Origin of the sequence: Streptomyces sp. NPDC127114, assembly GCF_042677525.1 — a bacterium.
In the GTDB taxonomy this organism is placed as follows: Bacteria; Actinomycetota; Actinomycetes; order Streptomycetales; family Streptomycetaceae; genus Streptomyces.
Map to the genome: position 1 here is coordinate 1 of NZ_JBHXTJ010000016.1, position 55,159 is coordinate 55,159.

General features: G+C 72.7%; 54 protein-coding genes and 1 riboswitch (1 of these 55 cut by a window edge). Of the genes, 31 read left to right on the forward strand and 23 right to left on the reverse strand.

All coding sequences use genetic code 11. The features are described from left to right. Positions 1–42: 42 nt before the first annotated feature. Positions 43–1,485, reverse strand: a complete 1,443-nt coding sequence (locus tag ACFVGS_RS18120; RefSeq protein ID WP_384410308.1) for an MFS transporter — start codon at positions 1,483–1,485, stop codon at positions 43–45. 156 nt (positions 1,486–1,641) lie between these two features. Here ACFVGS_RS18120 and ACFVGS_RS18125 point away from each other — a divergent pair, with 156 nt between their 5' ends. Together ACFVGS_RS18125 and ACFVGS_RS18130 are read left to right on the forward strand one after the other, a co-directional pair. Next, entirely contained in the window at positions 1,642–2,316 is a 675-nt protein-coding gene (locus ACFVGS_RS18125) for a hypothetical protein (protein WP_384410305.1), read from the forward strand. Positions 2,317–2,500: 184 nt separating this feature from the next. Further along, positions 2,501–3,709: a Cmx/CmrA family chloramphenicol efflux MFS transporter gene (locus ACFVGS_RS18130; RefSeq protein ID WP_385693077.1), complete on the forward strand. Its 1,209-nt coding sequence runs from the start codon at positions 2,501–2,503 to the stop codon at positions 3,707–3,709. A gap of 98 nt (positions 3,710–3,807) precedes the next feature. Here the strand turns inward: ACFVGS_RS18130 and ACFVGS_RS18135 are convergent, their stop codons facing one another. Beyond that, complete coding sequence (locus tag ACFVGS_RS18135; RefSeq protein WP_384410303.1) at positions 3,808–4,107, reverse strand: DUF4031 domain-containing protein; 300 nt, start codon at positions 4,105–4,107, stop codon at positions 3,808–3,810. A gap of 13 nt (positions 4,108–4,120) precedes the next feature. Further along, positions 4,121–4,477: a hypothetical protein gene (locus ACFVGS_RS18140; protein ID WP_384410300.1), complete on the reverse strand. Its 357-nt coding sequence runs from the start codon at positions 4,475–4,477 to the stop codon at positions 4,121–4,123. A 112-nt stretch (positions 4,478–4,589) separates the two neighbouring features. Between ACFVGS_RS18140 and ACFVGS_RS18145 the strand changes: the two genes are divergently transcribed. Genes ACFVGS_RS18145 through ACFVGS_RS18155 form a run of 3 tightly spaced genes read left to right on the forward strand, consistent with a single transcriptional unit; the run spans position 4,590 to position 8,106 of the window. Continuing rightward, positions 4,590–5,609, forward strand: a complete 1,020-nt coding sequence (locus ACFVGS_RS18145; protein WP_384410297.1) for a MurR/RpiR family transcriptional regulator — start codon at positions 4,590–4,592, stop codon at positions 5,607–5,609. A gap of 14 nt (positions 5,610–5,623) precedes the next feature. Continuing rightward, positions 5,624–6,556 carry an N-acetylmuramic acid 6-phosphate etherase gene (murQ, locus tag ACFVGS_RS18150; RefSeq protein ID WP_384410294.1) on the forward strand — a complete coding sequence of 311 codons (933 nt, stop codon included), beginning with the start codon at positions 5,624–5,626 and terminating at the stop codon, positions 6,554–6,556. 59 nt (positions 6,557–6,615) lie between these two features. After that, entirely contained in the window at positions 6,616–8,106 is a 1,491-nt protein-coding gene (locus ACFVGS_RS18155) for a PTS transporter subunit EIIC (RefSeq protein WP_384410291.1), read from the forward strand. 1 nt (position 8,107) lies between these two features. Here ACFVGS_RS18155 and ACFVGS_RS18160 read toward each other — a convergent pair whose 3' ends face one another. Then, complete coding sequence (locus ACFVGS_RS18160; protein WP_385693025.1) at positions 8,108–9,622, reverse strand: alpha/beta hydrolase; 1,515 nt, start codon at positions 9,620–9,622, stop codon at positions 8,108–8,110. Positions 9,623–9,708: 86 nt separating this feature from the next. Here ACFVGS_RS18160 and ACFVGS_RS18165 point away from each other — a divergent pair, with 86 nt between their 5' ends. Further along, a complete protein-coding gene (locus ACFVGS_RS18165; protein WP_385693026.1) occupies positions 9,709–10,518 on the forward strand; it encodes a transporter substrate-binding domain-containing protein in 810 nt (269 codons plus the stop codon). Here the strand turns inward: ACFVGS_RS18165 and ACFVGS_RS18170 are convergent. Further along, the gene (locus tag ACFVGS_RS18170) at positions 10,515–10,901 is read right to left on the reverse strand and encodes a MerR family transcriptional regulator (protein WP_385693027.1); all 387 of its coding nucleotides are present in this window, start codon (positions 10,899–10,901) and stop codon (positions 10,515–10,517) included. The genes ACFVGS_RS18165 and ACFVGS_RS18170 overlap by 4 nt on opposite strands. Before the next feature lie 145 nt (positions 10,902–11,046). Between ACFVGS_RS18170 and ACFVGS_RS18175 the strand changes: the two genes are divergently transcribed. Together ACFVGS_RS18175 and ACFVGS_RS18180 are read left to right on the forward strand one after the other, a co-directional pair. Then, positions 11,047–11,466 (forward strand): hypothetical protein, encoded by a 420-nt coding sequence (locus tag ACFVGS_RS18175; RefSeq protein ID WP_385693028.1) that lies wholly within the window; start codon positions 11,047–11,049, stop codon positions 11,464–11,466. A 183-nt stretch (positions 11,467–11,649) separates the two neighbouring features. Then, complete coding sequence (locus ACFVGS_RS18180) at positions 11,650–12,390, forward strand: class I SAM-dependent methyltransferase (RefSeq protein WP_385693029.1); 741 nt, start codon at positions 11,650–11,652, stop codon at positions 12,388–12,390. A gap of 36 nt (positions 12,391–12,426) precedes the next feature. Here the strand turns inward: ACFVGS_RS18180 and ACFVGS_RS18185 are convergent, their stop codons facing one another. After that, positions 12,427–12,801 carry a VOC family protein gene (locus ACFVGS_RS18185; protein WP_385693030.1) on the reverse strand — a complete coding sequence of 125 codons (375 nt, stop codon included), beginning with the start codon at positions 12,799–12,801 and terminating at the stop codon, positions 12,427–12,429. Positions 12,802–12,885: 84 nt separating this feature from the next. Here ACFVGS_RS18185 and ACFVGS_RS18190 point away from each other — a divergent pair, with 84 nt between their 5' ends. The 3 genes from ACFVGS_RS18190 (at position 12,886) to ACFVGS_RS18200 (ending at position 13,993) form a co-directional block, all read left to right on the forward strand. Then, positions 12,886–13,215, forward strand: coding sequence for a deoxyxylulose-5-phosphate synthase (locus tag ACFVGS_RS18190; protein ID WP_385693031.1), 330 nt, complete (start codon positions 12,886–12,888; stop codon positions 13,213–13,215). 266 nt (positions 13,216–13,481) lie between these two features. Continuing rightward, a complete protein-coding gene (locus ACFVGS_RS18195) occupies positions 13,482–13,862 on the forward strand; it encodes a hypothetical protein (protein ID WP_385693032.1) in 381 nt (126 codons plus the stop codon). Continuing rightward, complete coding sequence (locus ACFVGS_RS18200; RefSeq protein WP_385693033.1) at positions 13,859–13,993, forward strand: hypothetical protein; 135 nt, start codon at positions 13,859–13,861, stop codon at positions 13,991–13,993. The genes ACFVGS_RS18195 and ACFVGS_RS18200 overlap by 4 nt, the downstream gene beginning before the upstream one ends. On the opposite strand, the gene ACFVGS_RS18205 is transcribed toward ACFVGS_RS18200, so the two are convergent. Continuing rightward, complete coding sequence (locus tag ACFVGS_RS18205; protein ID WP_384410262.1) at positions 13,981–14,487, reverse strand: SRPBCC family protein; 507 nt, start codon at positions 14,485–14,487, stop codon at positions 13,981–13,983. The genes ACFVGS_RS18200 and ACFVGS_RS18205 overlap by 13 nt on opposite strands. A 270-nt stretch (positions 14,488–14,757) precedes the next feature. On the opposite strand from ACFVGS_RS18205, the gene ACFVGS_RS18210 reads away from it, so the two are divergent. Both ACFVGS_RS18210 and ACFVGS_RS18215 read left to right on the forward strand, forming a co-directional pair. Next, a complete protein-coding gene (locus ACFVGS_RS18210) occupies positions 14,758–16,401 on the forward strand; it encodes a hypothetical protein (RefSeq protein WP_384410259.1) in 1,644 nt (547 codons plus the stop codon). Then, positions 16,391–18,046 (forward strand): carboxypeptidase-like regulatory domain-containing protein, encoded by a 1,656-nt coding sequence (locus tag ACFVGS_RS18215; protein WP_384410256.1) that lies wholly within the window; start codon positions 16,391–16,393, stop codon positions 18,044–18,046. Before ACFVGS_RS18210 ends, ACFVGS_RS18215 begins: the two co-directional genes overlap by 11 nt. Before the next feature lie 91 nt (positions 18,047–18,137). Here the strand turns inward: ACFVGS_RS18215 and groL are convergent, their stop codons facing one another. From groL to thrC, 4 genes are all read right to left on the reverse strand, one after another. Continuing rightward, the gene (gene groL / locus ACFVGS_RS18220; RefSeq protein WP_128985003.1) at positions 18,138–19,760 is read right to left on the reverse strand and encodes a chaperonin GroEL; all 1,623 of its coding nucleotides are present in this window, start codon (positions 19,758–19,760) and stop codon (positions 18,138–18,140) included. Between the two features lie 320 nt (positions 19,761–20,080). Next, positions 20,081–20,284 (reverse strand): cold-shock protein, encoded by a 204-nt coding sequence (locus tag ACFVGS_RS18225; RefSeq protein WP_005315736.1) that lies wholly within the window; start codon positions 20,282–20,284, stop codon positions 20,081–20,083. 399 nt (positions 20,285–20,683) lie between these two features. Further along, positions 20,684–20,962: a MoaD/ThiS family protein gene (locus ACFVGS_RS18230; protein WP_128985002.1), complete on the reverse strand. Its 279-nt coding sequence runs from the start codon at positions 20,960–20,962 to the stop codon at positions 20,684–20,686. Between the two features lie 23 nt (positions 20,963–20,985). Next, the gene (gene thrC, locus ACFVGS_RS18235) at positions 20,986–22,293 is read right to left on the reverse strand and encodes a threonine synthase (protein WP_384410253.1); all 1,308 of its coding nucleotides are present in this window, start codon (positions 22,291–22,293) and stop codon (positions 20,986–20,988) included. An 18-nt stretch (positions 22,294–22,311) separates the two neighbouring features. Continuing rightward, a riboswitch (SAM riboswitch) is annotated at positions 22,312–22,457 on the reverse strand. 121 nt (positions 22,458–22,578) lie between these two features. Between thrC and ACFVGS_RS18240 the strand changes: the two genes are divergently transcribed. Next, positions 22,579–23,523, forward strand: a complete 945-nt coding sequence (locus ACFVGS_RS18240) for a glucosyl-3-phosphoglycerate synthase (RefSeq protein WP_384410369.1) — start codon at positions 22,579–22,581, stop codon at positions 23,521–23,523. A 38-nt stretch (positions 23,524–23,561) separates the two neighbouring features. Further along, entirely contained in the window at positions 23,562–23,942 is a 381-nt protein-coding gene (locus ACFVGS_RS18245) for a hypothetical protein (protein ID WP_384410250.1), read from the forward strand. 70 nt (positions 23,943–24,012) lie between these two features. Here ACFVGS_RS18245 and ACFVGS_RS18250 read toward each other — a convergent pair whose 3' ends face one another. Further along, entirely contained in the window at positions 24,013–27,336 is a 3,324-nt protein-coding gene (locus tag ACFVGS_RS18250) for a FlgD immunoglobulin-like domain containing protein (protein ID WP_385693034.1), read from the reverse strand. 270 nt (positions 27,337–27,606) lie between these two features. On the opposite strand from ACFVGS_RS18250, the gene ACFVGS_RS18255 reads away from it, so the two are divergent. Both ACFVGS_RS18255 and ACFVGS_RS18260 read left to right on the forward strand, forming a co-directional pair. Then, a complete protein-coding gene (locus ACFVGS_RS18255) occupies positions 27,607–29,064 on the forward strand; it encodes a trehalose-6-phosphate synthase (RefSeq protein ID WP_385693035.1) in 1,458 nt (485 codons plus the stop codon). 343 nt (positions 29,065–29,407) lie between these two features. Then, a complete protein-coding gene (locus tag ACFVGS_RS18260) occupies positions 29,408–31,690 on the forward strand; it encodes an immune inhibitor A domain-containing protein (protein WP_385693036.1) in 2,283 nt (760 codons plus the stop codon). Between the two features lie 77 nt (positions 31,691–31,767). Here the strand turns inward: ACFVGS_RS18260 and otsB are convergent, their stop codons facing one another. Genes otsB through ACFVGS_RS18275 form a run of 3 tightly spaced genes read right to left on the reverse strand, consistent with a single transcriptional unit; the run spans position 31,768 to position 34,226 of the window. Beyond that, entirely contained in the window at positions 31,768–32,619 is an 852-nt protein-coding gene (otsB, locus tag ACFVGS_RS18265) for a trehalose-phosphatase (RefSeq protein ID WP_384410241.1), read from the reverse strand. Between the two features lie 32 nt (positions 32,620–32,651). Beyond that, a complete protein-coding gene (locus ACFVGS_RS18270; protein WP_385693037.1) occupies positions 32,652–32,927 on the reverse strand; it encodes a DUF3263 domain-containing protein in 276 nt (91 codons plus the stop codon). Between the two features lie 24 nt (positions 32,928–32,951). Then, positions 32,952–34,226 (reverse strand): extracellular solute-binding protein, encoded by a 1,275-nt coding sequence (locus ACFVGS_RS18275; protein WP_384410235.1) that lies wholly within the window; start codon positions 34,224–34,226, stop codon positions 32,952–32,954. 205 nt (positions 34,227–34,431) lie between these two features. Here ACFVGS_RS18275 and ACFVGS_RS18280 point away from each other — a divergent pair, with 205 nt between their 5' ends. From ACFVGS_RS18280 to ACFVGS_RS18300, 5 genes are all read left to right on the forward strand, one after another. Then, the gene (locus ACFVGS_RS18280; protein WP_385693038.1) at positions 34,432–35,421 is read left to right on the forward strand and encodes an SIS domain-containing protein; all 990 of its coding nucleotides are present in this window, start codon (positions 34,432–34,434) and stop codon (positions 35,419–35,421) included. A gap of 135 nt (positions 35,422–35,556) precedes the next feature. Continuing rightward, a complete protein-coding gene (locus tag ACFVGS_RS18285) occupies positions 35,557–36,612 on the forward strand; it encodes an ROK family protein (RefSeq protein WP_385693039.1) in 1,056 nt (351 codons plus the stop codon). Next, the gene (gene nagA, locus ACFVGS_RS18290; RefSeq protein WP_384410226.1) at positions 36,612–37,757 is read left to right on the forward strand and encodes an N-acetylglucosamine-6-phosphate deacetylase; all 1,146 of its coding nucleotides are present in this window, start codon (positions 36,612–36,614) and stop codon (positions 37,755–37,757) included. Before ACFVGS_RS18285 ends, nagA begins: the two co-directional genes overlap by 1 nt. 113 nt (positions 37,758–37,870) lie before the next feature. Next, the gene (locus ACFVGS_RS18295; protein ID WP_384410223.1) at positions 37,871–38,809 is read left to right on the forward strand and encodes a 1-phosphofructokinase family hexose kinase; all 939 of its coding nucleotides are present in this window, start codon (positions 37,871–37,873) and stop codon (positions 38,807–38,809) included. A gap of 149 nt (positions 38,810–38,958) precedes the next feature. Continuing rightward, positions 38,959–39,807 carry a ketose-bisphosphate aldolase gene (locus ACFVGS_RS18300; RefSeq protein ID WP_385693040.1) on the forward strand — a complete coding sequence of 283 codons (849 nt, stop codon included), beginning with the start codon at positions 38,959–38,961 and terminating at the stop codon, positions 39,805–39,807. Here the strand turns inward: ACFVGS_RS18300 and ACFVGS_RS18305 are convergent. Together ACFVGS_RS18305 and cdgB are read right to left on the reverse strand one after the other, a co-directional pair. Further along, positions 39,797–40,768, reverse strand: a complete 972-nt coding sequence (locus tag ACFVGS_RS18305) for a CBM35 domain-containing protein (protein WP_384410217.1) — start codon at positions 40,766–40,768, stop codon at positions 39,797–39,799. The genes ACFVGS_RS18300 and ACFVGS_RS18305 overlap by 11 nt on opposite strands. Before the next feature lie 154 nt (positions 40,769–40,922). Then, a complete protein-coding gene (cdgB, locus tag ACFVGS_RS18310; RefSeq protein WP_384410215.1) occupies positions 40,923–42,611 on the reverse strand; it encodes a diguanylate cyclase CdgB in 1,689 nt (562 codons plus the stop codon). 298 nt (positions 42,612–42,909) lie between these two features. Between cdgB and ACFVGS_RS18315 the strand changes: the two genes are divergently transcribed. Then, positions 42,910–43,473, forward strand: coding sequence for a flavin reductase family protein (locus ACFVGS_RS18315; protein WP_384410366.1), 564 nt, complete (start codon positions 42,910–42,912; stop codon positions 43,471–43,473). Positions 43,474–43,600: 127 nt separating this feature from the next. Here the strand turns inward: ACFVGS_RS18315 and arfB are convergent, their stop codons facing one another. Next, positions 43,601–44,038: an alternative ribosome rescue aminoacyl-tRNA hydrolase ArfB gene (gene arfB / locus ACFVGS_RS18320; protein ID WP_384410213.1), complete on the reverse strand. Its 438-nt coding sequence runs from the start codon at positions 44,036–44,038 to the stop codon at positions 43,601–43,603. 105 nt (positions 44,039–44,143) lie between these two features. Here arfB and ACFVGS_RS18325 point away from each other — a divergent pair, with 105 nt between their 5' ends. Beyond that, entirely contained in the window at positions 44,144–44,719 is a 576-nt protein-coding gene (locus ACFVGS_RS18325) for a TerD family protein (RefSeq protein WP_384410210.1), read from the forward strand. A 94-nt stretch (positions 44,720–44,813) separates the two neighbouring features. After that, positions 44,814–45,335 (forward strand): GNAT family N-acetyltransferase, encoded by a 522-nt coding sequence (locus ACFVGS_RS18330; RefSeq protein WP_384410207.1) that lies wholly within the window; start codon positions 44,814–44,816, stop codon positions 45,333–45,335. 37 nt (positions 45,336–45,372) lie between these two features. On the opposite strand, the gene ACFVGS_RS18335 is transcribed toward ACFVGS_RS18330, so the two are convergent. Together ACFVGS_RS18335 and ACFVGS_RS18340 are read right to left on the reverse strand one after the other, a co-directional pair. Next, the gene (locus ACFVGS_RS18335) at positions 45,373–46,782 is read right to left on the reverse strand and encodes a M1 family metallopeptidase (protein ID WP_385693041.1); all 1,410 of its coding nucleotides are present in this window, start codon (positions 46,780–46,782) and stop codon (positions 45,373–45,375) included. 117 nt (positions 46,783–46,899) lie between these two features. Continuing rightward, a complete protein-coding gene (locus tag ACFVGS_RS18340; protein WP_384410201.1) occupies positions 46,900–47,448 on the reverse strand; it encodes a heme-binding protein in 549 nt (182 codons plus the stop codon). 225 nt (positions 47,449–47,673) lie between these two features. On the opposite strand from ACFVGS_RS18340, the gene ACFVGS_RS18345 reads away from it, so the two are divergent. The 4 genes from ACFVGS_RS18345 to ACFVGS_RS18360 all read left to right on the forward strand — a co-directional run bounded on the left by ACFVGS_RS18345 (position 47,674) and on the right by ACFVGS_RS18360 (position 51,389). Continuing rightward, the gene (locus tag ACFVGS_RS18345) at positions 47,674–48,879 is read left to right on the forward strand and encodes a sensor histidine kinase (RefSeq protein ID WP_384410198.1); all 1,206 of its coding nucleotides are present in this window, start codon (positions 47,674–47,676) and stop codon (positions 48,877–48,879) included. Continuing rightward, entirely contained in the window at positions 48,876–49,511 is a 636-nt protein-coding gene (locus tag ACFVGS_RS18350) for a response regulator (RefSeq protein WP_384410197.1), read from the forward strand. The genes ACFVGS_RS18345 and ACFVGS_RS18350 overlap by 4 nt, the downstream gene beginning before the upstream one ends. 127 nt (positions 49,512–49,638) lie before the next feature. Continuing rightward, positions 49,639–50,850: an FAD-dependent monooxygenase gene (locus tag ACFVGS_RS18355; RefSeq protein WP_384410194.1), complete on the forward strand. Its 1,212-nt coding sequence runs from the start codon at positions 49,639–49,641 to the stop codon at positions 50,848–50,850. A gap of 38 nt (positions 50,851–50,888) precedes the next feature. Beyond that, a complete protein-coding gene (locus ACFVGS_RS18360; RefSeq protein WP_384410191.1) occupies positions 50,889–51,389 on the forward strand; it encodes a hypothetical protein in 501 nt (166 codons plus the stop codon). A 133-nt stretch (positions 51,390–51,522) separates the two neighbouring features. On the opposite strand, the gene ACFVGS_RS18365 is transcribed toward ACFVGS_RS18360, so the two are convergent. Then, on the reverse strand, positions 51,523–52,194 hold the full coding sequence (locus ACFVGS_RS18365) for a pentapeptide repeat-containing protein (protein ID WP_384410188.1): 672 nt from the start codon (positions 52,192–52,194) through the stop codon (positions 51,523–51,525). A 108-nt stretch (positions 52,195–52,302) separates the two neighbouring features. Here ACFVGS_RS18365 and ACFVGS_RS18370 point away from each other — a divergent pair, with 108 nt between their 5' ends. Both ACFVGS_RS18370 and ACFVGS_RS18375 read left to right on the forward strand, forming a co-directional pair. Then, a complete protein-coding gene (locus ACFVGS_RS18370; protein ID WP_385693042.1) occupies positions 52,303–53,487 on the forward strand; it encodes an NAD(P)-binding protein in 1,185 nt (394 codons plus the stop codon). Positions 53,488–53,585: 98 nt separating this feature from the next. Next, positions 53,586–54,575, forward strand: a complete 990-nt coding sequence (locus ACFVGS_RS18375) for a zinc-binding dehydrogenase (RefSeq protein ID WP_384410182.1) — start codon at positions 53,586–53,588, stop codon at positions 54,573–54,575. A gap of 14 nt (positions 54,576–54,589) precedes the next feature. On the opposite strand, the gene ACFVGS_RS18380 is transcribed toward ACFVGS_RS18375, so the two are convergent. Together ACFVGS_RS18380 and ACFVGS_RS18385 are read right to left on the reverse strand one after the other, a co-directional pair. Beyond that, positions 54,590–54,925: a hypothetical protein gene (locus ACFVGS_RS18380; protein ID WP_384410179.1), complete on the reverse strand. Its 336-nt coding sequence runs from the start codon at positions 54,923–54,925 to the stop codon at positions 54,590–54,592. Between the two features lie 9 nt (positions 54,926–54,934). Then, a protein-coding gene (locus ACFVGS_RS18385; protein WP_384410176.1) for a GNAT family N-acetyltransferase crosses the window boundary here: on the reverse strand, positions 54,935–55,159 show its 3' end. It continues 258 nt past the right edge of the window; only the last 225 of its 483 coding nucleotides appear in the window; its start codon lies off the right edge, out of view — the gene reads right to left on this strand; it ends in the stop codon at positions 54,935–54,937.

Sequence of the window (55,159 nt, forward strand, 5' to 3'; positions counted from 1 at the left end):
GGCGGACGTCGGGCGGCCCCTTGAGGGACGGACGGGACTGCGTCAGACGGAGACCTTGTCGCCCTGCTCCTGCGGGGCGGAGGCCGGCGCCTCGGCGGCGAGGGCCTTGTCGGACTTCATCACCAGGAGGGTGACGACACCGCCGACCGCGGCGATGACCGCGGCGCCGATGAAGGCGGCGGAGAAGCCGTCGGTCAGCTTCGGCAGGTTGCCGAGCTGGTCGGCGCCCTGCGACATGGCGACCGCGGTGAGGGCGGCGAGGCCGAGCGCGGAGCCGACGTTGTAGGTGGTGTTGACGATGCCGGAGGCGAGACCGGCCTGCTCCTGCGGGGCGCCGGACATCGCGGCGATCATGGCCGGGATGTAGGCGAGGGACATGCCGAGCGCGGCGACCAGCGAGGCCGGCAGGACGTCCACGAGGAAGGTGCCGGTGGGCTCGACGGCGGCCAGCCAGACCAGACCGGCGGCGAGGAGCAGCAGTCCGACGCCGATGAGCGGCTTGGCGCCGACCTTGGCCATGAGCCGGGCGGTGATGGCCGTCATGAAGATCATGAGGAGCACGGTCATCGGCAGGAGCGCGGCGCCGGAGGCGAAGGCGCCGTAGCCGAGGACCTGCTGGAGGTAGAGGTTGAGGAAGTACCACATCGGGATCCAGGCGGCGCCGAGCAGCGTCATCGCCAGGTTGGCGGAGCCGAGACGCGGGACCCGCCACACGCTGAGCGGCATGAGCGGCTCGCGGACGGCCTTCTGGATCACGAAGAAGAGGACGATGAGGGCGGCGGCGCCGGCCAGCTCCAGGATGGTGGCGGTGGCGCCCCAGCCGACCTCGGGGGCCCGGACGACCGCGAAGACGCCGAGGGCGAGACCGGCGGTGACGGCGACGGCGCCGAGGACGTCGACGGAGCCGCGGCGGGACTCGACGTCCGGGAGGAGCTTGGTCGCGGCGAGGGTGGCCAGACCGATCGGGACGTAGATGATGAAGCACCACTGCCAGGCGGCCCACTCGGTGAACACGCCGCCGAGGAACACGCCGGCGGTGCCGCCGGCCGGGGCGGCGGCACCGTAGAGCGCCATCGCCTTGCCCAGCTCACGCGGGTCGTGCATGAAGAGCATCATCAGCAGGGTCATGGCGGACGGCGCGATGAGCGCACCGCCGACGCCCTGGACGGCGCGGCCGGCGATCTCGACCCAGGCGGTCTGTGCGGCCGCGGCGAGGATCGAGCCGGCGATCATGATCGCCCAGCCGGACACGAAGATCTTCCGGGCTCCGATCAGGTCGGAGAGGCGGCCGCCGAGGAGCAGCAGTCCGCCGAAGACGATCACGTAGGCGTTGAAGACCCACTGCAGCTCGCCCTGGGAGAAGCCCAGGTCCTCCTGCATCTTCGGGAGTGCGACCCCGATGATCGAGGTGTCCATGATGACCATGAACTGCGCGGCGGCGAGCACGGCAAGTGCCCACCAGCGCCGGGGATTGACGGTTGACATTGCCCTGACCCTTCGCTCGCGGTGACATACCCCTGGGGGGTACCTGCGGGAGCACCGTAGCATACCCATGGGGGGTATGTAAGAGTGAGATGAGGGCCGGATGGAGCACGCGCTTCCGGGGGCCGGGGCCGGGCCGGGGGCGGCAGAATGCGACCCATGACCGCCCCCATGAAGGCAGCCCAGGAACAGGAACTCCTCCAGCGCTGGACCGCGACCCTGCTCGCCGCGCGGGCCGGACGCGAGGGCCCGGACCCGCTCCCGTACGGCCGGAACCTGCTGTCCCGCTGGACGGAGCCGCAGCGCCGCTACCACACCGCCGACCACCTGCGGGCGGTCCTCGACCGCATCGACGAGCTGTCCGAAAAGGGCGGCGAGGGCGGTGAGTTGGAGCTGGTCCGGCTCGCCGCCTGGTTCCACGACGCGGTCTACCGCCCGGACCGCTCCGAGAACGAGGAACGTTCGGCGACCCTGGCCGAGAAGGCCCTGCACGAGGCGGGCCTGACCGCCCACGAGGTCGCCGAGGTGGCCCGCCTCGTCCGCCTCACCACCACCCACGACCCTGCCCCGGGCGACCTCAACGGCGAGACCCTGTGCGACGCCGACCTGGCGATCCTGGCGAGCGACCCGGATACCTACCGGGGGTACACCGGCGCCGTACGCGAGGAGTACGCCTTCGTCCCGGAGCCGGCGTTCCGCGAGGGCCGCGCGGCGATCCTGCGTCAACTCCTCGCCCTGCCCCGCCTGTTCCGCACGCCGTACGGGGCGGCGGCGTGGGAGGAGCAGGCACGGGAGAACCTGGAACGGGAGCTTGCGGAACTGACGGAAGGCTGACCCGGGCCGATGCGGCCCCGCCCGACGGGCTCCCTCCGCCGCTCACGGTGGACGTCTCGCATCCCGAGACGTTCACCCCGGGCGGAATGACAGGTACGAACCACAGGTTGCCCATGTCATGCCGTCGACGAACTCCGAAGCCGCACCGCCGTCCTCCGACAAGGCCCCGAACGGGGCCTCCCGTATGCCGCTGGCCGTCTACATCCTCGGACTGTCCGTCTTCGCGCTCGGCACGAGCGAGTTCATGCTGTCCGGGCTGCTGCCGCCCATCGCGGAGGACATGAACGTGTCCATCCCCCGCGCCGGGCTGCTCATCTCGGCCTTCGCCATCGGCATGGTCGTCGGAGCGCCGCTGCTCGCCGTCGCCACGCTGCGGCTGCCCCGGAAGACCACCCTCGTCGCGCTCATCAGCGTCTTCGGGCTCGGGCAGGTCGCCGGCGCGCTCGCGCCGAACTACGCGGTGCTCTTCGCCTCCCGCGTGGTGAGCGCCCTCGCCTGCGCCGGGTTCTGGGCCGTCGGCGCGGCCGTCGCCATCGCCATGGTGCCGGTCGGGGCCAGGGCGCGGGCCATGGCCGTCATGATCGGCGGACTCTCCATCGCCAACGTGCTCGGCGTGCCCGCCGGGGCCTTCCTCGGCGAGCACCTCGGCTGGCGCTCCGCCTTCTGGGCCGTCGGCGCGGCCTCCGCGATCGCCCTCGTCGGCGTCGTCACCCGCATCCCGCACATCCCCCTGCCCGAGACCAGACCCCGTCTCAAGGGCGAACTGGTCATCTACCGCGACCGGCAGGTCCTGCTCTCCGTCCTGATCACCGCCCTCGCCGCCGGCGGCGTCTTCTGCGCCTTCTCCTACCTCGCCCCGCTGCTGACCGACGTCGCCGGCCTCGACGAGGGCTGGGTCTCCGCCGTCCTCGCGCTCTTCGGCATCGGCGCGCTCATCGGCACGTACATCGGCGGCCGCGTCGCCGACGCCCACCTCTTCGGCGTCCTCCTCAGCGGCATCACCGCCTCCACCGTCTTCCTGGTGGCCCTCGCCCTGCTCGCCTCCAGCCCGGTCGCGACGATCACGCTGACCTTCCTGCTCGGCGTCTCCGCGTTCTACACGGCGCCCGCCCTCAACGCCCGCATGTTCAACGTCGCGGGCGCCGCCCCCACCCTCGCCGGCGCCACCACGACCGCCGCCTTCAACCTCGGCAACACCGGCGGCCCCTGGCTCGGCGGCAGCGTCATCGACGCCAGCCTCGGCTTCGCCTCCCCCGCCTGGGCCGGCGCGGCCATGGCCCTCCTCGGCCTCGGCGCCGTCACGGTCTCGCTGCGGCTCGGCAGGTCCCGGTCGCGGGTGGTCATGGGCGTGTCGGCGGACGAGCCGGAGCGAACCTCCGTCACACCGCGCTGACCTCACGGTTCCCGCCTCCTCGGGGTGTCCGGGGCGGGTGAGACGATCACTCGTCACGACACCCGAGGGGGGGGTACCCCGATCGCCGACCTCGCCGGCTACTCCACCTCGTAGCGCGGCGGAGTCCCGCCCTGCGCCGGCCGTCCCTTCGGTCGGCGCAGCCCCGACTCCGTCAGGAGGCGGACGATCTCCTTCGAGCCGACCTCGACCGCGCCGGCCGCGACCGCGGCGGCGTAGTGGTCGGAGGGCACGTCGTAGTGGTCGCGCTCGAAGGCGCGGGGCGGGCAGCCGATGGCGGCGGCGAAGGCGTGCAGCTCCTCGAAGGAGACGTCGCTGACCAGGTGCGACCACATGCGGCCGTGACCCGGCCAGGTGGGCGGGTCGATGTAGAGCGTCACGCCGGTGCCCCCGTCACGTGAGGCCGCCCACCGGGGCGACCACCACTCCCTGCTTGCCGCAGACCCAGTGCGGGTCCGGGCCCATCTCCGGTTCGACGTCGAGGGCGTGCGGGTCGCCGGAGGAGCAGACCGGGCACAGCGGCCAGCGGCCGTACCGTTCGAGCAGGGCGTCCTGGACGTCCTGCGCTATCAGACCGGCCACGAAGGCCCGGCCCTCGGGCCACTGCTCGACCCACCAGCGGCGGTGGGTGACGGCGTCCTCCACCATCGAGACGACCTCGGCCATGGCGACCTCGCGGGCCACCAGGTCGGCGAGGACCAGGGCGCGGGCGGCATGGAGGGACTGCTCCAGCGGGTCGATGTCGTCCATGCTCACATTCTGCTCCCTGGTCAGGCGGGGGACCAATGTCCTGCGGATACGGGACGGACGAGGGCTTGACGCCCCTTCCGGCCGAAAATATCTTTCACATGTGACCCATGGCATGAAGGAAAGTTTCACCGACGCCCGCGGGCCGGGCAACGGGACGAGCGGCGGCACGGGCAACGGGACGGGCGGCGCAACGGCCGGCGCCGCCACCGCCACGACCGCCCCCACCGCCACGACCGCGGCCACCACCGCGGCCCCGCCCGCGCCCGCCGCGCTCGCGGCCAAGGTGCGGACCCTCGCCCCCTCCATGACCCGCTCCATGCAGCGGGTCGCCGAAGCCGTCGCCGGCGACCCGGCCGGCTGCGCCGCCCTCACGGTCACCGGTCTCGCCGAGCTCACCGGCACCAGCGAGGCGACCGTCGTACGCACCGCGCGCCTCCTCGGCTACCCGGGCTACCGCGACCTGCGCCTCGCCCTCGCCGGCCTCGCCGCCCAGCAGCAGTCCGGCCGCGCACCCTCCGTCACCGCCGACATCGCCGTCGACGACCCGGTCGCCGACGTGGTCGCCAAGCTCGCGTACGACGAGCAGCAGACCCTCGCCGACACCGCCGCCGGACTCGACACCGTCCAGCTCGGCGCCGCCGTCGCCGCCCTCGCCGCCGCCCGCCGCATCGACATCTACGGCGTCGGCGCCTCCGGCCTGGTCGCCCAGGACCTCGGCCAGAAGCTGCTCCGCATCGGCCTGATCGCCCACGCCCACAGCGACCCGCACCTCGCCGTCACCAACGCCGTACAGCTGCGTTCCGGAGACGTCGCCATCGCCATCACCCACTCCGGCTCCACCGGCGACGTCATAGAACCGCTCCGCGTCGCCTTCGACCACGGTGCCACCACGGTCGCCGTCACCGGCCGTCCCGACGGCCCGGTGGCGCAGTACGCCGACCACGTACTGACCACCTCCACCGCCCGCGAGAGCGAACTGCGCCCCGCGGCCATGTCGTCCCGCACCAGCCAACTCCTGGTCGTGGACTGCCTGTTCACCTGCGTCACCCAGCGCACGTACGAGACGGCGGCCCCTGCCCTCGCGGCCTCGTACGAAGCCCTGGCACACCGCCACTCCCCCCGCACCCGCTGAAAGAGCCGCCACCCATGTCCACCAGGTCCGCCTCCGCCTACGCCGAACTGCGCGCCCAGCTGGCCACCCTCACCACCGAGGCCTTCCGCCCCGAGCTCGCCGAGATCGACACGCTGCCCACCGCCGAGATCGCCGCGCTGATGAACGCCGAGGACCAGACCGTCCCCGCCGCCGTGGCCCGGCAGCTCCCGGCGATCGCCGCCGCGATCGACGCCACCGCCGAGCGGATGGCCCGCGGCGGCCGGCTGATCTACATGGGCGCCGGCACCGCGGGCCGGCTCGGCGTCCTCGACGCCAGCGAGTGCCCGCCCACCTTCAACACCGACCCCTCCGACGTCGTCGGCCTCGTCGCGGGCGGGCCCTCCGCCATGGTCAGGTCCGTCGAGGGCGCCGAGGACTCGAAGGAGCTCGCGGTCGAGGACCTGACCGCGCTCGGCCTGACCACCGACGACACCGTGGTCGGCGTCTCCGCCTCCGGCCGTACGCCGTACGCCGTCGGCGCCGTCGAACACGCCCGGACGGCCGGGGCGTTGACGATCGGCCTGTCCTGCAACGCGGACAGCGCGCTCGCCGCGGCCGCCGAGCACGGCATCGAGGTCGTCACCGGGCCCGAACTGCTCACCGGATCCACCCGGTTGAAGGCGGGCACGGCCCAGAAGCTCGTCCTCAACATGATCTCGACGATCACCATGATCCGGCTCGGCAAGACCTACGGAAACCTCATGGTCGACGTCCGCGCCTCCAACGACAAGCTCCAGGCCCGCTCGCGCCGCATCGTGGCACTCGCCACCGGCGCGCCGGACGAGCAGATCGAGACCGCGCTCGCCGACGCCGACGGCGAGGTGAAGACCGCGATCCTCATGATCCTCGCCGACATCGATGCCAAGGGCGCCGAGCAGCGGCTGAAGGACTCCCGGGGCCACCTGCGCGCGGCACTCCACGCGTAGGCACGAGCACGCACCACGGCACGGGCCCGCACCCCCCTCACAGCAAGGCACCACCGCACATGAGCACAGACGACAAGAACCGCGCCGTCGCCGCCGCGATCCTCCCCCTCGTCGGCGGGCCGGCCAACATCAGCTCCGTGGCCCACTGCATGACCCGCCTCCGGCTGGGCCTCCGGGACCGCTCGCTCGTCCAGGAGGAAGCCCTCAGGGCCCTGCCGTCGGTGCTGGGCGTGGTGGAGGACGACACGTACCAGATCGTCCTCGGCCCGGGGACGGTCGCGCGGGTGACACCCGCGTTCGAGGCCCTGGTGTCCGAAGCGGCCGTGACGCACACGGCGGAGGACCTGGCGGCGCAGGGCGCGGCGATCAGGGCCGCCCGGAAGGCGAAGAACGCGACTCCCGTCAAGCTCCTCCTCCGCCGGATCGCGAACGTCTTCGTCCCGCTGATCCCCGCCCTCATCGGCTGCGGCATCATCGCCGGCCTCAACGGCCTGCTCGTCAACCTCGGCTGGCTGCCCGGCATCACCCCGGCGCTCGCCGCCATCGCGAGCGGCTTCATGGCGCTGATCGCGGTCTTCGTCGGCCACAACACGGCGAAGGAGTTCGGCGGTACGCCGATCCTCGGCGGCGCGGTCGCGTCCGTCATCGTCTTCGCGGGCGTCGCGAAGATCGAGGTCTTCGGCCGGACCCTGTCCCCCGGCCAGGGTGGCGTGCTCGGCGCGCTGGGCGCGGCGGTCCTGGCCGTGTACGTGGAGAAGTGGTGCCGCCGCCGGGTCCCGGAGTCCCTCGACGTCCTGGTCACCCCGACGCTCACGGTCCTGGTCTCCGGTCTGGTCACGGTCTTCGGCCTGATGTACGTGGCGGGCGAGGTGTCCCGGGCCATCGGCGACTTCGCCGACTGGCTCCTCGCGAACGCCGGCGCGGGCGCCGGCCTCGTCCTCGGCGGCCTGTTCCTCCCGCTGGTGATGCTGGGCCTGCACCAGGCCCTCATCCCGATCCACACCACCCTGATCGAGCAGCAGGGCTACACGGTCCTCCTCCCCATCCTGGCGATGGCGGGCGCGGGCCAGGTCGGCGCGGCCATGGCCGTCTACGTACGCCTCCCCCGCAACGGCTCCCTCCGCCGCACCATCAGGTCCGCCCTCCCGGCCGGCTTCCTCGGCGTCGGCGAGCCCCTCATCTACGGCGTCTCGCTCCCCCTGGGCCGCCCCTTCGTCACCGCCTGCGTCGGCGGCGCCTTCGGAGGCGGCTTCGTCGGCCTCTTCACCATGCTCGGCGACAAGGTCGGCTCCACCGCCATCGGCCCCTCCGGCTGGGCCCTCTTCCCCCTCCTCGACGGCAACAAGGGCCTCGGCGAGACCATGGCGATCTACGCGGGCGGGCTGCTCGTCGGGTATGCGGCGGGCTTCGCGGCCACGTACTTCTTCGGCTTCAGCAAGGAGCTGATCGAGGAGTTCGACGTGGACACGGAGCCGGACCCGGCACCGGGGCCGCAGGCGGCGGAACCCACCGACGACCCGGAGCCGGCCGCCGCTCCCGCGAAGGCCTGAGTCAGCAGGTCACGTCGGCGGCCGGGCGCTCGCCCGTGAGGAGGAAGCGGGTGACCGTGTGGTCGCCGCAGGCGTTGCCGTTGCTCAGGTACATGCCGTGGCCGCCGCGGTCGACGGAGACCAGGCGCGCGCGGGCGCCGAGGGCCTCGCGCATCTTCAGGCCGGCGGAGTGCGGGGTGGAGGGGTCGCGGAGGCCCTGGATCATGAGGATGTTGGACGGGCCGTCGTCGGTGATGCGGGTCGGCTTCTCGGCCGGGGAGGCCTTCCAGAAGGAGCAAGGGGTGATGTTGACCGGCATGCCCGCGGTCAGCGGGTGGGCGGCGCGGTCGGCGGCGACGGCGCGCCGGAAGGCGGGGACGGAGCCGCGCCACTTCACGTCGTTGCAGATGACGCCGATGGTGACGGTCGCGTCGGAGTCGGGCATCGGGCCCGCCAGCGCGGGCGGAAGCGCGGGCGTCTCGCCGTCGGTGCGGGCCTGCCGCACCAGGCGGGCGAAGTCGGCGAAGGCGCCGTCGGAGTAGAGGGCGTTCTGCAGCGCCTGGCGCAGCAGGTTGCCGGTCAGCGGCACGCCCGGCGTCGTCGAGGTCTTCGGCTGCCGGTCCAGGCGGGCGGCGAGATCCAGGACCAGCGGTCGGACGTCCTCGGGGCGTTCGGCGAGACGCAGGTCGTCCTTCGCGCGGTCGGGGTGCGCCGCCCAGGCCGCGAAGTCGGGGAACCGGTCGTCGGCGCCGCGCGCCATGCCGGCCAGCCAGCCCTGGGCGACCTTCCTCGGGTCCGGGTCGGCGCTGCTGTCGAGGACGACCCGGTCGGTGCGGTGCGGGAACTTCTGCGCGTACCGGGCGGTGACGTACGTGCCGTACGAGGAGCCCCACGCCGACAGCTTCCGCTCGCCGAGCGCCTGCCGCAGCCGGTCCATGTCCCGGACCTCGTTGGCGGTGGTGAGGCCGCGCAGTTCGGCGCCGCCGTTGCGGGCGCAGGCCTCGGCGACGCGGCGGGAACGCTCGACGTTCTCGTCGATCGAGCCGTCGGCGGCGGGCCAGGCCCGCAGGGTCACCAGGTGCCGGTCCTGCTCGGCGAGCCCGCAGTGCGCCTTGCTGCTGCCGCCGACGCCGCGCGGGTCGAAGGCGACCAGGTCGTACGCCCCGCCCAGTTCCTTCTTCAGGGCCGGCCCCTTCGAGGTCAGCCGCTGCACACCGGAGCTGCCGGGCCCGCCGGGCACGACGAGGAGGGTGCCGCGCCGGGCCGCGGGCTCGGTGCTGCGGATGCGGGAGACGGCCAGCTCGACCTGCCTGCCGTCAGGGTCGGCGTAGTCGAGCGGCACCCGGAGCGTGGCGCACTCCTGGCCGAGACCGGCGGGCCCGCACGCGCTCCAGGCGAGACCGGGGACGGTCGAGGGCAGGGTCGACGTGACGGGCGAGGGGGCGGCGGGCGCCGGGCCGCGGGAAGGGGCGGCGAGGGGGCCGGCGGAGGCGGTGGCGAGAGCGAGAGCGAGCGCGATTCCTGCGTAAGTCGTCATGCGGCAAGCCTTGTTGATCTCTCGTCGGCTCCCCATCCGGCAGGCACGCGGATGCGGGGTGGGGCTGTCCCCCTAGACTCCGCCCCATGACCGACGCCGACGCCCGCAACCTCGACGCAGCCACCTCCGACGCCGATTCCGCCGCCTCCGTCTCCGGCTCCGGCTCCGGCTCCGCCCGCGTCCCGGCCGCCGCCCTCGCCGCCGACCTCGCGCCGACCGGGACCCTGCGCGCCTCCATCAACCTCGGCAACCCGGTCCTCGCCCAGGGCACCCCCGAGGCCCCCGGCGGCATCACCGTGGACCTGGCCCGCGAGATCGGCGCCCGGCTCGGCGTACCCGTGGAGCTGCTCTGCTTCGACGCGGCCCGCAAGTCGTACGAGGCGATGGCGACCGGCCGCGCCGACCTCTGCTTCCTGGCCGTCGACCCGGCGCGCGAGGCGGAGGTCGCGTTCACCGCCCCGTACGTCGTGATCGAGGGCGTGTACGCGGTGCCGCGCGACTCCGCCCTGAAGACCCCCGAGGACGTGGACGCGCCGGGCCTGCGCATCGGCGTGAAGGCGGGCTCCGCCTACGACCTCCACCTCACCCGCACTCTGCGGCACGCCACCGTGGTGCGGGGCGCGGAGGGCGTCGACACCTTCGCCGAGCAGGGCCTGGAGGCGGGCGCGGGCATCCGCCAGCCGATGACCGCGTACGCCGCGGCCCACCCGGAGGTCCGGCTCCTCGACGAGCGTTTCATGGAGATCCGCCAGGCGGTCGGCACGACCGCGTCCCGGTCCCCGGAGACCGTCGCCTTCCTGCGCGCCACCGTGGAGGAACTGAAGGCGAACGGCTTCGTCGAGGACGCCCTCCGCCGCGCCGGCCAGGACCCGACGCTGCTCGCCCCGCCCGCCTAGGCCGTCTCTTCCGGATCCCGGCGGGGCCCCGACGCCAAGGCCAGCGGGCACCCGTCGCCGACGCGTGCCTCCAACTCGGCTCGGAGCTGCGCGAGTTCGGCCATCCGCTCGTCGACGACCCGGATCTTCTCCTCGAACAGCGCGGAGAGCCGCTCCGCGCTGTCCGGCGCGTCCCGCAGTTCCGCGCCGACGCGGGCGATCTCCGCGAGCGAGAAGCCGAGGGTCTGGGCCGTACGGACGTAGAGGAGCCAGGGCACGGTCTCCGGCGGGAAGTCGCGATAGCCGTTGGGCCGGCGCTCGCCGGTGACGAGGCCGCGCTTCTCGTAGAAACGGATGGTGTCGCGCGCCATGCCGGTCGCGGCGGCGAGTTCGCCGATGAGCATGCGTCTCCTCGAAGGGCTCGGACCCGGGCCCAGGCCGGGACCGGGACCGGGGCGGGGGCTGAGGTTCTCGGGCGCCTCGGAGCCTCGGGGCCTCGGGGCCTCGGGCTTGACCTTGGACCGTGGTCCACTGTTTAGCGTCGCCGGCATGACCACTGATTCCCGTTCCTACCTCCTTCTCGTCCGTACGAGCGCCTGGTACGACCTCGTCGTCACGGCCGCCTTCATGACTCCGTGGACGTACGCCCTCTTGCACGAGGCCCTGTCGCTCGGGCCGCTGCCCGAGGGCAGCCCCTTGCCGGTCCTGTACGCGAACCTCATGGGCTCCGTCGTCGTGGTGTGGGCCCTGCTCCGGGCGCTGCGGCCACTGCCCCTCCACGGCTTCCTCGACGGCGTCGCGCGCGTGCTGTTCGCGACCTGGCAGGCGTACGCGCTGGCGCACGGCGCGCCCGCCGTGGTGGGGCTGTTCCTCGTCGTCGAGGTGGCGTTCGGCCTGGCCCAACTCGCCCCGTGGGCACGGCCGAACGCGTGGAGAAAGCGTCCCCGGCTCCGCCCGGAAACCCCCTGAGACGGCCCGCGAAGCCCTCTCCCGGCCCCTGTCCCGCACCTCGGGGACGGGGGGCCGCCGCCCCCTCCGCGCACGCCCGCCAAGCCCCCGTACAGCCCCGCCCGCGACCCCACCAAACCCCACCTGACCTGGGATTTCATCTCCCACTCCCGTAGCGTTTCCCCGACACGGAAGGGGATCCGCATGGACCGCACGACCCGTACCGCCGAGGACGTACTCCGCCTGCTGGACGGCCTGTTCGCGGAGGACGCCGACAAGTGGCAGGGCTTCTACGAGGACCGCTCGCGGCCGGTCCCGTTCTTCGTCGACAAGCCGGACGAGAACCTGGCCGGCCACCTCGACGCCGGGCTGCTGCCCACCGGCGGCCGCGCCCTCGACCTCGGCTGCGGCCCCGGCCGCAACGCGCTCCACCTCGCGGCCCGCGGCTTCGAGGTCGACGCGGTGGACCTGTCCGCGGGCGCGCTCGCCTGGGCGCGGGAACGGGCGAGCGAGGCGGGTCTGGACAACGTCCGCTTCCTCCACGGCGACGCGTTCACGACGGACGGCCTGGTGGGCGACCGGGGCCGGTACGACCTGATCCACGACTCCGGCTGCTTCCACCACCTGCCGCCGCACCGCCGCGTCAGCTACCTCGCCTTCCTCGACCGCCACCTCGCCCCCGGCGGCCACTTCTCCCTCACCTGCTTCGCCGCGGGCCCCGGCGGCATGGGCTCCGAACTCCCCGACGCCGCCTTCTACCGCGACGCCACCCTCCACGGCGGCCTCGCCTACACGGCGGACGCCCTGCGCACCCTCTTCACCGACGCGGCCGGCGGCCTCACCGAACTCTCCCTGCGCCGTATGCACGACGAACCCTCCGACTCGCCCCACTTCGGCGAACCGTTCCTGTGGACGGCCCTCTTCCGCCGCCCTCGGGCCGCCTGAGGCCCACCTCGCGCCGCACCCCTCCCGTCGCTTCCGTCAGCCCGCCGCCCGCGCCCTCCGCGGGCACAGGCAGAACGGGTGGCCGGCCGGATCCGTGAGCACGAGGAAGCGCTCCGGATCCGGCTGGTACGCGGCCCGCGCCGCCCCCAGGGACAGCAGCCGGGCCTCCGCCTCCGTCAGGTCGTCCACGTCGAAGTCCAGGTGCAGCTGCTGCGGCGCGTCCTGGCCGGGCCAGCGCGGCGGGCGGTAGTCGTCGACGCGCTGGAAGCCGATCATCAGCCCGCCCTCGCGCCGTACGGCGGCGAAGTCGGCGCGGTTCGCGGGATGCAGCGGGAGCCCGGTCGCCCGGTGGTAGAACTCGGCGAGGGCGAGCGGGTCGGCGCAGTCGAGGGTGATCGCGGAGAGCTCCATGATCCCCAGCCTAGGGACGGCGGTCCCCGCCCCGCCGCGAAATCCCGCTGACGACCGGCCGCCCCGGCACTTACCCTGCGGGGCGTGAGCTACACGAAGACCTCGTACGTGTGCCTCCCGTGCCGGGCCTCGTACAAACAGAGTTACGGGCCGGAGCGCGAGCGGCACTGTCCGCGCTGCGCGCGCGTGATGATCCACGCGGGCTCGGCGTTCCAGCCGCCGCGCCGACGCGACCGGGACGCCTGGCGGGCGCTGTCCGTCGTCCTGAACGCCGGGATCGGCTTCCACAAGAGCTGCTGCGGCGGCCCCGGCTGGCGGCCCCGCACCCTGCGCCAGGTCAAGGAGCGCACCGCGTACGCCCGCCGGACCGGCGAGCCGATGGCCCGGGCGCTGCTGCGCTACGAACTACCCTGACCGTAAAGACGCTGGCCAAGCACCTGCCGTACGGGCAGTGCGCACTGCGGACCGCGCTCAACCGGATCCAGCGGGCCGGGCATCTGCGGCGTGGGCGGGAGTGCCACGAAGGGCGATGGATCACCCGAACGTGGTTCACTCGTACACCCCGTGACCACCCCTGGTGGGCGGCGTTCCGGCGCGGGGACGTGCCGCGGGAGCCGAGACGGCCGACCCGGTCACGGGCGTACGTGCTGCTCGCCGCGCTCGGGCGGACGAACTCCGTCATGTCCCTCTCCCACGCCGAGTGCCACGCCCTCGCTCCACTCGTCGAGGAGTGGTTCGCCCGCGACGCCGAGGAATCGGACGTCGTACGCGCCCTGACCACCGGCCTGCCGGCCCCCGTCCACCACCCGGCCGCTCTGGCCCGCCGCCGGCTGACCGACAAGCTCCCGCCGGAGCCGATCCGCCGCGACCGGATACCCCGCCGCATGCTCGAATGCGCCGAGTGCTGCGCCCCCGACTACACCGACGCCCTCGTCGACGGCCACTGCGCCCCCTGCCGCGGTGAGCCCCCCGCCCCCGCGCGACGCGCCCTCCTCCCGGCCGCCCTCGTCCGCGCCCGGGCAACCGCCATCCGCCAAGAACTGGAACGGACTCGCACATGACGATTCGACTCGTCCGCACCGACGGCGGGGCACGATGGAGGGCAGGAGGCAACGCCATGACGCTCAGCCCGGCCCCCGCCCCTGTCGACATCACCCTCGACACCGACAAGCTCAAGGACTACATGTCCTGACCCGGCCCCTGCCCCTCGCCCTGACCCATCCCCTTCAGGTGCTCCGCCAGCCGGTCGTACTCCTCCCGTACGCCCGCCTCCATGCCCGCTGCCAGCGCCTGGTCGCGGATCTCCGTCGTCGGCCAGAAGGACGTGCTGGTCAGAGCCGTGCCGCCGTCGGGGGTGGCGTCGAAGGACAGGGTCACGCGGACCGGTTCCGCGCCCGGCATCTGCTCGAAGGTCTCGGAGTAGACGAGCCGCTCGCCCGGGACGATCTCCTCGTACACGCCGGAGAAGACGATCTCCTGGCCGTCGGGGGCGCGCTGGCCCCAGCGCCACGCTCCGCCCGGGCGCAGGTCGATCTCGCAGACCGACATGGTCAGCGCGGCGACGCCGTACCACTTCCGTACGTGCTCGGGGCGCGTCCACGCCTCCCAGACCCGCTCCACCGGGGCGTCGAAGGTGCGGGTGATGACCAGCTCGCGGTCGGCCGGCGTGGTCAGCAGCGTGATCATCGGATCCTCCCGTATGCGCCGTAACGGGGCCGACTCCCGGTCCTGGTTCCCGGTCCTGATTCGCTGTCCCGAATCCTCTCCCGGTCCTCTCCCGACTCCTCTTCTCAGCATGGACCCGGCGGACTTCCCGGGCGAACGGGGAATCCAGTGAACACGTTCAACCATCAAGCGCTATCGTGCTCCCACGCGGCCTGCGAATTTCCAACGCGCCGCTCTTCCGACCTGTGGGGGGTCCACCAGATGCGCTCAACGCGCACGCTGCCGCATGCCTTGGTACGTGCGGCAACCGTATTCGCACTTTCGGCAGGCGTCGCCCTGCCGGCCGTCGTCGCGGCTCCGGCCGCGTACGCGGCCACCGTCACGCAGACGACCACCCTGGACGACGGCCGGCTGACCCTCGGAGGGCTGCCGAGCACCGCGCTCTGGGTGAAGGTGAGCGTCCTCGCCTCCAGCGCCCCGGACGCGCCCGTGCTCGCCTCGACGGACGAGCTCTCGGCCACCGGCACCTACGCCTGGACGACCGACGCTCCGATCAGGCTGCCCGAGGGCGCCGCCTTCGGCGACTACCCGCTCGCCGTCGAGTACCGCCTCCCGGGCGGCCTCGTCACGCGCTGGACCGGCGGGTCCTTCGGCTACAAGCTGCACACCGGTGTCTCCTCGGTCGCCTTCGACCGCGCGACCACCACCTACGACCAGCGGGACGTCACTCTGGCCGGCAAGGCCACCACCTGGAACCCGGCCACCGGCGAGCGCACGCCCGCCGCCGAGGGCACCTCGGTGAAGGTCACGCTGAACCTGACGGACGCCTACGGCCTGCCGAAGACGAAGATCGCCACGGCCACCACGGTGGCCGACGGCGCCTTCTCGCTGCCCGTCACGCCGGACGCGAAGATCACCGGCGGCACGGCCGAGGTCCAGGCCACGACCGACGTCGACCCGGACGCCGCGCGCCAGGTGCCCGCCGTGGGCGTCGAGAAGCTCACGTACCGGATCACCTCCGACGCGAGCAGGTACCGCGTCAACGCCGGCACGGACGTCACCATCTCCGGCCGCGTCGAGCGTCTGACGGAGGACGGCTGGAAGGGCTTCGGCGGCGCCCCGGTGGTCACCACCGGCACGCAGCCGCTGTCCTACGAGAAGGCCCTCAGGGACGAGATCGGTTCCGGCACCTCGCTCCAGGACGGGTCCTTCTCCTACCTGGCGCGAGTCCAGTACTCGACGATCGACGCCTACACCGGCCTGCGGCCCTCCGTGTACTACGGCGAGGGCAACAACCGCCCGATCGACGTGGCCGCGCTCGCGGTGCCGCAGCAGTTCTCGTTCACCTCGACCGCGCAGACGCTCAGCCAGTTCGGTGAGCTCAACGTGCGCGGCCGGCTGGGCACCGGCTACTGCGACGTGAAGCCCGACTGGGTCGCCCTCCAGGTCTCCCTGGACGGCGGGCGCACCTGGGGCCAGATGAAGTCCATGCCGGTGAACTCCGCCTGCGCGTACGACTTCAACGTCTGGGGCTACGAGAACGCCCTCTACCGGGTCTACCACCCGGAGACGGACCGTTTCGTCGCCAAGACGAGCAGCCCGGTCCGCCTGTCCCGCATCCCGACCCGGATCGTCAACGTCACCATCAGCCCGTCGCGTCCGCGCACCGGCGGCAGCATGACCGTCAAGGGTCTGGTGCAGCAGAAGGTCAACGGCGTCTGGAAGGCCATGCCGGGCGCGCGCCTGACGCTCTTCTACAAGCCCAAGGGCGACCCGAGCTGGTACTGGGCCAAGAAGGACATCCCGACCAACTCCTACGGCAACTTCAGCTTCAGCACCACCAACTACGGCGACGGCACGTGGGCCCTGGGCTGGCAGGAGAAGGCCGGTTACTTCTACAGCGAGTCGAGGACGATCTATGTCGATGCGCTCTGATCTCCGACGGCTCTCCGCCGTCTCCCTCGTCACCGCGCTCACCCTGGGCGCGGCGATCGGCCCGGCCTTCGCCGAGGACGCTCCCGCCGCGAGCCCCGTGGGCGTCGGTCGTGCGCTCACCAACGACGCCCAGCGCGGCACCTTCAAGGTGACCGCCTGGACCGACGCGCCGCAGGCGACCGTCACCTCCGTCTCCGCGAAGGTCCGGCAGGGCGACACCGTCCTGGCCGAGATCCCGGCGCTGGAGGAGAACACGGCGGCCCGGGGCACCTTCGCGCTGCCCGAGGCGTCCACGCTCAAGCTCACCGAGGACGGCGGCACCATCCCGTCCCTCGGCAGGTACGCGATCGACGTCACGGCCACCGACTCGCTGGGCAACACCGTCACGCGCACCGACGCGGGCACGCTCGACTTCACGCTGAAGCCGCAGCTGCGCGACTTCGGCATCGGCAACCCGAGTTGGACCGACCGGAACCTCCACCCGAAGGGCACGCTCCTCGGCGTCCAGCCCGGCTCGGGCGACGAGGTGCCGCTGTCCGGCCGTACCGTGTCGTACGAGCGCACCGGCGAGGGCACGCCGCTCGGGTCGGCCGTGACCGGTGAGACCGGCGCGTTCGCCGGCGAGCCGGTCCCGGTGGAGTCGCGGTACACGTGGGCCCAGGCGCGGTTCACCGAGGACAGCGCCCAGGTGCACGGCACCGCCACGTACAACGCGTACACCAGCGGCGAGGAGAAGCGGCCGACGGTCACCGCCTCCGCCGACAAGGTCCGCGCGGAGTCCGGCGAGACGGTCACCATCAGCGGCCAGGTCACCGACCCGTCCGCCAACGGCGTCCCGATGGCGGACGTCCCGCTGACGGCGCGACTGGGCGGCGGTCTCCCGAAGACCGTGCGTACCGACGCCGAGGGCCGGTTCAGCGTGCGGCTCGTCGCCGCGCCCGGACCCGACTCGTCGGGGTGGTCCGTCCAGTCGGAGGGGTCGTTCCTCTCCTTCTACGCGAGCGGGCCGCTGGCGCTGCCCGCCGACTCCCGTACCTCCGTGGTCGGTTACAAGCTGGGGACCGACGCCCGGCTGACCGTGTACGGCGAGCTGCGCTCCCCGTACCAGAGCTGGACGTCCACCTCGTCCCAGCAGACGGTGGTCCTGGAGCAGTCCCCGGACGGGCAGACCGGCTGGAAGCAGATCGCCTCCACCGACTTCTACAACCACAACGAGGGCCGGACCCCGTTCGTCGCCGCCGCCTGGACCAAGGGCGGCTGGTTCCGGCTCCGTCACGTCGCGAACGACTACTTCGGGGCGTCCGTCAGCAAGCCCTTCTACGTCGTCCGCACCGAGACCCGCGTCACCGGCCTCAAGGCCTCCCCGGACCCGGTCGCCAAGGGTTCGACGATCACGGTCACGGGCTCGCTCCAGCAGTACACGAGCGGCGCCTGGCGCGGTCTGGGCTCGCAGTCGGTGAGCATCTGGTACAAGAAGTGGGGCACGACCACCTGGAAGCAGGTCGCCTCCGGCAAGTCCTCCTCGACGGGCGCGGTCTCGCTGAAGACCACGGCGACCGCCGACGGCTGGTACCAGATCCGCTACTACGGTGACGGCACCCACTTCCAGACGTTCAGCGGCCAGGACTGGGTCGACGTCCGCTGAGCCTCTTCCCGTGAGTCCCGGAAACACTGAAGGGCGGCACCCTCTCGGGTGCCGCCCATCGGCGTTGCTCAGGAGATCCGATCCGTCAGGATCAGAAGTCCATGTCACCGCCCGGCATGCCGCCGCCGGCCGGCGCGGCGGCCTTCTCCGGCTTGTCGGCGATGACGGCCTCGGTGGTGAGGAACAGGGCCGCGATGGAGGACGCGTTCTGCAGCGCGGAACGGGTCACCTTGGCGGGGTCGATGATGCCCTCGGCGATCATGTCGACGTACTCACCGGTCGCGGCGTTCAGGCCGTGGCCGACGGGCAGGTTGCGCACCTTCTCGACGATGACGCCGCCCTCGAGACCACCGTTGACGGCGATCTGCTTCAGCGGGGCCTCCAGGGCCAGCTTGACGATGTTGGCACCGGTGGCCTCGTCGCCGTCCAGCTCGAGCTTCTCGAAGACGGAGGAGGCCTGCAGCAGGGCCACGCCACCGCCGGCGACGATGCCCTCCTCGACGGCCGCCTTCGCGTTGCGCACGGCGTCCTCGATGCGGTGCTTGCGCTCCTTCAGCTCGACCTCGGTCGCGGCACCGGCCTTGATGACGGCGACGCCACCGGCGAGCTTCGCCAGGCGCTCCTGGAGCTTCTCGCGGTCGTAGTCCGAGTCGGAGTTCTCGATCTCGGCGCGGATCTGGTTCACGCGACCCGCGACCTGCTCGCTGTCACCGGCACCGTCGACGATGGTGGTCTCGTCCTTGGTGATGACGACCTTGCGGGCGCGGCCCAGCAGGTCCAGGCCGGCGTTCTCGAGCTTGAGGCCGACCTCCTCGGAGATGACCGTGCCGCCGGTGAGGATGGCGATGTCGTTCAGCATGGCCTTGCGGCGGTCGCCGAAGCCCGGGGCCTTGACGGCGACGGACTTGAAGGTGCCGCGGATCTTGTTGACGACCAGGGTCGACAGGGCCTCGCCCTCGACGTCCTCGGCGATGATCAGCAGCGGCTTGCCCGACTGCATGACCTTCTCGAGGAGCGGGAGCAGGTCCTTCACCGAGGAGACCTTGGAGTTGACGATGAGGATGTACGGGTCCTCGAGCGCGGCCTCCATGCGCTCCATGTCGGTCGCGAAGTACGCCGAGATGTAGCCCTTGTCGAAGCGCATGCCCTCGGTGAGCTCCAGCTCCAGACCGAAGGTCTGGGACTCCTCGACGGTGATGACGCCTTCCTTGCCGACCTTGTCCATGGCCTCGGCGATGAGCTCGCCGATCTGGGTGTCGGCGGCGGAGATGGAGGCGGTGGAGGCGATCTGCTCCTTGGTCTCGACCTCCTTGGCCTGGTCGAGCAGCGCACCGGAGACGGCCTCGACGGCCTTCTCGATGCCGCGCTTCAGGGCCATGGGGTTGGCGCCGGCGGCAACGTTGCGGAGGCCCTCACGGACCAGGGCCTGGGCGAGGACGGTGGCGGTGGTCGTACCGTCGCCGGCGACGTCGTCCGTCTTCTTGGCGACTTCCTTGACCAGCTCGGCGCCGATCTTCTCGTACGGGTCCTCGAGCTCGATTTCCTTGGCGATGGAGACACCATCGTTGGTGATCGTGGGGGCGCCCCACTTCTTCTCGAGGACGACGTTGCGGCCCTTGGGGCCGAGGGTGACCTTGACGGCGTCAGCGAGCTGGTTCATGCCGCGCTCGAGACCGCGCCGGGCCTCCTCGTCGAACGCGATGATCTTGGCCATGTGAAGTGGTCCTCCCGGACATGGGGTGGATAACGCTCCTGGACCGCGCCGACGCCCGCGACGGACGGCCCGCGCTCCTCGTGGTTCCTTCCCCACTCGGTCCGCGACCTCGTCTGCCCGATCCTCGTAAGCACTCTCACCTTCAGAGTGCTAACGCCAATGATTAGCACTCGCCCTAGGAGAGTGCAAGCGACTCCCGCAGATCGAGCACCCCTGGGGTACCCCGCTCCCGGCCCGCACGGGAACGCGCGAGGGGCCCGCATCCCGGTCAGGATGCGGGCCCCTCGACGGAAGTGCGTCGGTGGCCGATCGCGCCGCGCTCAGACGGCGAGCTTGACCATGTCCGCCTGCGGACCCTTCTGGCCCTGCGAGATCTCGAACTCGACCCGCTGACCCTCTTCGAGGGTGCGGTACCCGTCCATCTGGATCGCGCTGTAGTGGACGAAAACATCCGCACCACCGTCGACCGCGATGAAGCCGTAGCCCTTCTCCGCGTTGAACCACTTGACGGTGCCCTGAGCCATGCCTAACTCCCCTATTACTGGCCCTTGCGCGGGACCGCACTTCGCGGACCCGGGTCAGACCCTGCGCCGGAACGCGTCGACCGCGGCTGAATGTATCTGCCCAACTGCCCTCTGCAACAGGTCAATCGGACGAGAATTCTGGGCAGCCCGGAAAGGGGAATTGGGGAGAATCCCCAGGATTACGGGACAAGTCGGGCCCGGCAAAAAGCGCAGAAGGTACACAAGGCACGGGCACTTTGGCTGCTTCTTGTCGTGCGCAGACGCATTCTCATATGCGTCTGGCATGAGCAGCGGAGGGGACTTCCCCAACTCTACCGCGCTCAACCATGCAGAATTGCCCCTTCCGCTTTCTCTCGCGGAAGGGGCAATTCAGATATCTCAGGTACCCGCGGGTAGGGCTCAGCAGCCGCCGGCGACCGCCGGGATGATCGAGACGCCCGCGCCGTCCGGCGTCGCCGTCTCCAGGCCCTGCTCGAAGCGCACGTCGTCGTCGTTCACGTACACGTTGACGAAGCGGCGCAGCTTGCCCTGGTCGTCCAGGACGCGGGCGGCGATGCCGGTGTGGTTCTTCTCCAGGTCGGCGATGACCTCGGCGAGGGTCGCGCCCTCGGCGGGCACCTCGGCCTGGCCGCCCGTGTAGGTGCGGAGGATGGTGGGGATGCGGACGTTCACGGCCATGGCTGTCTTCGTACCTCTCGGATTCAGTGGGCCAGGCCCGCGTCGCGGAACGCGTCCAGGCTCGGGCGGATGGTGGCGGTCGCCTGCGAGCTGTCGGCCACGGCGTCCAGGGTCTTGAGGCCGTCGCCGGTGTTGAGGACGACCGTGGTCAGCGTGGGGTCGAGCAGACCGTTCTCGACGAGCTTGCGCGTCACGCCGACGGTCACGCCGCCCGCCGTCTCGGCGAAGATGCCCTCGGTACGGGCGAGGACCTTGATCGCGTCGACGACCTGCTCGTCGTTCACGTCCTCCACGGCGCCGCCCGTGCGGCGCGCGATGTCGAGGACGTACGGGCCGTCGGCCGGGTTGCCGATGGCCAGCGACTTGGCGATGGTGTTCGGCTTCTGGGGGCGCACCACGTCGTGGCCGGCCTTGAAGGCGGCCGACACCGGGGAGCAGCCCTCGGCCTGGGCACCGAAGATCTTGTACGGCTTGTCCTCGACCAGACCGAGCTTGACGAGCTCCTGCAGACCCTTGTCGATCTTCGTGAGCTGGGAGCCGGAGGCGATCGGGATGACCAGCTGGTCCGGGATGACCCAGCCGAGCTGCTCGCAGATCTCGTACGCGAGCGTCTTCGAGCCCTCGCCGTAGTACGGACGGAGGTTGACGTTGACGAAGCCCCAGCCCTCGCCGAGCGGGTCGCCGATGAGCTCCGAGCAGAAGCGGTTCACGTCGTCGTAGTTGCCCTCGATGGCGACGAGGTCGCCGCCGTACACGCCGGCCATGACGACCTTGCCCTGCTCCAGGTCGTGCGGGATGAACACGCAGGAGCGGAAGCCGGCCCGGGCGGCGGCGGCGCCGACGGCGCCGGCCAGGTTGCCGGTGGAGGAGCAGGAGAGGGTGGTGAAGCCGAAGGCGCGGGCGGCCTCGATGGCCTGGGCGACGACCCGGTCCTTGAAGGAGTGGGTCGGGTTTCCGGAGTCGTCCTTGACGAACAGCTTGCCGGGCTCGACGCCGATCTCGCGGGCGAGGTTGTCGGCCTGGACGAGCTTGGTCCAGCCCGGGTTCAGGTTGGGCTTCTCGGCGACGTCGGCCGGGACGGGCAGCAGCGGGGCGTAGCGCCAGATGTTGGCGGGGCCGGCCTCGATCTGCTTGCGCAGCGCCTCGGGGTCGCCGGTCGGCAGGTCGTAGGCGACTTCGAGCGGGCCGAAACACAGCTCGCAGGCGAAGATCGGGCCGAGCGCGAACGTCTCGCCGCATTCGCGGCAGGAGAGGCCGGACGCGGGACCGAGGTCGACGGTGGTACCGGGAGCGGTGGTTCCGGAAGCGGGTGCGACGGTCTGTACAGCCATTGGAGGCGAGGCCCTTTCTCCTCATCTTCCTCATGACGCATTTCGCCATGAGACGGATTTGGCACCTTCCCTAGTCGGGGACCTCGCTGGAGGACGAGTAGTGACCGACTGGAGGGTTGCCGGGGCTTCAACGGGCCGTTTCCCTCTGCCCCTCTGGATGAGCGGTATTCGATTGTGAGACGCGGGCGGCACCCCGACATGCATCAGGCATCCGCGTTGTTCAAGACTGTAACCGAAGCCCTGGACGGGCGAGACGGTCGTCCGATCCTCGAGATGGAGATCACGTTGCTGGAAGAAGTGGAGCGCTGGCTGGCCCGGCGGTCCTGGTCCGTGGCCGACCGTCCGCTGGAGCGGGTCCTCGCCGCCAAGCGCGGGACGAAGGTCAGCGTGGTGCTGCCCGCGCTGAACGAGGAGGCGACGGTCGGCGCGATCGTCTCCGTGATCCGCCGCGAGCTGATGACGGAGGCCGTGCCGCTGGTGGACGAGCTGCTGGTGATCGACTCGGGCTCCACGGACCGTACGGCGGAGGTGGCCGCGGCGGCCGGCGCGCGGGTGGTGGCGCGGGACGCGATCCTGCCGCGGATACCGGCGGTGCCCGGCAAGGGCGAGGTCCTCTGGCGGTCACTGCTGGTGACGAGCGGGGACGTCATCTGCTTCGTGGACGCGGATCTCCGGGACTTCTCGGCGGACTTCGTGACGGGCATCGTCGGCCCGCTGCTCACCGACCCGGACGTGGACTTCGTGAAGGCGATGTACGACCGCCCGCTCGGCGACGCGCCAGGTCAGGGCGGGCGGGTGACGGAGCTGGTGGCCCGGCCGCTGCTCAACCTGCACTGGCCGCGCCTCGCGGGCTTCGTGCAGCCGCTGGGCGGCGAGTACGCGGCGCGGCGCTCCCTCCTGGAGCGGCTGCCGTTCCCGGTCGGTTACGGGGTGGAGCTGGGTCTGCTCGTGGACGCGCTGCACACGGTCGGCCTGGACGCGCTCGCACAGGTGGACGTGGGAGTGCGCAAGCACCGCCACCAGGACGGCCAGGCCCTGGGCCGGATGGCGGCGGCGATCTACCGGACGGCGCAGCTGCGGCTCTCGCGCGGCCACCTCGTACGGCCGCGGCTGACCCAGTTCGAGCGGGGCGAGGACGGCTTCGCGCCGCGCACGTACCCGGTGGACACGGAGGAGCGCCCGCCGATGACGGAGATCGCGGAGTACACGGAGCGCCGCCGCGTGGCGTAACACCCGATAATGAGCCTTTCTGCCTAAATTTCCGTTTCATGCGGTTCAAGACTGAAACGGGAATCCTGTCGGCCGTTCTGGGTCTCGTGGCCGGGGTGCTGTCCTTCGCCGGAGCGGGCCCGGCCGCCGCCGATGTCGCCGAGCCCTTCGGCAGGCGCGAAGCCGGCGTGTACGTCGGCGACACCAGGACCGACCTCGGCGAGGCCGGCCCGACGGCCCCGAAGAACACGTACACCTGGTCCCCTGCGCACACGCCGTCCGCGCTTCCGCGCCTCGGCCCGCACGGCGGCAGCGGTGGCGCGATGGCGGAGGCCGACGCCGGCACCGAGCGCCTGTGGCTGCTGGGCGCGCTGGGCCTGGCGCTCGCGGCGACGGGCGTGGTGGCCGTGGCGGCGATGCGAGGCCGCGGGGACTACTGAGAGGGCGGAGGAACGCGCGGAGGGCCTTTCCCGTGGGGAAAGGCCCTCCGTCTCACGGCAGGTGTTCCTGTCAGCCGGTGTAGTAGCCGGCCATGTCGGCGACGAGGTCGACGGACCCGCTCCGGTTGTAGAAGGTGATCTTCCCGTCCCTGACCGGGACGACGACCATGTTCGCCACCGTCTGCCCGGCGACGAAGTTGAGGTTGGACGCCGCGGTGCGGGTCGTGCCGTACGGGTACACCGACACGAAGCCGGTCGCCGTCGGGTTCGTCGCGGTGACGTTGAGGACCACGGCCTTGTACTGGTCACCGACCGTGAGGCTCACCGTCTGACCCGCGCCGACCTTCGCCTGAGGCACACCGACACCCGCACCCGTGCGGGTGTCCATCACGCGCTTCGGCTTCGTTCCGGTGAAGACCGAGCCGGTGCCCTGCTTGAAGTAGCCGGCGACATCGGCGATGACGTCCACCGAACCGGCCCGGTTGTAGAAGGTGATCTTCCCGTCCCTGACCGGGACGACGACCATGTTGGGCACGGTCCGGCCGGCCGGGAAGTTGACGTTCGAGACGTTCGGCCGGGCGGTGCCGTACGGGTAGACCGACACGAAGCCCGGTGACGTCGCGTTCGTCGCCGTCACGTTGAGGGCCACCGCGGTGGCTCCCGGTTCGGTCACCGGCAGCGTCACCGTCCCGCCGCCCGGGATCTTCGCCTGCGGCACTCCGGTGCCGTCGCGGGTGTCCATCAGGCGCGTCGGCGTCACCGGCTGGTACGCCGAGGCCTCGGTGCCGGCGGTGTAGTAGCCGGCGACGTCGGCGATCAGGTCGACGGATCCGTTCTTGTTGTAGAAGTTCACGAAGCCGTTGACGACCGGCACGGTCACGAGGTTGGAGACCGTCTGGCCGGCCGCGAAGTTGAGGCTGGAGGCGGATGTCCGGTAGGTGCTCGTCGGGTAGACGGAGACGAAGCCGCCCGCCGTCGCGTTGGTCGCCGTGACGTTGAGGACCACCGCCGTCAGGCCGCTCCTCGGCACGCCGCCGGCCCCGGCCACCTCGAGGGAACGTGTCTCCCCCGGGCCGACCTTCCCCTTCCAGGTGCCGAGACCGTTGCGGGTGTCCATGAGCCGGGCGGGCGTCAGGGGCGTGTACGTGCCCGGCAGCGTGCTGAGCCCGACGTCGAACGACTCGATGCTTCCGGTGGACCGCAGAGCGGCGCCCGTGCCGTCGGCGGGCTGCGCCGTCATGACGTACGTGTAGGTGGCGTCCTCCAGGCCCCGGCCGAGCTGGTCCCTGCTGTCCCAGTCGATCGCGACGCCGGCGCCGTTGCCCCGCGCTCCCTGGTAGGTGCGGACGACGGTGCCGGAGGCCTCCCGGATCTCGACCTTCCAGGCGCCGACGGAGCGGGAGGTCCGCCAGCGCAGCTGGGTCGTGCCGCCGCTGATCCTGCGCTCGAACGTGTCGAGCATGACGAACGGCTGCGGGGCCACGGGCACCCGCTTGACGTGGATGTTCTGCTCGGCGTCGACGAAGGCGACGTTGGCGCCGAACTTGTCCACGGTCCAGGCGCCGCCCCGGCCGTCCGCATCCGCCCAGGCGGGCACAGTGGCGAGGTCGCTGGTCTGCCCGGTGGCCGCGTTCGTCAGCAGCAGCTTGTGCGCGGTCCGGTCGTGGCGTACGACGAAGCCGTCGCCGAGCAGCGACTCTCCCGCTGTCACGGGCACGTTCTTCTTCAGGGTCCGGTCGTAGACACCGGCCTTGTCGGCCCCGCAGGCCCAGTACAGCCAGCGGCCGACGGCCTGGAGCTCGGTGGGCCGGCAGCCGGAGCCCAGCTCGACGGGCGCCGAGGTGGCCCCGCTCTTGAGGTCGTAGGCGTTGACCTGGCCGGTGGAGGTGGCCGTGGCGGGCTTCCAGACCTGGCTGCCCCACAGGGCTGCCGCCGACTTGTTCAGGGTGAGCCGGACCTCGTTCTGGTTCAGGTTGTCGAGGTCGAGGTCGACGGCGTAGGTCGTGTCACCGTTCCTGGCCAGGACGTAGCGGCCGGCGGCGTCCACGACGGTGCTCTGCGCAGGCAGGTCCGTGTAGCGGTAGGAGTCGTCCGTGGGTGCCTCGACGGCCGTCCCGGCTCCGTACACCGAGTTGCCGTCGCCCAGCGACCGCAGCCCGTGCGGCGTCTGCCACAGACGGTGGCGCAGCTCGGGCGCGGTCGCGGCCGGCGTGCCGGTCGCGGTCGTGTCGACGTCGAACAGAGCGGGGGTCCCGGGCTTCAGGGCCGAGGTCGAGTCGGAGAGATAGCTCAGTCGGCCGCCGCCCAGCGCCAGACCGCTGTACGTGGCGGGGACCTGGGGCACCTTCCGCACGACCTCGGTCACGGGGGCGCCGCCGTCCCCGGGAGAGACGCGGTGAACCGCCCAGTCGGTGGCGCTGGTGCCGCCGACGACGAGGACGCTGCCGTCCGGGGCCGTGACGAAGCCCTTCGCGCCGGCGGGCAGCAGATCGCGGACGGGGCCGCCGCCGAGCGGGACCTCCTGGAGCTTCTGCCGCAGCACGCCGTCCGCGTCGTAGGACGCGGCGGAGTGGACGTAGACGACGTGACCGCCGACCACGGCGAACTCCGGGTACTCGGAGGTGGCGTACGGCCTGGCGACGCCCGTGCGCACGGGCGTGGCCGCGGCGTCCGAGCGGGGCACGGTGTACAGGCTGCTGCTACCGCCCGACCAGCCCAGGACGTGCTCGGCGCCGAGCCGGAGATTCGCCGTCCCGGGGAACGCTCCGGAGAGCCGGACGAGCGTGGCGGTCCCGTAGTCGAGGTAGAAGCGCGCCGAGCCGTCGGCGCTGAAGCGGATGATCGCCCCTCGGGTGTCCTGGGTGACGGTCACGGCCAGGCCCAGGTCCGTGGGGACGCCGGTGACCGGGGTCTCCGTGGTGCCGCCGTCCGCCAGGCGTACCAGGGTGAGCGCCGACGTCACGCCGTCCTGATCGGTGCGGGCGACCACCGTGTCGGCGGTGTAGGTGTTGAGCCAGCTCCGGCCCGCGGGGAGGGGGATCTCGGTCACGGCTCGGGTGGCGACGTCGACGATCCGGGCAGTGCCGGCCTCATAGGAGGCGTAGAGCCCGGAGTGCCCGTACTGGGCCGCCAGGGGCTGCGCCGTCGAGGCTCCGGTGGCCGTGTCCGTCCACAGCAGGTCGTTCACGCCCTCCTGCCGGTGGAGGTAGCCGGTGGTCCCGGCGCTGATCAGCCGTTCCAGGCGGGGCTGGTGGCGGCCCGGGTCCGGCACGACGACCTCGTCGGCCGGCAGGGTGTCGGCGGCGAGCGCCGGGGTGGTGAGCGCGGCGGACAGGCCGACGGTCATGCCGACGGCGGTCACGAACGCGAGCGCACCGCGAGTGCGTAGGTACAAGGAAGTCCCCTCCATGAGCCTGTTCCTCAGGCATCGGGCGGGTGACCAGTGCTCGCGCGTCCCGCGCGGCCCCCTCCGGTGCTTCCCGTCCGAGGCGGTGATCGTAACAGCGGGATTCCGGCCACCTCCCGGTGGTTCCGACCTGGTTCAGGCCGTGCGTCGGCTCGATGACCAGCGGTCCGCGCCCCCCTTCGCGGCCGTGTGCCCCCGCACCCGCGACGTCTGGAATCCGTACGTTTGAGCGTTTACCGGACGGGCTAGGTTCGCCGTATGGCTTCCGTCCTCCTGGCATCGAACCGCGGCCCCGTCTCGTACAGCGTGCGCGACGACGGGACGCTCGACACCCGGCGGGGCGGCGGCGGGCTCGTCTCGGGTCTGAGCGCCGTCTCGTCGCAGGGCTCCGCCGACGACACCCTGTGGGTGTGCGCGGCGCTCGGCGACGGCGACCGCGAGGCCGTGCGCCGCGGGGTCGCCGAGCCGGGCGTGCGGATGCTGGACATCGACCCGGAGGTGTACGCGGACGCGTACAACGGCATCGCGAACTCGGTGCTGTGGTTCCTCCACCACCATCTGTACGAGATCCCGCGCGAGCCCGTCTTCGACGCGGAGTTCCGCCGCCGCTGGGAGTCCTACCGCGGCTACAACCGCGCCTTCGCCGAAGCCCTCGCGGAGGCCGCCGACGAGGGCGCGGCGGTGCTGGTGCAGGACTACCACCTGGCTCTGGTCCCGGGGATGCTCCGCGAGCTGCGCCCGGACCTCCGGATCGGCCACTTCACGCACACGCCGTGGGCGGATCCGGCCTATCTGCGCATGCTGCCGCAGGACATCCGGGAAGAGCTGGTGTGGGGCATGCTCGGCGCGGACGAGCTGGGCTTCCACACCGCCCTGTGGAGCGGCGCCTTCATGCAGAGCACGTCCATGGACAACGCGTCGGGGACCGCCGTGCCCTCCTTCCCCGCGGGAAGCCCCCGGCGGGGCGTGGAGCACCGGCGCGGCGGCGGCCCCGGGCCGAAGCGCACCACCGACGTCGCCGTCCGCCCCCTCGGCGTCGACGGCGACGAGCTGCGGGCCCTCGCCCACCGCCCCCAGGTGGACGACCGCCTGGCCCGGCTCCGCGAGGAGGTCGGGGACCGGAAGACCATCGTCCGCGTCGACCGCACCGAACTCTCGAAGAACATCCTGCGCGGCCTGCTCGCCTACCGGGAGCTGCTCACCGCCCACCCCGAGTGGCGCGACCGGGTGGTCCACCTGGCCTCCGCCTATCCGTCCCGCCAGGACCTGGAGTCGTACCGCGCGTACACGGCCTCCGTCGTCGCCCTGGCCGAGGAGATCAACGCCGAGTTCGGCACGGCGGACTGGCGGCCGGTCCTGGTCTCGGTCGAGGACGACTTCACCCGCTCCCTCGCCGCCTACCGCCTGGCCGACGTGGCGCTGGTCAACCCGGTCCGCGACGGCATGAACCTGGTCGCCAAGGAGATCCCGGTGGTCTCCGAGGCGGGCTGCGCCCTGGTGCTCTCCCGCGAGGCCGGCGCGTACATGGAGCTGAGCCAGGACGCGCTCACGGTGAACCCCTTCGACGTCACCGAGACCGCCGACGCCCTCCACCGCGCCCTGTCGATGCCCGCCGCCGAGCGCGCCGAACGCACCAAGCGCCTCGCCGCCGCGGCCACGGCCCTGCCGCCGCAGCGCTGGTTCCTGGACCAGCTGGAGGCGCTGCGGTCCCTGTGACCCCGAAGCGGCTCAGGAGCGGCGGCGGACGAGCGCCGTGAGGATGCGGGGCGCGCCGCTCCCCGCCGCTTCCGGCGCGGGGGCGCGCCGCTCCCCGCCGCTTCCGGCGCGTTCTCCGGGCCGCTCCCCCGCCACCCCTACCCCTCCCCCCGCTGCTCCCCTGTATCGGGACGGAAATTCTTCGGGGTCTCCCCCTCCTCCCGGCAGGGTCTTCCGTGTCAGACTCTGCGACCGATCGTTCCCCCAGGCGATCCGTAACCCCCGACGGAATCACGCGCACCATGCGTCACCCACGCATGCGAGCGAAGGGATCGCGAACAACGTGAAAAAAATTGTTGTGGGCATGACCCTCGGGTCAGCGCTCACCGCACTCCTCGCAGCGGGGCTCACCCCGGCCGCCGCCGCGCAGGAAGCACGGGACGCCGGCAGCGGCGCCGGCGCGGCGCACCGGGAGGACAACCGCCCCGGACCGCTCACCAAGCAGCGCACCGAACTGCGCAAGCAGGCGATCGACCTGGTCGCCAAGGGCAAGGCCAAGGCGAACGCCAAGGGCGTCGTCGAGGTCGCGCCCGGCAAGTTCGCGGAGACCGAGACCACCACCGCCACCCGCCAGGAGAAGATCTTCACGATCCTCTCCGAGTTCGGCACGGAGGGCTCCGGCAAGCTCGGCACCGTCCCCGGTCCGCTCCACAACGAGATACCCCAGCCGGACCGCAGCGTCGACAACTCCAACGCCTGGAGCGCCGACTTCAACAAGGCGCACTACGAGAACCTCTTCAACGGTTCCGGCGAGTCCATGCGGACCTACTACGAGAAGCTGTCGAGCGGCGCCTACTCGGTCACCAACGTGGTCGAGGACTGGGTCAAGGTCCCCGGCAACGCCTCCACGTACGGCGACAACGCCGTCGAGGACAACGGCGGCTCCTGGGCCTTCATCCAGGACACCGGCGACGCCTGGTGGAACGCGCAGATCGCGGCCGGCAAGACGCCCGCCGAGATCGACGCCTACCTCGCCCAGTTCGACGTCTGGGACCGCAACGACTGGGACCACGACGGCAACTTCGACGAGGCCGACGGCTACATCGACCACTTCCAGGCCGTGCACGCCGGCATGGGCGAGGACGCGGGCGGCGGCGCGCAGGGCGAGGACGCCATCTGGTCGCACCGCTGGTACGTCAACGGTGACGACTTCGGTCTCACCGGCCCCCTCGTCGCCGGCACCCAGAACAAGGCGGGCGGCGCCCGCATCGGCCAGTCGAAGTACTGGCTCGGCGACTACACCACCGAGGGCGAGAACGGCGGACTCGGCGTCTTCTGCCACGAGTTCGGCCACGACCTCGGCCTGCCGGACTTCTACGACACCGACGGCGGCGAGAACTCGACCGCCTTCTGGACCCTGATGAGCTCCGGCTCCTGGCTCGGCCACGGCGCCGCCGCGAACGAGGGCATCGGCACCCTGCCGGGCCTGATGGGCGCGGAGGAGAAGCTGTTCCTCGGCTGGCTGGACTACGCCGACGCGCCGCTCGGCGCCTCCGGCACGTACACCCTGAACCCGGCGCAGCTCCAGGTCACCGGCAAGGAGCAGGCGGTCCGCATCGCGCTGCCCGACAAGACGAGCAGCACCACCTACGCGACGCCCGTCTCGGGCAGCCACGCCTGGTGGACCGGCTCGGCGGACGGCCTCAACCAGTCCCTCACCCGCTCCGTGCCCGCCGCCTCGCGGGTCACGGTCAAGGCGAGCGCCTGGTACGAGATCGAGGCGGACTTCGACTACCTCTTCGCCGAGTACTCGCTCGACAACGGCGCCACCTGGCAGCGCGCCGGCTCGGCCGTGGACGGCTCCTCGGCGGGCAAGTGGACGACGCTGCGCTACTCCTACGCCGCCGGCGGCAAGAACTCGCTCTTCCGCTTCCGCTACCAGACGGACGGCGGCGTGCACTTCGCCGGCGCGTTCCTCGACGACATCACGATCGCCACGGGCAGCACCACCGCGCTGGCCGACGACGTCGAGCAGGGCGTGAACGGCTGGACGGCGCAGGGCCGCTGGAAGATCTCCACGGGCACGGAGACGGCCACGTCCCCGCGCTTCTACCTGGTGGAGAACCGCGAGTACGTCGGCAGCGACGCGCTCCTCGCGGAGGGCCCGTACCAGTTCAGCAAGGGCATCACCGCCCCGGACTGGGTGGAGTTCTTCAAGTACCAGAACGGCATGCTGGTCTGGTACGTGGACCGCTCCTACGACGACAACAACGTCAGCGCCCACGCGGGTGCCGGCTCGGCGATGGTGGTCGACGCCCGCCCGACGCCGTTCCGCTACGACGACGGCACCGCCCCGAGCAACCGTCGCCAGCCCTTCGACGCCACCTTCGGCCTCGAGCCGACGGACGCGACCTGCCTCCACAAGGAGGTCCTGGTCGGCAAGGGCGGCAGCCAGACCGTCGCGACGAAGGCGGCCTGCGCGCCGTCCGTCCCGGGCATGCCGGTCTTCGACGACACCGACCCGAACGCCTACTACGACCCGACGGCCCCGCAGGCCAGCGTGAAGGTCGCGGGCCACGGCGTGAAGGTCACGGTGACGGGCGACGCGGGCGACGACCTGACGATCAGCGTGGTCAACCCGTCGTAATCCCGACCTCGTTCAAAGAGGGGCGCCCCGGCAGACCGGGGCGCCCCTTCCTGCTGTTACGCCGACGTGCAGGGGTTCTACGCCCTCTGATCCAGCTCCCCCGCCAGCCCGGCGAGCAGTTCCACGACCGCCGCCGGGCCCGGGACCGTGAGGTCGGCGCGGGTGGCGAGGTCGGGGACGGCGGCGGATTCGGCGGCGGAGCAGACGAGGAGGCCGGGGGTGCCGTCGGAGCGGAGTTTCTCGACGGCGGCGTACGCGGGGAGGTCGCCCAGGTCGTCGCCCGCGTACAGGACGGAGCCCGCGCCGGTCTCGCGGAGGAAGCCGGCGAGGGCGACGCCCTTGTCCATGCCCGGCGGGCGGAGCTCCAGGACCATCCGGCCCGGTTCGAGGACCAGGCCGTGGTGGGCCGCGAGATCCCCGAGCGGGCCCTTCAGGGCCTCGAAGGCACCCTGCGGGTCCTCGGCGCGGCGGGTGTGGACGGCGACCGCGCGGCCCTTCTCCTCGATCCACGTGCCGGGCCAGGCCCCGATCCGGTCGAGGAAGCCGGGAAGCTCGGCGCGCACCGACGCCACGCCCGGGTGCGGGGCCGCGGCCTGCACGGTGCCGCTGACCGCGTCCCAGCGCTCGGCGCCGTAGTGGCCGAGGACCACCAGGTGGGCGAGGCCCGGGACGCCGGCGAAGCCTCCGTACCGTACGGCCACTCCGGCGGGGCGGCCGGTGACCACCACGACGGCGGCCAGGTGCGGGGCGAGGGCGGACAGGGCGGGGACGGCGCCGGGGTGGGCGCGGGCCTGCTCCGGATCGGGGACGATCTCGGCGAGCGTCCCGTCGAAGTCGAGGGCGACGACGGCCTTCTCGGGCCGCGCGAGGAGCGCGGCGAGGCCGTCGCGGCCGGCGGCGGTGGTCGGGTGCGGAAGGCTGCTGACCATGTCCACGACCCTACCGAGGGATGGCCGCGGCGTCAGCGGCGCTGCTGCCGTTCGGCGCGGACCCGGCGCAGCCGGTTGACCGTGACCGGGTCGTGGGCGAGGGCGCGCGGGTCGTCGAGGAGCGCGTTGAGCAGCTGGTAGTAGCGGGTGGCGGACAGGCCGAGCTGTTCGCGCACGGCCCGCTCCTTGGCGCCGGGGCCGGGCCAGGAGCGGCGTTCCATGGCGAGGACGGCCTGCTCGCGCTCGCCGAGGACGGCCGTGGACGGCCCTTCGGCGGCCCGCCCCGGCTCCCCGAGTTCACTGGTCATACAGACCAACTTATGCCGCGCCGGTCATTCCGCGCTCTCGGCCGCCGTGGCCTGGCGGGCCAGCCGGCCGAGGACGTCGCCGGGCCTGGCGCCGGGCTGCACGGCCTTGCCGATGTCCTGCTTCACCTTGCTGCTGACCTGCGCCCAGGAGGTCTTGCCGACGGGCGGCAGCTGGGAGTCGGGCAGGGCCTCCAGGAACTCGCGGAGGTGCGCGGACTTCGGGTCGGACTGCATGGTCGCGGAGGCGGTGACGGTGGCGGGCAGCAGGTCGTTGTCGCCCGCGAACTTCAGCACGTTCTCGTCGGCGAAGACGAAGTCGAGGAAGGCGCCGATCTCCTTGCGGTGACCGTTCTGCTTGAAGCCCATGATCCAGTCGGCGACGCCCATCGTGGCCTTGGCCCTGCCGTCGGCGCCGGGCAGCGCGACCTTGCCGACCTTCACGCCCTTCTTCTCGGCCTCCTGCATGAGGGACGGGTGGCCGTTGAGCATGCCGACCTCGCCGCGCGCGAAGGCGGCGAAGGCCTCCTTGCGGTCGAGCTCGGCGGGGGCGGTGGGGCCGGTGAGGCCCTTGGCCACGAGGTTGTCGCGCAGCCAGCCGAAGGTGCGGACGTTGGCGTCGGAGTCGAGGTCGTAGTGCCCGGTGCCGTCGGTGTAGCCGCCGCCACCGCTGAGCAGCCACATCATCGTCTCGGCCTGGGCCTCCTCGGGCCCGAGCGGCAGCGCGAAGGGGTAGGTGACGCCCTCCTTGTCCAGCTTCTTCGCGGCGGCGGCGAGCTCGTCCCAGGTGGTCGGAGGCCCGTCGACGCCAGCCTTGTCGAACAGCTCCTCGTTGTAGAAGAGCAGCCGGGTGGAGGCGACGAAGGGCAGGCCGTACTGGGTGCGCTTGTACTCGCCTGCGTCGACCAGCGGGGCCAGGAAGTTGGCCTGGACGGGGATGGAGAGCAGGTCGTCGGCCGAGTACAGCTGGTCGGCCGCCGCGTAGTCCGCGTAGGCGCCGATCTGCGCGATGTCGGGGGCCTGGCCGGCCTTGACGAGCTCGGCGACCTTGCGGTCCACGTCGTTCCAGGACTCGATCCGGACCTGGACCTTCACTCCGGGGTTCTTGGCCTCGAAGGCGGCGACCAGGCCGTCCCAGTACCGCTTCGTGGTGTCGCCGCCGGTGAGGTCGTAGTCGGCGGCCACCAGCGTGAGGGTGACGTCGCCGTCGCCGCCGCCGAGCGTGCCGCAGCCGGAGAGGCCGGCGGTCAGTCCGAGTGCGGTGGCCGCCGCGGCCAGTCCCAGGAATCGTCGCCGCTGCACAGCCGTAACCCACCCTTTGCTCTTCGTCGAGACAGTGTTCGGCCGTAAGTTTCTCCCGGGTAGTCACAGGAGGTCTACACCAGTCGCGTATCGCTTCTGCAACGCATTGCCGCGCGGCGCGGCGCACTGCTATGCACGAGGTGGCAGTACCCGGCAGTACTTTCCCGGATTCCCCGCTGGTCTGGACCATTAGGAGCCGCCGCGCATGTCCCGCACCTCCGGCCACACCTCCGACGCCCGCACCTCCGACGCCCGCACGCCCGCCTCCCGCACCTCCGTCGAGATCGCCTCCCAGCCCGCCGCCTGGCGCCGTGCCGCCGAGGCCGCGGCCGGCTTCGACGGGCTGCCCGCCCCCGGGGAGCGGGTCGCCGTGACCGGCTGCGGCACCTCCTGGTTCATGGCGCTCGCGTACGCGGCGCTGCGGGAGGCCGCCGGGCTCGGCGAGACCGACGCCTTCGCCGCCTCGGAGTTCCCGGCCGGCCGGAGGTACGACCGGGTCGTGGCCGTCACCCGCTCCGGCACCACCACCGAGGTCCTCGACCTGCTCGGCGCCCTCAGGGGACGCCTTCCCACCACCGCGCTCACCGCCGACCCGAAGACCCCGGTCATGACGGCGGCGGACACGGTCGCCGTGCTCGACTGGGCGGACGAGGAGTCGGTCGTCCAGACCCGCTTCGCCACCACCGCGCTCGCCTTCCTGCGCGCCGGACTGGGCGACCTGTCCGGCGGCCCGTCCGGCCGGCTGCCCGGCGGACAGCCCGGCCTGAAGAGCGTCGCCGACGCCGCCGTCGACGCCGAGCTCGCGCTCACCGAGCCGCTGCCCGAGGCGGTCCTCGGTGCCGACCAGTGGACGTTCCTCGGCCGTGGCTGGACCTACGGACTCGCCCTGGAGGCCGCGCTGAAGATGCGCGAGGCCGCCGGGGCGTGGACCGAGGCGTATCCGGCGATGGAGTACCGCCACGGCCCGATCGCCGTCACCGCGCCCGGCCGCGTCACCTGGGTCCTCGGCCCGCTCCCCGAGGGCCTGGCCGGCGACGTCGCGCGGGTGGGCGGCACCCTCGTCTCCCGCCCCGGCACCGAGCCGCTCGCCGACCTCGTGCGCGCCCAGCGGCTCGCGGTCACCGTCGCCGAGTCCCGCGGCCTGGACCCGGACCGCCCCCGCGGCCTCACGCGCAGCGTGATCCTTTCGCCGTGAGCGGGGACGGGATCGCGCGCGGAGCCACGCGGCGGACCACGCGCGAAGCCGTCCCCGCCCGGATTTGTATCCGACCGCAACAATCCTCAGCAGTGGACTAGACCTTTCGGGTGCGGACGCGCGAGACTGTCCTCCGTGAGACACGTCATCGCCCTCGATGTGGGCGGCACCGGCATGAAGGCCGCCCTCGTCGGGGCGGACGGCACCCTGCTCCACGAGGCCCGCCGCGCCACCGGACGCGAGCGCGGACCCGAGGCCGTCGTCGAGACGATCCTCGGGTTCGCCGAGGACCTGCGGGCGCTCGGCCAGGAGCGGTACGGCGAGCCCGCCGCGGCCGCCGGAGTCGCCGTACCCGGAATCGTCGACGCCGCGAACGGCATCGCCGTCTACGCCGCCAACCTCGGCTGGCGCGACGTCCCGATGCGCGCCCTGCTCAGCGAACGCCTCGGCGGCATCCCCGTGGCCCTGGGCCACGACGTGCGCACCGGCGGCCTCGCCGAGGGCCGGATCGGGGCCGGCAACGGCGCCGACCGCTTCCTCTTCGTGCCGCTCGGCACCGGCATCGCCGGCGCCATCGGCATCGGCGGCGAGATCGAGGCCGGCGCCCACGGCTACGCGGGCGAGATCGGCCACATTGTCGTCCGCCCGGGCGGTACGGAGTGCGGCTGCGGCCAGCGCGGCTGCCTGGAGCGGTACGCCTCCGCCTCCGCCGTCTCGCTCGCCTGGGCGGAGGCCTCCGGCGACCCGGAGGCGGACGCCGCCGACTGCGCCAAGGCCGTCGAGTCCGGCGACCCCCGGGCCGTACGCGTGTGGCAGGACGCCGTCGACGCCCTCGCGGACGGCCTGGTCACCGCGCTCACCCTGCTGGACCCCCGCACGCTCATCATCGGTGGCGGTCTCGCCGAGGCCGGGGAAACCTTGTTCACACCCCTTCGGGCCGCCGTGGAGCAGCGCGTCACCTTCCAGAAGCTGCCCGCCGTCGTCCCGGCGGCGCTCGGAGACACCGCCGGGTGCCTGGGCGCGGGCCTCCTGGCCTGGGACCTGCTCGGCGACTCGACCGACCGACAGCCCACCGACCGACAGCCCACCGACCGACAGTCCACCGACCGACAGTCCCCCGCCCCGCAGCAGAACGCCCCGCAGCCGACCGGCTCCACCGACCGCCCCACCGCCCCGGAGGTATCCGCCTGATGGCCGTTTCCACAGTTCTCGCCGGGGCCCGCGTGGTGCTGCCGACCGGGATCGTCGAGAACGGACGAGTGATCGTCGAGAACGGCCGCATCGCGGGAGCCGCCCCCGAGCACGTCCCCACGCTCGACCTCACCGGCCACTGGCTGGTGCCCGGCTTCGTCGACATGCACAACCACGGCGGCGGCGGCGCCTCCTTCACCTCCGGCACCGTCGACGAGGTCCTCACCGGCGTCCGCACCCACCGGCAGCACGGCACGACCACCGTCGTCGCCTCCTTCGTCACCGGCGAGATGGACTTCCTCACCCGGCGCGCGGGCCTGCTGTCCGAGCTCGCCGAGCAGGGCGACATCGCCGGCATCCACTTCGAGGGCCCGTTCATCTCGCCCTGCCGCAAGGGCGCCCACGACGAGACGCTGCTGCGCGACCCCGAACCGGCCGAGGTGCGCAAGCTGATCGACGCCGCGCGCGGCCAGGCCCGCATGGTCACCCTCGCCACCGAGCTGCCCGGCGGCATCGACTCCGTACGGCTGCTCGCCGAACACGGCGTGATCGCCGCGATCGGCCACACCGACGCCACGTACGAGCAGACGCGGGCCGCGATCGACGCGGGCGCCACCGTCGCCACCCACCTCTTCAACGCGATGCCCGGCCTCGGCCACCGCGCGCCCGGCCCCATCGCCGCGCTCCTGGAGGACGAGCGGATCACCGTCGAGCTCATCAACGACGGCACCCACCTCCACCCGGCCGCCCTGGAGCTCGCGTTCCACCACGCCGGCCCGGCGCGGGCCGCCTTCATCACCGACGCGATGGACGCCGCCGGCTTCGGCGACGGCCGCTACATGCTCGGCCCGCTGGAGGTCGAGGTGAAGGACAGCGTCGCGCGGCTCGTCGAGGGCGGCTCCATCGCCGGCTCGACGCTCACCCTCGACCGGGCGTTCAAGCGCGCGGCGACCGTCGACGGGCTGCCCGTCGAATCCGTCGTCCAGGCGATCTCCGCGAACCCCGCGAAGCTGCTCGGCGTGTACGACCGGGTCGGCTCCCTGGAGCCGGGCAAGGACGCCGACCTCGTGGTCCTCGACGAGGACTTCGAGCTCAAGGGCGTGATGCACAAGGGCGCGTGGGTGGTTGAGCCGCAAGTGGGCTGATTTCCCCACACGTTGCGTGACGGCGGTCGGCCCGGGGTCTGGGCCAACCGCCGTCTCTTTGGCATGATCAGGGCGCTACCGGCGGTGACACGGGACGACAGGGGGTGGGTCAGGTGATTCTCACGGTCACCCTCAACACGGCGCTGGACCTCACCTACCGCGTCCCGGCCCTCACCCCGCACGCCTCGCACCGCGTCACCCAGGTCATCGAACGCCCCGGCGGCAAGGGCCTCAACGTCGCCCGCGTGCTCGGCGCCCTCGGCCACGAGACCGTCGTCACCGGCTTCGCGGGCGGCGCCACCGGCGAGACGCTCCGCTCGCTGCTCGCGGCCACCACCGCCGGCCACCCGGTCCACGACCGGCTGGTCCCCATCAGCGGCGCCACCCGCCGCACCGTCGCCGTCGTCGACGCCGCGAGCGGCGACACCACGCAGCTCAACGAGCCCGGGCCGGCCATCACCCCCGGCGAATGGGCCGCGTTCACCGCCCGCTTCACCGAACTCCTCGACGGGGCACGGGCCGTGGCCCTGTGCGGCAGCCTGCCGCCCGGCATCCACGTCGGCGCGTACGCGGAACTCGTCCGGCTCGCCCGCGCGGCCGGCGTCCCCGCCCTGCTCGACACCAGCGGCGAACCGCTGCGCCGCGGCATCGCCGCCCGCCCCGACATCGTCAAGCCCAACGCGACGGAACTCGCCCAGCTCACCGGCTCCCGCGAACCGCACCGCGCCACCCGCGACGCCCGCCGCCGCGGCGCGCACGCCGTCGTCACCTCCCTCGGCCCCGACGGCGTCCTCGCCGCCACCCCGGAAGGCCTCTGGCAGGCGGCCCCGCCCGCCCCGGTGAAGGGCAACCCGACCGGCGCCGGCGACTCGGCCGTCGCCGCGCTCCTCGCCGGCCTGGTCGACGGCGCCGACTGGCCCACCCGGCTCGCCCACGCCGTCGCCCTGTCGGCCGCGACGGTCCTCTCCCCGGTCGCCGGCGAGTTCGACGAGACCGCCTACGAGTCCCTGCTCCCCCGCGTCACCGTCCAGGACCGAGCGGCGGCGGCGTGACCGGCAGGACGGCGCCCCTGGCCCACGCGCAACCGGCCGACGCGCAACCCGCCGGCACGTAACCGGACCGGCACGTAACCGGACCGGCGCAACCGGACCGGCGCAACCGGACCGGCGCGCAACCGGCTCGCACGCAACGGAGGATCCGCATGCTCGTCCGCACCGCCGACCTCGTCACCGACGCCCGCGCCGCCGGCACCGGCCTCGCCGCCTTCAACGTCATCACCCTCGAACACGCCGAGGCCATCGCCGCCGGCGCCGAACGGGCCGGCCGCCCCGCGATCCTCCAGATCTCCGAGAACGCCGTGAAGTTCCACGGCGGCCGGCTCTCCGCCGTCGCCGCCGCCACGACCGCCGTCGCCCGCGCCGCCGACGCGCCGCTCGCCCTCCACCTCGACCACGTCGAATCCGTCGACCTGCTCCGCCAGGCACACGCCGAGGGCTTCGGCAGCGTCATGTTCGACGCGAGCAGGCTGACGCACGGCGACAACGTGAAGGCCACCGCCGAGGCCGTCCGCTGGGGGCACGAGCGCGGCATCTGGGTCGAGGCCGAGCTGGGCAGGATCGGCGGCAAGGACGGCGAGCCGCCGCTCGACGCCCACGCACCAGGCGTCCGCACCGACCCGGCCGAGGCCGCCGCGTACGTCGCCGACACCGGCGTCGACGCCCTCGCCGTCGCCGTCGGCTCCACCCACGCGATGACCGAGCGCACCGCGACCCTCGACCACGCCCTGATCGCCCGCCTCAGGGACGCCGTCCCGGTCCCGCTCGTCCTGCACGGCTCCTCCGGCGTCCCGGACACGGAGCTCCGCGCCGCCGTCGCCGCCGGCATGGTCAAGATCAACGTGGGTACGGCCCTGAACACGGCCTACACGGCCGCCGTCCGCGCCTTCCTCACCGAGGACCCGAAGTCCGTCGACCCGCGCAGGTACCTGCGCCCGGCGCGGGAGGCGATGACGGAGACGGTGACGGCGTTCCTGCGGCTGCTCAGCCGCTGAGCTTCGTCTTGCTGATCTTCAGCCAGTCGAAGACCGCGTCACACTGGTTGCCCTGCTCGCAGGACAGCTTGATGGTGTTCTGGCCCTGCTTGAGCTCCACCGGCGCCCAGGTCGTCTGCCAGTTCTTCTCCAGGTTCGGATCCGACGAGGAGATGAAGTTCTTCAGGCCTATCGGGTTGCTGTTGGCCGTGTCGTTGACCGTCAGCGTGGCGTTGGCGTCCTTCGCCGGGATCGCGTACCGCACGTACAGGTAGTAGCTGCCGGCCTCCGGCACGTCCGCCTGCCAGGTCACCGAAGAGCCGATGGCGTTGAACCCGGTGACGTACGCGCCGTCCGCGCCCTGTGCGCCCTTGATGTCCTTCGCCAGCGCCGCCGAGCCGCCCAGCTTCAGCGTCGCCGCGTCCTGCTGCGGCAGTTCCGCCGGAGCCTGCGAGGACTGGCTCGGATCGACCGACGGGGACTCCGACACCTGGGTGGGCGCGCCCGTCGGGTTGCCGCCCGCGTCGTTCGTCTTGTCGCCGCTGTTGCTGATCACGGCGGCGGTGATGCCCGCCACGACCACCGCGACGACCGCCACGGCGCCGATCAGCAGGCCCTTGGTGTTGGGGCCGCGGCCGCCGCGCGGGGCGGGCTGCTGCGGGCCGGGGCGGTGCTGGCCGCCGCCCGGGTATGTCTCCGGCGCCGCGTACTGCGGGTGCGGCTGGCCGTAGCCGGGCTGCTGGCCGTACGCCTGCTGCTGCGGCACCTGCGGCTGCTGCGCGTGGCCGCCGTACTGGCGCTCGCCGACCGTGCGGACCTGGTTGTACGAGGTGCGGGGGACGCCCGGCTGCGCCGCCGGACCCGGGTAGCCGTAGCCGCCGCCCTGGGGCCGCTGTGCCCCCGCCGCCTGTCCGTCCGCGTACAGGTAGCCGAACGGATCGTCGTCCTCGGGCGTGTTCGCGCCGTCGTTACCGGCAGCCATCCGGGTCACTCCTATCCACTGCTCGCCAGCCGTCGCCGACCGGCCGAGCCTACCTCGAACGGCCCTGCCGACGATCCGGTGCCGTGTGTACGAGCGGTGAACGAACCGCCCCAGCGACGGCCCGACCGGGGCGTCCGGCAGGCCCGAGGGGCGACTAGCCGGCCCGCCTGTGCACCTTCGAACGGGACCGCTTCTCGATGTACATCCGCTGGTCGGCGCTGTTCAGGACCTCTTCGACGGTCATGCCGCACTCGGCCCAGCCGATGCCGAAACTGGCCCCGACCCGCACCGCCCGTCCGTCGACCCGGATCGGCGGGATGATCGCGTTCCGCAGCCGGACCGCCAGGTCGGCCGCGTCGGCGGCGCCGAGGCCGTCGGCGAGGACGACGAACTCGTCGCCGCCGAGCCGCGCGACCGTGTCCCCGTCCCGTACGCCCGTGGTCAGCCGGCGGGCGACCTCGATGAGCACGGCGTCGCCGGTGTGGTGCCCGAAGCGGTCGTTGATCGACTTGAAGCCGTCCAGGTCGCAGAAGAGGACCGCCAGCCCCTTCGTCCCGTCGTCGATGTCACCGCCGGTGGGCGCGACCGTGTGCACGTGGTGGTCGTACGGCCCGGCGCCGCCGCCGGCCGGCGAGAAGCCGAAGCCGTGCTCGTGCTCGTAGTCGTACTCGTATTCGTACGGGGGCTCGGAGCCGGGCGGGGTCTCCTCGCGAGCCGCGGCGGCGAAGGGTCGCTCGCAGAGCCGGGCGGAGAGCCGGGAGCGGAGTTCGGCGCTGTTGGGGAGGCCGGTGAGGGCGTCGTGCGAGGCGCGGTGGGCGAGCTGCAGCTCGTGGCGCTTGCGTTCCTCGATGTCCTCGACGTGGGTGAGGAGGAAGCGGGGGCCGTCGGCGGTGTCGGCGACGACGGAGTTGCGCAGGGACACCCAGACGTAGGTGCCGTCGCGGCGGCCGAGGCGGAGCTCGGCGCGCCCGCCTTCGGCGGAGGTGCGGAGCAGGGTGCCTATGTCCTCGGGGTGGACGAGGTCGGCGAAGGAGTAGCGGCGCATCACGGAGGCGGGCCGGCCGAGCAGCCGGCACAGGGCGTCGTTGGTGCGGAGCAGCCTGCCGTGCTGGTCGCCGCCCATCTCGGCGATGGCCATGCCGGAGGGCGCGTACTCGAAGGCCTGCCGGAAGGACTCCTCGCTGGCGCGCAGCGCCTGCTGCTCGCGCTCCAGGCGCACGAGGGCGCGCTGCATGTTGGAGCGGAGCCGGGCGTTGCTGATCGCGATGCCGGCCTGGGAGGCGTACATCTGCAGGGCCTCGCGGCCCCAGGGGCCGGGGTGGCGGCCGTTGCGCGGGCGGTCGACGGAGATCACGCCGAGCAGCTCACGGCCGGAGCCCGGAGGTCCCCCCGGGTGGGCGGAGCGGGCTCCGGGGGAGTACATCGGCGCGTAGAGCCGGTCGTGCGGGTGCCACTCGTCCTCGAAGCGGGGCGCGGGGCCCTCGGTGTGCCACTGCGGGACGTCGTCCTCGATGAGCACCCAGCCCTCGGTGTGCGGGATGAAGCGCAGGTCGCCCCAGGCCTGGCCCATGGCGAGGCGGCGGTCCCAGGAGGCGCGGGAGCCGACCCGGCCGGTGATCAGGGCCTCGGCGGCGGGGCTGCCGGCGAAGGCGGCGACGACCAGGTCACCGTCGGGGCGCACGAGGTTGACGCAGGCCAGCTCATAGTTGAGGCCCGCGACGACGCCGTCCGCGACGGCCTGCAGGGTGTCCGCAAGGCTGCGGGCGGTGTTGAGGTCCGCCACGACCTGATGCAGCTGCCGCAGGGTCGCAAGACGGACGTACGGCTCCGACTCGGTCTCCATCGCTCGCTCTCCCCGAGACCTCGACAGCTGACTCCTGGGTTCTCATCGGCTTCATGGGCTTCGTGGTGCACTGTCTCCGCCACTGAATCACAGCGAGCTGTGCACCCGGTACACAGGGTCAACAAATACTGCCGTCTGTGACTCAAGTCACAAGCCCTTGCGGGGCTTCAGGCCTCTAGCCGGAAAGCGCCCCCAACGCGCCCCGGCGCACTCCCGGGTCCTAGGACCCACGAGGGAAGCCGGGTGGTCCCGGGGCCCGATGCCGCCGCACCGTGGCGCGGACTAGCGTGCGGGCGTGCTGCAGAAGACGCCCGCCTCACGGACCACCGCCGTCGACCTGGCCATCCCTCATGCTGAGGGGGTGAGCAACGACGCGTTCAAGGCCGCCATGTCCCGCCTCGCCTCGGGCGTGGTGCTGGTGACGGCCCACGACCCGGACGACGGCCCGCACGGCGAGGACGTCGGCATGACCGCCACCGCCTTCCTCTCCGTCTCCCTCGACCCGCCGCTGGTCCTGGTCAGCCTGCGCAACGGCTCGCGCATGGACGACCTGCTCGCCGAGGTCCCCGTGTGGGCGGTCTCGCTGCTCTCCGAGAGCCAGCGGCACGTCGCCGGCCGCTTCGCGATGAAGGGCCGCGTGAGCGACCGGCTGCTCTTCGCCGACCTCCCGTACACGCGCGGCACGCACAGCGACGCCCCGCTGATGGGCGGCGCGCTCGCCACCCTGGAGTGCCGTACGGAGAACCGTGTCCTGGCGGGCGACCACACCCTCGTCATCGGCCGCGTCCTCGACACGCGGCTGCCGTCGGCGGAGGGCGGCCCGCTGACGTACTTCCGCGGCAGGTACCGCACGCTGGGCTAGCGCCGTACGACTCCGAACCCGAGCCGATCCCGGGCCTGCCCCGGCCCGACCCCGAACCGATCCCGGCCCGATCCCGGCCCGAACCCGGCCCGACCCCGGGCAGGCGCCGGCCCGCCTCCGGCGCGGCTCAGCCCCAGTCGCGGCCCTGGCGGCCGCGCTTGGTCTCCGCGCGCTGCTTCTTCTCCCGCAGCCGGCGCTCGTTGATGCCGCGCGGGATCCTCGTCGCACGGCGCGGCTTCGGCGGCGGGGCCGTGGCCTCCGCGAGGAGCGCGGCGAGCCGGACGGCGGCCGTCTCGCGGTTGCGCCACTGGGAGCGGTGCTCCGAGGCGCGTACGGTGACGACCCCGTTCACGAGGCGCGACGCGAGCCGCTCCAGGGCGCGCGCCTTCCACACCTCCGGCAGGGCCTCGGTCGCCGCCAGGTCGAAGCGGAGCTCCACCTGCGAGTCGCTGGTGTTGACGTGCTGGCCGCCCGGCCCGGACGACCGCGAGAAACGCCACATGAGCTCGGCCTCGGGCAGCGAGACGGAGCCGCGGATCGGATAGGGACCGGACATGCCTTCCATGTTCCCCGCCGGGCCCGCCGTGCGTCACCCTGTTTTCGCACTGGAACCACCCGGCCGCCGTACGCGTTATCGGGTACGAACACACCGCGATGAAAGGGACTTCCCATGGCTGTAAGCCTCTCCAAGGGCGGCAACGTCTCCCTGACCAAGGAGGCCCCGGGCCTCACCGCCGTCACCGTGGGCCTCGGCTGGGACGTCCGGACGACCACCGGCACGGACTTCGACCTCGACGCGTCCGCCATCGGCGTGGACGCCACCGGCAAGGTCGTCTCCGACGGCCACTTCGTCTTCTTCAACAACAAGTCCACGCCGGACCAGACCATCGTCCACACCGGTGACAACCGCACCGGCGAGGGCGGCGGCGACGACGAGCAGATCAACGTGAACCTGGCGGGCCTCCCGGCCGGCGTCGACAAGATCGTCTTCCCGGTCTCCATCTACGACGCGGTCAACCGATCGCAGAACTTCGGCCAGGTCCGCAACGCCTACATCCGCATCGTCAACCAGGCCGGCGGCGCCGAGATCGCCCGCTACGACCTGTCGGAGGACGCCGCCGTGGAGACCGCCATGGTCTTCGGCGAGCTGTACCGCAACGGCGCCGAGTGGAAGTTCCGCGCGGTCGGCCAGGGCTACGCCTCCGGCCTCGAGGGCATCGCCCGCGACTTCGGCGTCAGCATCTGACGTACGGAAGGCATTGAGCCCCGCGGATCGGCGGCCCCGACGATCCGCGCCGGAGCCCCGGCGCGTCCCGCGCCGGGGCTCTACGCTTGCGCGGGTGATCGTCGAACCGCTGACCGCCAGGGACCCGCACGACATCCCCGGCCCGCTCCTGACCGAACTCACCGAGCTGTACGCGTCGAACGAGGAGTTCCAGCAGCTCAGCGGCGACTTCCCGGACCCGGACCGGATCCTGCCCGAGCAGGTCGCCGCCGCCCTCGCCGACGAGCTCGCGCTGCCCACCGCCGAGGTGCTGCTCGCCCGTTCCGCCGGCCGCCTCGTCGCGATCGCCGTCACCCTCGGCCGGCACCCCGACCCGGCCGAACCCGAGCCGTGGCTCGGCCTGTTGATGGTCCACGCGGCCGGGCACCGCGCGGGCCACGGCCGCCGCCTCGCCGGGTACGTCGAGGAGGGCTTCCGGTCCCAGGGCCGTACGGGCCTGCGCCTGGCCGTCCTGGAGAACAACCCGCGCGCCCTCGCGTTCTGGACCTCGCTCGGCTACGAGGAGACCGCGCGCCGCCCGGACCTGGCCCACGGCCGGCCGTGCGTCGTGATGCGGAAGGCCCTCCAGAGCCCGTAGGCCCCGGTCCGCGGCTCCCGGGGCCCGGTCCGCGGCCCTACGGCTTCTCCGGACGCCCGTCCCCGTACAGCCACACGTCCCACAGCTCGCTCAGGTCCCGGTCCGCGACCGACTCCACGTACTCCGTGAAGTCCTCGGTGCCGGCCGTGCCGTGACGGTACTTCGCCGACCAGCCCGCGAGGATCTCGTAGAAGGCCTCGTCGCCGAGGGTCTGGCGGATCTTGTGCAGGACCATCGCCCCGCGCTGGTACACGGGCGCGCCGAACAGGTCCTCGGCACCGGGCGGTTCGGCCGGGGCGAAGGCCCACGGGGCGTCGTCCGCGAAGGCCTTCTCGAAGCTCTTCTGCGCCGGGAAGTCCTCGAAGTCCTCCTTGTACAGCCACTCCGCGTACGTCGCGAAGCCCTCGTTCAGCCACATGTCCTTCCAGGTCGCGGGCGACACGGAGTCGCCGTACCACTGGTGGGCCAGTTCGTGGACGAGGGTGGTGGTGTCGAAGGAGCCGGCGGGGAAGACGGGCCGGGTCTGGGTCTCGAGGGCATAGCCGACGTCGTCGTCGCGGTCGACGATCGCCCCGGCGGCGGCGAACGGGTAGGGACCGAAGTTCTCCTGCTGCCATTCCAGGAGTTCCGGGATCCGGGCGCGCAGCGCGGCGGTCCGCGCGGCCACCACCGGGTCGGCGGCGGTGAGGACGGGCACCTTGCCGAGCGCGGTCGTCGTGGCCGTGTCGTAGCGGCCGATCGCGAGGGTCGCGAGATAGCTCGCCATCGGCTCGGCGGCGTGCCAGACGGAGGTGGTGCGGCCGTCGGCGGTCCTGCGCTCGGCGGTGAGCACACCGTTGGAGAGGGCCTTGAGCCCGGCCGGGACGGTGACGGTGATGTCGTACGCGGCCTTGTCGGAGGGGTGGTGGTTGCCCGGGAACCAGGCCATGGAGCCGGTCGGTTCGCCGAGCGCGAGCGCGCCGTCGGCGGTCTTCAGCCAGCCCTCCTCGGCGCCGTCCGAGTCGGTGATGGTCTCCGGGACGCCGTCGTACGTGACGACGGTGCGGAACTCCGCGCCCTCGTCGATGTCGTCGCGCGGGCGCACGGTCAGCTCGTTCCCGGCCCGGTTGACGGCGGCCGGTGCCCCGCCGACGGTGGCGCCGCGGACGGTGAGCCCGGCCAGGTCGAGATTGAAGGCGCTGAGGTCCTGGGTGGCCTTCGCGGTGATCTCGGCACGGCCGTCGAGCCGGCCGGTGGCGGGGTCGTAGGAGAGGGTGAGCGCGTAGCGGCTGACGTCGTAGCCGCCGTTGCCGAGCTTGGGGAAGTACGGGTCGCGCAGGCCGGCCGCGCCGGGCGTGCCGCGCACGCCGCCGCCGGAGCCGCCCGCGGTGCAGGCCGCGGCGAACAGGGCGAGGGCGAGGGCCAGGGCTCCGGTCCTGACGCGACGGCGGCGGCTGCGGGTGTTCACGAACCGATCCTAAGCAGACATACGAAAACAGTCGTACGAATGCGCCGACGGCGCCCGGCGGGGGTCCGGGCGCCGTCGGGGACCGTCGGCCCGGCGTCAGTCGTCAGTCCTCAGTCCTCAGTCGTCGAGCGACGCCACGCCCGCCTGGGCGAACTTCTCGTCCAGGTCGCCGGAGGGCGCGCCGGCCACGCCGATGCCGGCGATCGGGGCGCCGTTCGCGGTGACGGGCGCGCCACCGGCCAGGAAGAGGGTGCCGGGGATGTCCTTCAGGTTCGGGGCCTGGGCGAGGCGGCCCGCGAGGACGGAGGTCGGCGCGTTCCAGGAGACGGCGGTGAACGCCTTGCGCTCGGCCGACTCGTAGGACTGCGGGCCGGCGCCGTCGCCGCGCAGGGTGACGAGGGTGTTGCCGTTGCGGTCGACGACGGCGACGGAGACGCGCTGGTTCTCCTTCTCGGCGGCCTTGAGGCTGGCCTGGGCGGCCTTCGTCGCGGCCTCGATCGTCAGGTGGGTGTCCTGGCGCAGGTTGTCGCTGCCCGCGTCGGCCTTCTTGGCGACGGCGGCCGGGGCGGCCTGCGGGGCGGAGGAGGCGTTGGCGGAGACGGCGCCGAAGGTACCGGCCGCGAGGACGACGGCGGCGGTGGTGCCGAGGAGGAACTTCTTCTTCATTGCGGGCTCCAGTGGTTCGGGACGGTGTTCCGTTCGCTCTGCATCGATCCTCCGCCCGGAGCCGGGGCGCGCCGGTCGACGTTCCGGCTGGGTCCGGCGCGCACAGTGGATGACGGGGGTGTCAGCCGATCGGTTGATGCCGCCCTGGTCCTCCTGGGTCAGGATGGACACGTATCCCCAGGTCAGATGCGCTGTGCGGCAGAAGCGAAACGAAGCAGGTGAACGATGGACCGGACGACGGACCGGGCCATGACCCCGGCCCCGGAGCGGGACCCGGACCGCGACCCGGACGCCCGCTGGCTGGCGCGGGTCATGCACGTGGCCTTCTTCCTCCTCCTCGGCGCGTCCCTCGTCCGCTTCCTGCTGCGCCATCCGTGGGAGGACCGCAGCCCCTGGATCGTCGCGCTGTCCGGCGCCCTGGCGTCCCTCTACCTCCTCGGCCCCGTCCTCGGCACCCGCGCCACGCCTCGCAGGATCGCGTGGCTGGGCACGGTCGTCGCCGTCTGGATGGTCCTCGTGGTGCTCGCGCCGAGCTTCGCCTGGTGCGCGGTGCCGCTGTTCTACACGGGCCTGCGCACGCTTCCGTCACGCGCCGCGCTCGGCCTGGTCGCGCTGCTCACGGTGTTCGTCGTGGCCGCGCAGGTGCAGCTGTCCGAGGGCGGCTTCGACCCGAACCTGGTGATCGCCCCGCCGGCCGTCGCCGCCATCGCCACGGCCGTCTTCGTGCACGCCGACCGGCAGGCCGCGCGGCAGCGGACGCTCATCGAGGACCTGATCCGCACCCGCCGCGAGCTGGCGGCGACCGAGCGCCGCGAGGGCACCCTGGCCGAGCGGCAGCGGCTCTCCATGGAGATCCACGACACCCTCGCGCAGGGCCTGTCCAGCCAGCAGATGCTGCTCCAGGCCGCCGACCGCACCTGGGACGCCGACCCGGCGACCGCCCGCCGCCACGTCCGTACGGCCGCGTCGATCGCGGAGCGCAACCTCGCCGAGGCCCGCCGCTTCGTCCACGACCTCGCGCCGGCCGATCTCGCCGAGGGCGGCGGTCTGGAGGAGGCGCTGCGCGGGCTCGCGACCCGCGAGTCGGCGGTGTTCCGGGTCGACGGGGCGGCGGTGCCGCTGCCGGACCGGGTGCAGTCGGCGCTGCTGCGGATCGCGCAGGGCGCGCTCGCCAACATCCGCGAGCACGCCGGGGCCTCCTCGGCCGCGCTCACCCTGACCTACCTGGACGACCAGGTCGTCCTCGACGTCGCCGACGACGGCCGCGGCTTCGACCCGGCGGCCTCGCGGGCCGACGACGGGGTGCGCGGCCACGGGCTGCCCGCGATGCGGGTGCGCGCCCGGCAGCTGGGCGGCACGCTGACGATCGAGTCCACCCCGGGCGAGGGCACCGTGCTCTCGGCCGCGATCCCGTTGGAGGTACGACAGTGAGCGCGCCCGCGGCGCCCGTACGGATCCTGCTCTGCGACGACCACGCGGTGGTCCGCGCGGGGCTGCTCGCGCTGCTCGGCAGCGCTCCCGGCATCGAGGTGGTCGGCGAGGCCGGCAGCGGCGAGGAGGCCGTCGCGATGGCCTCCCACCTGCGGCCGGACGTGGTCCTGATGGACCTCCAGCTCGGCCCGGGCATCGACGGCGTCGAGGCGACCCGGCGGATCGCGCCGACCGGCGTCCACGTCCTCGTCCTCACCACGTACGACACGGACGCGGACATCACCCGGGCCATCGAGGCGGGCGCGACGGGCTACCTGCTGAAGGCCGAGCGCCCGGAGGAGCTGTTCGCCGCGATCCACTCGGCCGCGCAGGGCCGTACGACGCTGTCGCCGCCGGTCGCCAGCCGGGTGATGGACCGGATGCGGGGCGCGGCGGGCCCGTCCCTCACCGACCGGGAGCGCGACATCCTCGGGCAGCTCGCGCACGGCCTGGGCAACCGCGAGATCGCCCGCGCGCTGTTCATCAGCGAGGCCACGGTCAAGACCCACCTGGGCCGGATCTACGCGAAGCTCGGCGTCGACACGCGGGCGGGCGCGGTGGCGGTGGCGAAGGAGCGGCGCCTGCTGCCGTAGGGGTACGGGGAGGGGTCCTTCACCCGGGCGGGCGGACCGGGCCCGGCTTTCCGCTCGCCACGACGCCCGCGCTGCTACCGTGCGTTGCCACTTCAGCGCACTGTGTCATGTTCTCGTGGGAGCACCCGTGAAGATCACCATCGTCGGCGGCGGGCCCGGCGGCCTCTACTTCTCGATCCTGATGAAGCGCCAGGACCCCTCCCACGACATCACCGTGTACGAGCGGAACCCGGAGGGCTCCACCTACGGCTGGGGCGTCACCTACTGGGCCGGGCTCCTCGACAAGCTGCGCGCGGGCGACCCGGAGTCGGCGGAGGCGATCGCCGCCGCGTCGGTCACCTGGACCGACGGCGTGGCGATCGTCCGCGACGAGCGGACCGTCCACCGCGGTGACGCGGGCTTCGGCATCGGGCGCCGCCGGATGCTCGCGCTGCTCGCCGACCGGGCCCGGGAGCTGGGCGTACGGGTCGAGCACGAGCACGCCGTCGACGGCCCCGAGGCGCCCGAGCTCGCGGACGCCGACCTCGTCGTGGCCGCCGACGGCGTGAACAGCGCGCTGCGCGAGGCACACGCCGACCGCTTCGGCACCGAGGTCACCAGCGGCCGCAACCACTACGTCTGGCTCGGCACGACGAAGGTCTTCGACTCCTTCAGCTTCGCCTTCAAGGAGACCGAGCACGGCTGGATCTGGTGCTACGCCTACGGGTTCAGCGGCGAGCAGTCGACGTGCGTGGTGGAGTGCGGCCCGGAGACCTGGTCGGGCCTCGGGCTGGACCGGCTGAACGAGGCCGACAGCCTGAACCTGCTGGAGAAGCTGTTCTCCGACCTGCTCGACGGCGAGCCGCTGATCGGCCGCGAGCAGCACGGTGACGGCGCCCCGGCCCAGTGGCTGCACTTCCGCACCCTCACCAACCGGGTCTGGCACCACGACAGGACGGTGCTGCTCGGCGACGCGGCCCACACCACCCACTACTCGATCGGCGCGGGCACCACCCTGGCCCTGGAGGACGCGCTCGCCCTCGCCGCGGCCCTGCGCGACCCGTCGGTCCCCGTGCCCGCGGCCCTCGCCGCGTACGGGCGGCGGCGCCGCTCGGAGCTGGTGTCGGCGCAGAGCGCGGCCCGCTACAGCGCCCAGTGGTACGAGAACCTGCCCCGCTACATGCGCCTGGAGCCGGCGCAGATGTTCGCCCTGCTCGGCCAGCGCCACTCCCCGCTGCTCCCGCACGTCCCGCCCCAGCTCTACTACCGTCTCGACCGCGCCGCGGAACAGCTGGAACCCCTGCGCCGCCTCAAGCGCTGGCTGGGCCCACGGGTGGCGAGGGCGGTCCACCGGGGCTGAGGGAAACCGGCGGCGGCCGGGCATGGGACCATCGACCCGTGCTCGACATCGGCTACTCGCTCTCCCGCCGCTTCCCGGACCCCCCGCAGACCGACTACCGGGCCGTGGACGTCCACACCCTGCGCCACGACCTGTTCTGCGGCGACGTGTACCTCGCGGACACGGAGAAGGACGAGGAGCTGTCCACGGCCTGGGGATGGGTGCCGGTCCTCGACTTCGCGTGGGCGCTGTGCGACATCGTCGAGCAGATCGACCGCGACCCGCGCGGCAGCCGCGCCGCCCGGCCCCAGTACGCGGAGCTGGACTTCACGGAGTCGTCGGACGTCATGATCTTCGAGCGCCGCTTCGGGTGGGTGGACGTCGAGGCCGACTGGATGCCGGGCGACCAGCCGCCGCTCACCTTCAGCCACACCGAACTGCGCCGCGAGGCCCGCGACTTCCTCCACGACCTGATCGCCGACCTCACGGACATGCACGAGGGCCTGGCCGACAACCCGGCGATCTGGGACCTCCAGGCCCGCTTCCCCCGCGTGTCCTAGCCGGCCGCGCGCCCGGGCCGAGGCCCGCGCGTCCTGGCCAGGGGCGCATGCCCTGGCCAAGGTGCGTGCCTGCCCCAGACCCGCGCTTCCTGCCGCCGACCCGCGTCTCCCGCCCACACCCCCGGCCCCCGGCTCAGGCAGGATCCTCCACCCGCACCCCCAACTGCGCCGCGAACACCGGCGCCAGGTCGAGCAGCTGCGCCGTGGAGATCACCGCGCCCGCCAGGGCGTCGACCCCCCGCGCGATCTCCAGCCGCTGGATCGTCCGCAGGTCGACGTCCTTCAGCTTCGCCCGGCTGAAGTCCGCCCCCGTCACCACGCAGTCCCGGAACTCCACCCGCTCCAGGACCGCGCCCCCGAAGTCCGGCTCGCTCAGCACGCACCCCTCGAAGAGGACGTCCCGCAGCTCGGCCATCCGCAGGTTCAGGTAGTCGATCTTCCCGCCCCGCACCCACACCCGCTCGAGCACCGCCCCGTGCAGCTGCGTCCCGCCCAGCCGCGCGTCCACCAGCTCCACGTCGCGCAGCTGCGCCCCGGCCAGATCGGTGCCCACGCCCCGTACGCCCTCCAGGACCGAATCGAGGAAGCGGGCGGACTTCAGCCGCGCCTCGTCGAGCCCGCAGTCGCGCACCGCGCAGTCCAGGAACCGCGCCCCCGCGCCGTTCCCCCCGGCCAGGTCCAGGCCGGCCAGCTCCAGGCCGTCGTAGTCGCCGTCCGGCTCCAGGCCGCCCTCGTACGCCTCCAGCGGAGGCAGCCGCACCTCTGCCCGCCGCACCTTGGCGACCGTCCTCTTCCTCGTACTCATGGCGGCCATGGTGACGCACGCCACTGACAATCCCCCGCCGGCGATGTCACGAACGCGCCGGGGCCGCTCGTCCCCTCCGTGAAACCCGACAACGAGGGAGCCGGACAGATGCGGAAGATCACGATCGTCGGCGGCGGCTTCGCCGGACTCACCGCGGCCGTCACCGCCGCCGAGGCGGGCGCCAAGGTGACCCTGTACGAGTCGCACCACACCCTCGGCGGGCGCGCCCGCACCGCCGAAGGCCCGTACCTGACCAACGAGGGCCCGCACGCCCTCTACGACGGCGGCCCGCACTGGACCTGGCTGAAGCAGCGCGGTCTGCTCGGCGAGCTCGCCCCGCTGCCGTTGCGGGAGGCGGCGAAGCTGCGCTTCCACCACAAGGGCGCGCTGCGCCGCGTCCCGCCGCTGGGCTTCCTGCGGCAGTCGCTCCGTACGGCGGAACAGGCGCCGGTGGACGAGGACTTCCGCACCTGGGCGACCCGGCTCGCCGGGCCGGACGCCGCGCGGGCGGCCGCCTCGTACAGCGGTGTCGCGCTGTACCACCACGACCCGGGCGCGCTGTCGGCCCGCTTCGTGCAGGAGCGGCTGCACCGGGCCGCGTCGGTGCCGCCGGAGGCGCACTTCGTCAAGGGCGGCTGGGGCAGGCTGATCGAGCGGATGGCGGCGCGCGCGTGGGAGACGGGCGTCCGGATCGAGACCTCGTCGCGCGTCGACAGCCTCGACGACCTGCCGCGCGGCGCGGGCCCGGTGGTGGTGGCGACCTCGCTGGCCGCCGCCGCGCGGCTGCTCGGCGACCCGTCGCTGTCCTGGGAGTCGGGCCGTACGGTCCTGTTCGACCTGGCGCTGCGGAGCCGCAAGGGCGATCCGTTCGCCGTCTCCGACCTGGACGCGCCCGGCTGGGTCGAGCGCTTCACCACGCAGGACCCGAGCCTCGCGCCGGCGGGCCAGGAGCTGATCCAGGCGCAGCTGCCGATCGGTCCCGGCGAGGGGAAGGCGGACGGGGTGGCGCACGCGGAGCGGCTGCTCGACCTGGGCTTCGCGGGCTGGCGCGAGCGGGCGGTGTGGCGGCGCGAGGCGGTCTCCCACGGCCGTACGGGCGCGGTGGACCGCCCCGGCACCACCTGGCGCGACCGGCCGGCGATCGACCGGGGCGACGGCGTGTACCTGGCGGGCGACCAGGTGGCGGCGCCGGGCGTGCTCGCGGAGGTGTCGTTCACGAGCGCGGTGGAGGCGGTGTCGCTGGCGATGCGGGCGGATCTGCGGACGAAGCCACTTGACCTCAAGCGCGCTTGAGGTCGGAGGCTGGTCCCGCCGCACGAGATCACCGGGCCCGACGGGCCCGGCCGACCATCCGACCGGTCCCGTCGACCGACGATCCAGGGGAGCCCGCCATGCACGCCATCCGCCTCCACGCCTTCGGCCCCGCCGAGAACCTGACGTACGAGGAGGTCGCGGACCCGGTACCGGGCCCCGGCCAGGTCCGCGTCAAGGTGACGGCCGCCGGCGTCCACCTCCTCGACACGGTGCTGCGCGAGGGCGGGACGGGCCCCTTCCCCGCGCCCGCCGAACTGCCCACGGTCCCCGGCCGCGAGGTCGCCGGCACGGTGGACGCGCTCGGCGAGGGCACCGACCCGGCGTGGCTCGGCAAGCGGGTGGTCGCCCACCTGGGCATGGCGCCGGGCGGCTACGCCGAGTTCGCCGTCACCGACGCCGGCCGCCTCCACGCCCTCCCCGACCACGTCGGCGAGGCGGAGGCGGTCGCGATGATCGGCACGGGCCGCACGACCCTCGGGATCCTGCAGTTCACCGAGCTCGGCCCGGACTCGGTCGCGATCGTCCCGGCCGCGGCGGGCGGCATCGGCACCCTCCTCGTGCAGTACGCGAAGAACGCCGGCGCCACCGTGATCGGCCTGGCGGGCGGCGAGGAGAAGGTGGCCCGGGTGAAGGAGAACGGCGCGGACCTGGCGGTCGACTACACGGCACCGGACTGGGCGCAGCAGGTCGCCGCGTACCTCGACGCGCTCGGGCGCAGGGCGACCGTCGTCTTCGACTCGGTGGGCGGGGCGACCGCCCGCGCCGCGGTGGACCTGCTCGGCGCGGGCGGACAGCACGTCGTCTTCGGCTGGTCGGGCGGCGAGGAACTCACCTTCACCCAGGAGGAGCTCACGGCCCGGGGCATCACGTCGGCTTCCGTCCTGGGCCCGGTGATGATCCAGAAGGCGGGCGGCGACATCCGCAACCTCGAACTCGCCGCCCTGGCCGCGCTCTCCGCCGGCACCCTCCGCCCGGCGGTCCACCGCTTCCCCCTCGCGGAGGCGGCGGCGGCCCACCGCGCCCTGGAGACCCGGGGCACCATGGGCAAGGTGGTCCTGGTCCCCTGACGGGCCGTCCGGGCTCAGATCCCGAGCACGTCCCAGGAGTGCCCCTTGAACTCCTTCCGGAAGTCCGGGTGGTCCTCCCACATCCGGGCGATGGAGCGCAGCACGTCCCAGTTGTGCTCCAGCGCCTGGTCCACGACCTGCCGCAGCTCCGGCGCCGAGGCCCGCTTCTCCAGCAGCCCGTTCACCGCCGAAGCGGCCTGCACGGTGTAGCGCAGCGCCCGCAGCGCCCGGGAGGTGTCGTCCATCCCGAAGCCGTGGTCGCTCCCGTTCTCGGGGTCGAAGAGCGGTGTGAGCCGCGCCTCGACGAAGGCCGTGATCCGCTCGAACCGCTGCTGAATGTCCTTGTCCATGCCCCCTTCCTACCTTCTCCCGCCCCCGCCCAGCGACTTCAGGGCCCCGTCCGTCAGGCGGTACACCGTCCACTCGTCCTGCGGGCGGGCTCCCAGGGACTCGTAGAAGTCGATGGACGGCTTGTTCCAGTCGAGGACGGACCACTCCAGGCGCTCGTAGCCGCGCTCCACGCAGAGGCGGGCGAGTTCGGTGAGGAGGGCCCTGCCGTGGCCGCCTCCGCGCATCTCGGGGCG

Coding starts and splice junctions, on each gene's coding strand:
- cdgB (WP_384410215.1), bottom strand. CDS start 42,611: ATGGAGACCGAGTCGGAGCCGTACGTCCGTCTTGCGACCCTGCGGCAG.
- ACFVGS_RS18370 (WP_385693042.1), top strand. CDS start 52,303: ATGCGGAAGATCACGATCGTCGGCGGCGGCTTCGCCGGACTCACCGCG.
- ACFVGS_RS18365 (WP_384410188.1), bottom strand. CDS start 52,194: ATGAGTACGAGGAAGAGGACGGTCGCCAAGGTGCGGCGGGCAGAGGTG.
- ACFVGS_RS18175 (WP_385693028.1), top strand. CDS start 11,047: ATGACCACTGATTCCCGTTCCTACCTCCTTCTCGTCCGTACGAGCGCC.
- ACFVGS_RS18165 (WP_385693026.1), top strand. CDS start 9,709: ATGACCGACGCCGACGCCCGCAACCTCGACGCAGCCACCTCCGACGCC.
- ACFVGS_RS18230 (WP_128985002.1), bottom strand. CDS start 20,962: ATGGCCGTGAACGTCCGCATCCCCACCATCCTCCGCACCTACACGGGC.
- murQ (WP_384410294.1), top strand. CDS start 5,624: ATGTCCACCAGGTCCGCCTCCGCCTACGCCGAACTGCGCGCCCAGCTG.
- ACFVGS_RS18280 (WP_385693038.1), top strand. CDS start 34,432: ATGTCCCGCACCTCCGGCCACACCTCCGACGCCCGCACCTCCGACGCC.
- ACFVGS_RS18255 (WP_385693035.1), top strand. CDS start 27,607: ATGGCTTCCGTCCTCCTGGCATCGAACCGCGGCCCCGTCTCGTACAGC.
- ACFVGS_RS18125 (WP_384410305.1), top strand. CDS start 1,642: ATGACCGCCCCCATGAAGGCAGCCCAGGAACAGGAACTCCTCCAGCGC.
- ACFVGS_RS18145 (WP_384410297.1), top strand. CDS start 4,590: ATGAAGGAAAGTTTCACCGACGCCCGCGGGCCGGGCAACGGGACGAGC.
- ACFVGS_RS18215 (WP_384410256.1), top strand. CDS start 16,391: ATGCGCTCTGATCTCCGACGGCTCTCCGCCGTCTCCCTCGTCACCGCG.
- ACFVGS_RS18225 (WP_005315736.1), bottom strand. CDS start 20,284: ATGGCTCAGGGCACCGTCAAGTGGTTCAACGCGGAGAAGGGCTACGGC.
- ACFVGS_RS18160 (WP_385693025.1), bottom strand. CDS start 9,622: ATGACGACTTACGCAGGAATCGCGCTCGCTCTCGCTCTCGCCACCGCC.
- groL (WP_128985003.1), bottom strand. CDS start 19,760: ATGGCCAAGATCATCGCGTTCGACGAGGAGGCCCGGCGCGGTCTCGAG.
- ACFVGS_RS18170 (WP_385693027.1), bottom strand. CDS start 10,901: ATGCTCATCGGCGAACTCGCCGCCGCGACCGGCATGGCGCGCGACACC.
- arfB (WP_384410213.1), bottom strand. CDS start 44,038: ATGGAAGGCATGTCCGGTCCCTATCCGATCCGCGGCTCCGTCTCGCTG.
- ACFVGS_RS18120 (WP_384410308.1), bottom strand. CDS start 1,485: ATGTCAACCGTCAATCCCCGGCGCTGGTGGGCACTTGCCGTGCTCGCC.
- ACFVGS_RS18375 (WP_384410182.1), top strand. CDS start 53,586: ATGCACGCCATCCGCCTCCACGCCTTCGGCCCCGCCGAGAACCTGACG.
- ACFVGS_RS18345 (WP_384410198.1), top strand. CDS start 47,674: ATGGACCGGACGACGGACCGGGCCATGACCCCGGCCCCGGAGCGGGAC.
- otsB (WP_384410241.1), bottom strand. CDS start 32,619: ATGGTCAGCAGCCTTCCGCACCCGACCACCGCCGCCGGCCGCGACGGC.
- ACFVGS_RS18270 (WP_385693037.1), bottom strand. CDS start 32,927: ATGACCAGTGAACTCGGGGAGCCGGGGCGGGCCGCCGAAGGGCCGTCC.
- ACFVGS_RS18340 (WP_384410201.1), bottom strand. CDS start 47,448: ATGAAGAAGAAGTTCCTCCTCGGCACCACCGCCGCCGTCGTCCTCGCG.
- ACFVGS_RS18200 (WP_385693033.1), top strand. CDS start 13,859: ATGACGATTCGACTCGTCCGCACCGACGGCGGGGCACGATGGAGGGCA.
- ACFVGS_RS18380 (WP_384410179.1), bottom strand. CDS start 54,925: ATGGACAAGGACATTCAGCAGCGGTTCGAGCGGATCACGGCCTTCGTC.
- ACFVGS_RS18195 (WP_385693032.1), top strand. CDS start 13,482: ATGTCCCTCTCCCACGCCGAGTGCCACGCCCTCGCTCCACTCGTCGAG.
- ACFVGS_RS18155 (WP_384410291.1), top strand. CDS start 6,616: ATGAGCACAGACGACAAGAACCGCGCCGTCGCCGCCGCGATCCTCCCC.
- ACFVGS_RS18180 (WP_385693029.1), top strand. CDS start 11,650: ATGGACCGCACGACCCGTACCGCCGAGGACGTACTCCGCCTGCTGGAC.
- ACFVGS_RS18245 (WP_384410250.1), top strand. CDS start 23,562: ATGCGGTTCAAGACTGAAACGGGAATCCTGTCGGCCGTTCTGGGTCTC.
- nagA (WP_384410226.1), top strand. CDS start 36,612: ATGGCCGTTTCCACAGTTCTCGCCGGGGCCCGCGTGGTGCTGCCGACC.
- ACFVGS_RS18300 (WP_385693040.1), top strand. CDS start 38,959: ATGCTCGTCCGCACCGCCGACCTCGTCACCGACGCCCGCGCCGCCGGC.
- ACFVGS_RS18205 (WP_384410262.1), bottom strand. CDS start 14,487: ATGATCACGCTGCTGACCACGCCGGCCGACCGCGAGCTGGTCATCACC.
- ACFVGS_RS18130 (WP_385693077.1), top strand. CDS start 2,501: ATGCCGCTGGCCGTCTACATCCTCGGACTGTCCGTCTTCGCGCTCGGC.
- ACFVGS_RS18260 (WP_385693036.1), top strand. CDS start 29,408: ATGACCCTCGGGTCAGCGCTCACCGCACTCCTCGCAGCGGGGCTCACC.
- ACFVGS_RS18305 (WP_384410217.1), bottom strand. CDS start 40,768: ATGGCTGCCGGTAACGACGGCGCGAACACGCCCGAGGACGACGATCCG.
- thrC (WP_384410253.1), bottom strand. CDS start 22,293: ATGGCTGTACAGACCGTCGCACCCGCTTCCGGAACCACCGCTCCCGGT.
- ACFVGS_RS18185 (WP_385693030.1), bottom strand. CDS start 12,801: ATGGAGCTCTCCGCGATCACCCTCGACTGCGCCGACCCGCTCGCCCTC.
- ACFVGS_RS18325 (WP_384410210.1), top strand. CDS start 44,144: ATGGCTGTAAGCCTCTCCAAGGGCGGCAACGTCTCCCTGACCAAGGAG.
- ACFVGS_RS18140 (WP_384410300.1), bottom strand. CDS start 4,477: ATGGACGACATCGACCCGCTGGAGCAGTCCCTCCATGCCGCCCGCGCC.